Origin of the sequence: Salinispora pacifica CNR114, assembly GCF_000514775.1 — a bacterium.
Lineage (GTDB): Bacteria > Actinomycetota > Actinomycetes > Mycobacteriales > Micromonosporaceae > Micromonospora > Micromonospora pacifica.
In genome coordinates, this window is the sequence record NZ_AZWO01000011.1 from 56,694 (window position 1) to 114,364 (window position 57,671).

Below are 57,671 nucleotides of genomic sequence, written 5' to 3' on the forward strand. Positions count from 1 at the left end.
TCTTCGCGATCGGGAAGCCGGTCGCCTTCGAGGCGAGCGCCGACGAGCGGGAGACCCGGGGGTTCATCTCGATCACGACGATCCGGCCGTCGGCCGGGTTCACCGCGAACTGGATGTTGCAGCCCCCGGTGTCCACCCCGACCTCGCGCAGCACCGCGATACCGAGGTCCCGCAGGCGCTGGTACTCCCGGTCGGTGAGGGTCATCGCCGGCGCCACGGTGACGCTGTCGCCGGTGTGCACGCCCATCGGGTCAACGTTCTCGATCGAGCAGACCACCACGACGTTGTCGTTCCGGTCGCGCATCAGCTCGAGCTCGTACTCCTTCCAGCCGAGCACGCTCTCCTCGATGAGTACCTCGTGCACCGGGCTGGCGGCCAGGCCGGCACCGGCGATGCGTTCCAGGTCCGCCTCGGTGTGGGCCATGCCGGAGCCGAGGCCACCCATCGTGAACGACGGCCGGATCACCGCCGGCAGGCCCAGCTCGGCGACGGTCTCGCGGACCTCGTCCATCGAGTGGCAGACCCGGGACCGCGGCACCAGCGTGGCCGGGTCCTCGACGCCGATCCGGACCCCCGCCCTGGCGACGACATCCTTGAACAGCTGCCGATCCTCGCCGCGGCGGATCGAGTCGATGTTCGCGCCGATCAACTCGACGCCGTACTTCTCCAGTACCCCGGCCTCGTGCAGCGCGACCGCCGTGTTCAGCGCGGTCTGGCCACCCAGGGTGGGCAGCACCGCATCCGGCCGTTCCTTGGCGATGACCAGTTCGACGAACTCCGGGGTGATCGGCTCGACGTACGTGGCGTCGGCGAACTCCGGGTCCGTCATGATCGTCGCTGGGTTCGAGTTGACCAGGCTGACCCGGATCCCCTCGCTGCGTAGCACCCGGCACGCCTGGGTGCCGGAGTAGTCGAACTCGCAGGCCTGCCCGATCACGATCGGCCCAGAGCCGATCACCAGGACGTGTTTGAGGTCGGTCCGCTTAGGCATTCGCGCGCCCCCCGCTGTGGTTGCGACCCTCGATGAGCTCGGCGAAGCGGTCGAACAGGTAGTCCGCGTCGTGCGGACCGGCCGCCGCCTCCGGGTGGTACTGAACGGTGAAGGCGGGCACGTCGCGCGCCCGCAGCCCCTCGACCACGTTGTCGTTGAGGCAGACGTGCGAGACCTCGATCCCGCCGAACTCGGACTCGATCACCCGGTCCGGCACGACGGCCCCCGGCTCGGCACCGGGGAACGCGACGGCGAAACCGTGGTTGTGGCTGGTCACCTCGACCTTGCCGGTTGCCCGGTCGAGCACCGGCTGGTTGATCCCGCGGTGGCCGTAACCGAGCTTGTACGTGCCGAATCCCAGTGCCCGACCGAGGATCTGGCTGCCGAAGCAGATGCCGAAGAGCGGCACACCGCTGGCGAGCACCGCGCGCGCCAGGGCCACCGGCCCGTCGGCGGTCGCCGGGTCACCGGGGCCGGGCGAGAGGAAGATCGCGTCCGCGCCGGTGGCCCGCATCTCGTCGATACCCGAGTGCGCCGGCAGGACATGGGTGGTGACACCCCGTGCCGCGAGCCGCCGGGGCACGTTTCGCTTGATGCCGAGGTCCAGGGCGGCGACGGTGAACCGGTGCTCCCCCTGCGCCTCGACCACGTACGGCTGCGGGGTGGTCACCTCGGCGGAGAGGTCCGCGCCGACCATCGGGGGGGCCTGCCGGACCCGGGCCAGCAGCGCCTGCGGGTCGGTCTCGACGCTGGAGACCCCGACCCGCATCGCGCCCCGCTCCCGCAGGTGCCGGGTGAGCGCCCGGGTGTCCACACCGCTGATGCCGACCACCCCCTCGGCGGCGAGCCGGTCCTCCAGGCCGCCGGTGGCTCGCCAGTTCGAGCCGATCCGGGCGGGGTCACGGACCACGTACCCGGCGACCCAGATCCGGCCGGACTCGTCATCCTCGCCGTTGACCCCGGTGTTGCCGATGTGCGGCGCGGTCTGCACCACCACCTGCCGGTGGTAGGACGGGTCGGTGAGCGTCTCCTGGTAGCCGGTCATCCCGGTGTTGAAAACCGCTTCGCCAAAGGTCTCCCCGACGCTGCCGTACGCCTCACCGTGGAACGTGCGCCCGTCCTCCAGGACGAGGATCGCCGATCGCCGCCTCACGCCACGCACCCCGCACTCCGGGCCACGCGGTACTGCCCCACCGCACTCCGTACTCGAATCACTTCACTGCCTTTCCGTCCAGAACCGTCGCCTCGCCGCGCAGGAAGGTCGCCACGATGCGACCCGGCAGCGTCATGCGGGCGTACGGGGTGTTGCGGCTGCGGCTGGCCAACTCGGTCGGCTCGATGACGCGACGCGCCGCCGGATCCACCAGAGTCAGGTTCGCCGGTGCCCCCGGCGCCGGGTCGTGGCCGTGTTCGGTGAGGCCAGCGATCCGAGCGGGGGTGCGGGACATCCGCTCGGCGATGAGGTCCCACCGCGGGCCGAGCACGTCCAGCGTGATGGAGAGCGCCGTCTCCAGGCCGAGCATTCCCGGCCGGGCATACGCCCACTCGCACTCCTTGTCCTCCACGGCGTGCGGGGCGTGGTCGGTGGCGACGATGTCCACCACCCCCTCGGCCAACGCGGTGCGCAGCGCGGCGACATCGGCGGCCGTCCGCAGCGGCGGATTGACCTTGTAGACCGGGTCGTAGGTGACGGCCTTTTCGTCGGTCAACAACAGGTGGTGCGGGGTGACCTCGGCGGTGACCTGAACGCCGCGGGCCTTGGCCTGCCGCAGCACGTCGACGCTGCCGGCGGTGGAGACGTGGCAGATGTGCAGGCGGCTCCCCACGTGCTCGGCGAGCAGCACGTCCCGGGCGATGATCGCCTCCTCGGCGACCGCCGGCCAGCCCGTCAGGCCGAGCCGGGTGGAGATCTCCCCCTCGTGCATCTGGGCGCCCTCGGTGAGCCGCGGCTCCTCGGCGTGCTGGGCGACGATGCCGTCGAACGCCTTCACGTACTCCAGGGCCCGGCGCATCAACCGCGGGTCGGCGACGCAGTGTCCGTCGTCGGAGAAGATCCGGACCCGGGCGGCGGAGTCGGCCATCGCGCCCAACTCGGCCAGACGCTCGCCGGCCAGCCCGACGGTGACCGCCCCGATCGGCTGCACGTCCACCAGCCCGGCCTCCCGGCCCAGCCGCCAGACCTGCTCGACCACCCCGGCGGTGTCGGCGACCGGGGAGGTGTTCGCCATCGCGCAGACCGCCGTGTAGCCGCCGAGCGCCGCGGCCCGGGAGCCGGTCTCGACGGTCTCGGCGTCTTCCCGGCCGGGCTCGCGCAGATGGGTGTGCAGGTCCACCAGGCCGGGCAGCGCAACCAGGCCGGTGCCGTCAACCGTGACCGCGCCGGGGGCCGTCAGCCCCACGCCGGTCTCGGCCACGACGCCCTCGCGGATCAGCAGGTCGGTCGGCGTGGCGCCGAGGACGCTCACATTGGTGATCAGATAGGCGGTCACCGGTTGTTCCCTCCGAGCAGCAGGTAGAGGACGGCCATCCGGACGGAGACGCCGTTGGCGACCTGTTCGACAATGGTGGAGCGGGGCGAGTCGGCCACCTCCGAGGTGATCTCCATGCCCCGATTCATCGGGCCGGGGTGCATCACGATCGCGTGCTCCGGCAGCCGCCGCATCCGCGAGCCGTCCAGGCCGTAACGGCGGGCGTACTCACGGGCGGAGGGAAAGTAGGAGTCGTTCATGCGTTCCCGCTGCACGCGCAGCATCATGACCACGTCCGACTGCGGCAGCACCGAGTCCAGGTCGTAGCAGACGGCGGCGCCGGGCGCGAGGGCCGCGGCGATGTCCACCGGGATCAGCGGGGGTGGGCCGACCAGGGTGACCTTGGCGCCGAGGGTGGAGAGCAGCAGGACGTTGGAGCGCGCCACCCGGCTGTGCAGCACGTCACCGACCACCGCCACCGACAGACCGGCGAGCCGACCCAGCCGGGAACGCATCGTGTACGCGTCGAGTAGCGCCTGGGTGGGGTGCTCGTGCGTCCCGTCGCCGGCGTTGACGACCGAGCCGTCAACCCAGTCGGCCAGCTGGTACGGGGCGCCGGAGGCGGGGTGCCGGACGACGACGGCGTCCGCGCCCATCGCCTGGAGGGTGAGCGCGGTGTCCTTGAGGCTCTCGCCCTTGGCGACGCTGGACCCCTTGACCGAAAAGTTGATCACGTCGGCACTGAGCCGCTTGGCGGCGGCCTCGAAGGAGATCCGGGTCCGGGTGGAGTCCTCGTAGAAGAGGTTCACCACGGTCCGGCCGCGCAGCGCTGGCAGCTTCTTGACCTCCCGCCCGGCCACGGTCGCCATCTCGGCGGCGGTGTCCAGGATCTCAAGGGCGGTGCCAGCGTCCAGGTCGGCGCAGGAGAGCAGGTGACGGATCATGCGCCGAGCTCCCTTCCGGCCGCGACCAACGGGCGGCGCGGCACCGCGCACCGCGGGCTCACCGGTCACCGCCGTAGAGCCGGACCTCGTCCACGCCGTCGGGCTCGGCCAGGGTGACCCGGACACTCTCCGCGAGGGCGGTCGGGATGTTCTTACCCACGTAGTCGGCCCTGATGGGCAGTTCCCGGTGGCCGCGATCGACCAGGACGGCGAGTTGGACCGAGGCTGGCCGGCCGACGTCGTTCAGGGCGTCGAGTGCCGCCCGCACGGTCCGGCCGGAGAAGAGGACATCGTCGACGAGGACGACCCGCCGGCCGTCGATGCCGCCGGCGGGAACGTCGGTGGGGCCGACGGCGCGGGTGCCGTGCTGACGCAGATCGTCCCGGTAGAGGGTGATGTCGAGCACGCCGACCGGGACATCCACCCCCTCGAAGGCGCTGATCCGGGCGGCGAGCCGCCGGGCGAGCGGTACGCCCCGGGTGGGGATTCCGAGCAAGACGGTCTGTCGGGCGCCCTGGGTCTTCTCAAGGATCTGGTGGGCGATGCGGTCCACCACGCGCTGCACGTCGGCGCTGGTGAGTATCACCTTCACCGAGGGTTGTCGGGTGGTCGGTGAGTGGGCAGCCGGTGGGTACGCCACGGCGGACCTCCTTCCCCGCCTCACGGGACGGGTCGTTAAAGGATGTCGGAGTGACCGGCGCGGACCGCGAACGGACCGGACCGGGGCTTCGGGCAACGTTACCAGTGGTCACCGTCTCGACCGTCGCCGGCCGAGGGCCCGGCGACAGAACGGCAAAACCGGGACAACTCACCCAGGATGAACCGGGAATGTCCACGACCACTTGACCGGCTGTCCCAATCCCCGTACCGTCACGCTCCGTAGCGATCGACGGGAGAACCCCGAGCAGCACTGGGAGTGTCCGAATGCCCTCTGAGTACGCCAAGTCGCTGGGCGCCCGCCTGCGCTCCATTCGCCAGCAGCAGGGCCTGTCCCTGCAGGGCGTAGAGGAAAAGTCCAACGGACGGTGGAAGGCCGTCGTGGTTGGCTCGTACGAACGCGGCGACCGAGCCGTCACCGTGTCCCGCCTCGCCGAGCTGGCCGACTTCTACCGTGTTCCCGTCTCCGAGCTGCTGCCCGACGGCAGTGGCGTCCGCCACGAGCCCACCAGCAAGATCGTGCTGGACCTCGAGCGGCTCTACGACGAGGCCTCGGAGGACCTCGCCTACGTCGCCCGGTACGCCCGCGCGATCCAGCAGCAGCGCGGCGACTACAACGGCCGGGTGCTGTCGATCCGCGCCGACGACCTGCGCGCCCTGGCGATCGTCTACGACGCCTCGCCGTCTGGCCTGATCGAGCGGCTGAACGAGCACGGCGTCCTCGTCGCCGACCCGCGGGCGTTCTTCGCCTCCTGAGTAGCGCCACCCGAAAAGGGCCCGTGCCGGTCGGCACGGGCCCTTTTGCCTATCCGGTCGCGCTCGCGGCCAGCTCGCTTTCGAGCCAGCGCCCCGGGGCGGCGGCTACCGGGTAGCGTACTCCGCGATCCGGCCGAGAATGCCGTTGAGGAACCGCGGTGAATCGTCGGTCGACATCTGCCGGGCCAGCTCCACCGCCTCGCTGATCGCCACCGCGTCGTCGATCTCGTCCACGTAGAGCAGCTCGTAGACCGCGATCCGGGCGAGGTTCCGATCAACGGTCGGCATCCGGTCCAGCGTCCACCCCTCGGCGTAGCTGGCGATCAGCTCGTCAACCCGGTCCAGGTGGGCAGCGACCCCCTCAACCAAGCTAACCGCGTATCCCAGATGCTCCGGTCGGGGCTTCTCGATCCGCTCCACGTAGCCGGCGAGAACCTCAACCGGTGGACGGCCCCGCAGGTCCGCCTCGAAGAGCACGTCCAGCGCCCGTTTGCGCGCCTTGCGACGCGCCGGCATCTGCTGCTTGGGCCCCTCGGCCATCAGGCACGGCCGAGGTAACGGCCGTCGCGGGTGTCGACCTTGATCTTCTCGCCGGTGGTGATGAAGAGCGGCACCTGCACGGTCGCGCCGGTCTCGACCGTGGCCGGCTTGCTGCCGCCGGTCGAACGGTCTCCCTGGAGCCCCGGCTCGGTGTATGTGATCTCGAGCACCACACTGGTCGGCAGCTCCACGTAGAGCGGCACCCCCTCGTGGGTGGCGACCGTCGCCTCGGCCTCGGGGAGCAGGTAGTTCGCAGCCTCGCCGACCGTGTCACCGAGCACATTGATCTGGTCGAACGTCTCCAGGTCCATGAAGACGAAGTCCTCGCCGTCGGCGTACAGGTACTGCATCGTACGCTTGTCAACGGTCGCGGTCTCGACCTTGGTGCCCGCATTGAAGGTCTTGTCGACCACCTTGCCGGAGAGCACGTTCTTCAGCGTGGTACGCACGAACGCACCACCCTTTCCGGGCTTGACGTGCTGGAACTCGACGACGGCCCAGAGCTCACCGTCGAGGTTGAGTACCATGCCGTTTTTCAGGTCGTTGGTGGTGGCCATTTCCTGCCTTGATCATAAGGTGGCGGACAGACCCGGCAAGTCTACTAGGCCGTGTTTGGGCAGGCTCGCCCGAGCAGGCCGCGGCCCCACCGGCGATCAGCGGGCCTGGGCCGCCAGGTGGTGCAGAGCCAGGCGGTAGCCGTCCACGCCCAGCCCACAGATCACCCCGGTCGCCACCGCCGAGACCACCGAGTGGTGCCGGAACGCCTCCCGGGCATGAATGTTGGAGAGGTGCACCTCGACCAACGGGGCGCGCAGCAGGGCGCAGGCGTCCCGCACCGCGATCGAGTAGTGCGACCAGGCGGCGGGATTGAGCACCACGCAAGCGCCCAGGTCAGCAGCCTCGTGCAGCCAGCCGAGCAGCTCGTGCTCGGCGTCGGTCTGCCGGACGACCACCTCCAGCCCCAGCTCCCGCCCGGTCTGCTGGCACAGCTCGACCAGGTCGGCGTGGGTGGTGGTGCCGTAGACCTCCGGTTGCCGGGTGCCCAGGCGGCCCAGATTGGGCCCGTTGAGCACGTACACCCTCATTCGGCGATCTCCTGGTAGGCGGCGTGCAGCAACTCGTCGGAGGGCGCCTCGAGAATCGTCGGGTGGGCGAGCCCGGCCAACACTACGAAGCGCAGGATGCTGCCCCGCGCCTTCTTGTCCACCCGCATCGTGGCGAGCAGGTCCGGCCAGGCCTCCGCCCGATATCCGGTGGGCAGGCCGAGCGCGCCCAGCATCGCCCGGTGCCGCTGCGCGGTCTGCGCGTCCAGCCGGCCTTCGAGCTGGGCCAGGGTCGCCGCGTAGACCAGCCCCACCGCGACCGCGTGGCCGTGCCGCCAGCGGTAGCCCTCCACCTTCTCGATGGCGTGCGCCAGGGTGTGCCCGTAGTTGAGTATCTCCCGGGCCCCCGACTCGCGAAGGTCACCCGCGACGACCTGCGCCTTGACCCGAATCGCCCGCTCGACCAGCTCCCGGAGCACCGGCCCCGCCGGGTCGACGGCGACGGCGGGCTCCCGCTCGACCAGCTCAAGAATCACCGGGTCGGCGATGAAGCCACACTTGACCACCTCGGCCATTCCCGCGGCCAGGTCGACCGGAGCGAGGCTGTCCAGCGCCGTCAGGTCACAGATCACCCCGGCTGGCGGGTGGAACGCGCCGACCAGGTTCTTGCCGGCGGAGGTATTGATGCCGGTCTTGCCGCCTACCGCCGCGTCCACCATGCCCAGCAGCGACGTCGCCACCGGCACCCAGCGCACCCCGCGCAGCCAGCAGGCCGCGACGAAACCCGCCAGGTCGGTAACCGCGCCGCCGCCCACCCCGACGACGGCGTCGGCACGGGTGAAGCCCGCCGCACCGAGCCGTTCCCAACAGGTGGCGGCGACGTCGATGTGCTTGCCCGCCTCCGCGTCCGGCACCTCGACCAGCAGCGGCGTCACCCCGGCCGCCCGGGTCCGCTCCGCCAGCTGCTCGGCCCGGCCCTGCAGCGGCGACGCGTACAGCACGGCCAGCCGATGTGCGCCCGGCAGCAACCGCGGCAGGTCCGGCAGGTCGCGCCCCACCAACACGTCGTACGGCTGGTCACCGCCAACCGCGATCCGGGTAATCTCGTCCATCGCGCGCAGCCTAACCGAGCCGGCCGTACCGGTGGCGGCGACGGTCGAAGGTGTCCCGGGGCGCGGAACCAGAACCGGACCCGGTACTGGGCCAGGACCCGGTACTGGGCCAGTACCGGACTCGGACTCGGACTCGGAACTGGACCAGACCCGGAACCGTTGGCCGCCCGGTCGGCCCCGGCGCCCGTCAGGCGGGCAGTAGCGTGGCGACCTCGGACGCGAGCTGCTCCGGCGTCCGGCCGTCGGTTACCACCGTCGCCGTCGCCACCGCCGCGTAGTGCGGCCGGCGCTGCTCCAGCAGGTGTTTGAGGGTGGCCCGCGGGTTGACCGCGAGCAGGGGTCGCCCCGCACCCAGCCCGACCCGGCGTACCGCGTCGGGCAGCTCCACCGACAGGTACACGACGGTGTGGCCGGTCAGCGCGGCCCGGGTCTGTTCGGCAAGCACCGCACCGCCGCCGAGGGCGAGCACCCCGGTGGCACCCGCGAGCGCCGTCGCCACCGCCGCCCGTTCGAGGTTACGGAAGTGCGCCTCCCCCTCGTCGATGAAAATCTCCGAGATCGGCTTGCCCGCCGTCGCCTCGATGTCCAGGTCGGTGTCCCGGAACTCCACCCCGAGCAGCTCGGCGAGGGCTCGCCCGACGGTGGTCTTGCCCGAGCCGGGCGGGCCCACCAACACACAGACCGGCGCCATCAGCGGACAACCAGCGCTTCGAGGTAGCCGGCGAGGTTGCGGCGCTGCTCGGCCACCGAGTCGCCGCCGAACTTCTCCACCGCCGCCTCGGCCAGCACCAGCGCCACCATCGCCTCGGCGACGACCCCCGCGGCCGGCACCGCGCACACGTCCGAGCGTTGGTTGATCGCGGTGGCGGGCTCACCGGAGGTGACATCGACCGTCGACAGCGCGCGGTTCAGGGAGGAGATCGGCTTCATCGCGGCCCGCACCCGCAGCGGCTCACCGGTGGTGATGCCCCCCTCCAGGCCGCCGGCCCGGTCGGTGACTCGCCGGACCCCGGTCGCGGTGGGAATGATCTCGTCGTGTGCGACGGAGCCCCGGGAACGCGCCTGCTGCCAGCCGTCGCCGATCTCCACCCCCTTGATCGCCTGAATGGACATCAGCGCGGTGGCCAGCCGGGCGTCCAGCTTCCGGTCCCACTGCACGTGGCTGCCGAGCCCCGGGGGCACCCCGTACGCCAGCACCTCGACCACGCCGCCGAGCGTGTCGGCGTCCTTCTTCGCGGCGTCGACCTCAGCGACCATCCGGCGGCTCGCCTCCGGGTCCAGACAGCGCAGCGGATCCGCGTCGATCCGCTCGGCGTCGGCCGGGCTGGGTCGCAGCCCCGGTGTCGTCGCGACCGACCCCAGCTCCACGACGTGCGAGACGACCTCGATGCCCAGCGACTGCCGGAGCAGGGCCTTGGCGACGGTACCGACGGCGACCCGGGCCGCCGTCTCCCGGGCGCTGGCCCGTTCGAGGATCGGGCGGGCGTCGGTGTGCCCGTACTTCTGCATGCCGGCCAGGTCGGCGTGCCCCGGTCGGGGACGGGTCAGCGGCGTGTTACGGGCCTGCCCGGCCAGCTCCGCCGGGTCAACCGGGTCGGCGGCCATCACCGTGCGCCACTTGGGCCACTCGGAGTTGCCGACCCGGATCGCCACCGGGCTGCCCAGGGTCACCCCGTGCCGCAGCCCACCGATGACCTCGATCTCGTCCTGTTCGAACGCCATCCGGGCACCACGGCCGTAGCCGAGGCGACGCCGGGCCAGCTCTCCGGCGATCTCCTCGGTGGTCACCTCGACCCCGGCCGGGACCCCTTCAAGCAACGCGACCAGGGCGGGACCGTGTGATTCCCCTGCAGTTAACCAGCGCAACACAACGGCCAGTCTGGCACGCCCGGTGGGCGCCAGGTGCCACACCCGGCCCGTCCCGCCCTGCGGACACAACTGTCCGCGGGACGGTCACGATCACCCCGTTGGCAGCGAATCCGTACGATCATGGCGGCCTCCCGGAAGTCTGGTCGGCGACGACGTGGTTTCGACCCACCCGGAGGCCCCGGTGCTGCTCCTCGCGTTCGCAGCCGTGCTGCTGCTGGCCGTCCTGCTGTCCAGCCTCGCGCACCGCAGCATCCTCTCCACGGCCGTGGTCTTCCTCCTCGCCGGCGTCCTGCTCGGCCCGGACACCACCGGTGTCCTGGAGATCACCGCCGACAGCGAGCTCGTCGCCGGGCTCGCGGAGCTGGCGCTCTTCACCGTGCTCTTCACCGACGGCATGCGAGTCGGCTTCGCCGACCTACGCGCGGCGTGGCGGCTGCCCGGGCGGGCGCTCGGCTGGGGCCTGCCGCTGACCCTCCTGATCACCGCCGTGTTGGCGCACTACGTGGCCGGACTCGACTGGCCCGAGGCGCTGCTGATCGGGGCGGTCCTCGCCCCCACCGACCCGGTCTTCGCCGCCGCCCTGGTCGGCAACGTGGGCGTCCCGCGCCGACTGCGGCACCTGCTCAACGTCGAGTCCGGCATCAACGACGGCCTCGCACTGCCGTTCGTCATCCTCTTCCTGGCGGTCGTGGAGGGCTCCGACGACCTGCACCTCGACGAGTTGGGCATCGAGCTGCTCCTGGGCCTGGTGATCGGGGTGGCGGTGCCATGGCTCGCCCTGCGGCTGGAGAAGGGGCGGTACTTCTCCGCCTCCACCCAGTACGAGCCCCTCAACGGTGTGGCGATCGGCCTGCTGGTCCTCGCGCTGGGGCTGATCACCCACGCCAACCTGTTCCTCGCCGCGTTCGCCGCCGGCATCACCGTGGCCACCTTCGGCGAGCGACAGCGGGAGAGCTTCGAACACTTCGGCGAGCTGGTCGCCGAGCTGTTCAAGCTCGCCGCCCTGCTGGTGTTCGGCGCCCTGATCTCGGTGAAGTTCCTCAGTGAAATCAACTGGACCGGCTGGCTCTTCGCGGTGTTGGCCATCGTGGTGGCCCGCCCACTCGCGCTCGCGGTGTCGTTCCTCGGTTCGAAGCTGAGCCGCACCGAGCAGTTCGCCGCCATGTGGTTCGGCCCGAAGGGTTTCGCCTCGGTGGTCTACGGCCTGCTCGTGCTCCAGGCCGGGATCACCGCGGGTGACGAGGTGTTCCACCTGGTGGCGCTGACCGTCGTCCTGTCGATCCTGGCGCACTCGTCAACCGACGTCCTGGTCGCCCGGATCTTCGACCCGGCGATGACCCCCCAGTGGTCAGAACGACTGCGGGCGGCCTCGGCCGATCGCCGAGAACACCCCGGCGACGGCGCTCAGCCGCCGTAGGCCGCTCCCGACCCGTCGGGAGGGGTCGCCGGAGGTGGGAGCCGGTCAGGCAGCCCGGGACAGGGACCGCATCGCGCCAAGGTATCTCGACGTTATGACATCCTGCGCGAACCGCCCCAGCGGCCCAGCTATTCGAGCAGTCAACGAATCCGGCCGCGAGAAGGCTCGCACCTCGAAAAATGACCGCCCAGCCCCGTCCCGACGTACCAGAAACGCCTCCTCGCCACACTCCGGATGCCCCGAGAGCGTACCGTAGGCAAATCCAGCACGATCTTTTTCGTCAATCGTGAAGACAATACGGCAGGGAGCCTGCACCAGCAGCCCTCGCCACCCGACCCTCAGCCGAAAGTCCACCCCCGGCTCCGGTCTCAGCTCTGGGCGATCAATGCTGATCCCAGCCCGCCGGTGCATACGCCACCGAAGCAAGGCCTGAACAGCCCGGTCAAAGACCTGAACATCCGCACCCAGAAATGCAATGCGATGGACGTGTCGATAGCCAGAGGGAAGAACGCCCGCTGACGCACCAACCTCCGGATAGGTTAGCTCACCCCACCCCACAGCCACCCCAAAATAAGGTCGCGCTTTCTCTGGTCACTCCCGCGCTGCACGGATAACACCACGACCCAAACTTCCCGGCCCTGACGAAACAGGCGCCGGTCACGCCGACGACAACCCTCGAATCGCAATCAACGATTTGGTGAGGCCCAGTAGCCGCTCGTTACGGATACCCGCGTCCGGAAAGAGATAACGCAGCTCCGCTCGACCGATCAATTCGGTCGTCAGGACCTGCCGCATGGCCGCCTCGTACGACTTGCCCGGCGTGTAGGCCAGGGGCCATTTCCGCGCCACCACCACCCGCGCCGACACCGGCAGGAACTGCATGGCGGGAGCCACCCAGTGCGGCTCTACCGGAAAGTACCGGTACGGGGTCTGCACCCAGTACGCCGGGGCCAGCTCACGGACCGCCTCCGCCATCCGACGACGACGTTCGTACCCGCCGACATGCTCCAGGACGCTGTTGCTGAACACCAGGTCGTACCGGCGGCCAAAAAACCGCTTCGGCAGTTCGCAGGCGTCGGCCTGATCGGCCTCAGCCCAAGCTGGCAGCTCCGTCGGCAACGGCTCCAGATTCACCACGTGCACGTGCGCGGGTCGGACCGGCACCGTCGCCCAGCTCTCCACCCGTCCACCAAGATCAAGCACATTCATCTCGGCGAGGTCGGGAAACGTGTCGGAGAGCCAGGCCGCCCGGCGCGCCCTCCGTTTGGCACCCACCGAGGAAGGTGAGTCCACCAAACGAAATCTCAACGAGTGAAATGCCATCGAACGGGCTCCTTACCTGCTGCGCCGCCGGGATTGCTACTCTCGCGGCTCGTACGGATGAATGGGGTGGTCTGCGGCCCTAGATGCCTCGGCCGCGCTTGTGCAGCGTGCGCAGCACCGCGTCCGCCCGGACCACCCGCCCCGCCACCGCGAGCGCCAGGTACGCCCGTGGCTCCCGGGGATTGCCGCGGAGGGTACGGCGGGCCCAGCGCAGCGCGCCCTGGCGGTCACCGGAGGCCGCGCGGGCGAAGGCGATCTGCCCCGCCACCCGGGCCGCGCCGGCCGGCTGGCTGCCGAACTCCGGGTAGCGTTCCAGCAGCCACTGCAGCGCCACCGAGATGGTGTCCCAGCGCTGCGTGAAGTACGACCGGTTGTGCCAACGCACCAGCACCAGCGGGGTGCGCAGGTTGACCAACGGCGCCCGGCGGGCCGCCCGCAGCAGGAACTCGTAGTCCTCGGCGTAGCTGCCCGGAATCTCCTCGTCGACCAGTCCGAAGCCGTCGCGGAGCACGGCGGCGCGGAAGAGGAAGGTTGACGGGTGCAGCTCGGTCAGCCGATCCCGCAACAGGTCGGCGAGCGTGATCCGGTCCCGGGACAGCGACCGGTCGACGGTGTGTCCGTCGTAGCTCACCCGGATGCCACCCGAGACGAACTCCGCGTCGGGGAGGGCGGTGAGCGCCGCAACCTGCGCCGACAGCTTGCCGGGCAACCACTCGTCGTCGTCGTCGCAGAAAGCGATCAACTCGCCGGTGGCAGCCAGGGTGCCGGTGTTGCGGGCACCCGCGAGGCCCGGCGTCCGGCCGTTCTCGGTGACCCGGACCGGCCGACCCGGTCGGGACAGCTCGGTCAGGGTCGAATCCGGCGTTGAACGGTCGTACACGACGATCACCTCAAGCTCACCCGGATAGTCCTGGTCGAGGAGGGCGCGGACCGCGGCCCGCAGCAACTCCGGGCGATCCCGGGTGGGCACCACCGCACTCACCCTCGGCCGTGCGGTCGCCCGCGGCAGCGCGGTCATCCTCGCGCTCCACTCCACGGCGACCGGGACCACGGCCACCACCAGGCCCGTCGGCCGTTCGCCGCGACCACCAAGCTCTCCACGGTCTCCCCGACCCGGACCACCGCGGCCTCCCGTTCCCGGGCCGAATCGAGGTCCGCCCGGACGACGAACCGGGCCGGCTCGGCCAGGCCGGCGGTGAGCGTCGCCACGAACGCCGCTGGGGTTTCGCACACCACCACCAGGCCCGCCGCCCCGAGTCGACGTGCGAACCGCAGCTGATGGTCGTCGACGTGTTCGCCGTGGGACGGATCCCGGGGTACCACGATCGGCACCCGGCCGTGCCGACGAACCTCCAGGATGGTGGCCGGGCCGCCGTGACAGATCACGAGGTCGGCCGTGGAGATCGCCGCCTGAAGCTCGTCGTGCCCCAGGAAGGCCAGGGCGCCGGGGACTCCGGCCGCTCCGGTGTGCCCATGCTGGACGGTCAGGGCCACGCGGTCGGGGACGGTGGAATGCCAGTCCCGAAGCCAGGCAACCAGCCGGTCAAACGGGTGCTTGTCAGTACCGACCATGACCAACACCTGCAGCCGACCGACACCAGACCGGCTCCGGCGCCGGGGGGCTTGGCTGGACTCGAACCCGCTCACAGCAGCGGCCCCACCACAGTGGCCTCCGGGTAGTGCCGGCGTTGCTCCTCCCACTGCACGAGCATCGCGGAGAGAAACGGGCGGCACAGGCGCGCGGTCAGGGTCGGGGTGTCGATCCGGTCGTACACCTCGACGTAGACAGTGGGAATTCGCCGCAGCCAGGCAAAGACCACGAACGGCACCGCGACCCCGGCTCCGGTCGTCACCACCGCGGCGACCCGATGCCGCCGCAGCACCCGTACCGCCAGCACCGCGTTGCGCACCAGATTGGGAATGTTGCGGGTGGTCGGGTGGTGCGCCGCGACGAGCTCTTCCCCCGCGAGCTGGGACAGTGCGTCCGGGGTGTCGAAGGTTACCCAGCAGCGACGCCAGCGCTCGTACCAGGAACGCAGCGCCAGCAGCTGGGCCAGGTGCCCACCGCTCGATCCGACGAGCAGCAGGACCGGGGAATCACCGCGACCCCTGGGGTACATCTCCATACGAGCCTCACCGTCCGCTTCCTTCGGTCTACTTCGGCATCGACCGATGGCCTGCGAAAGCAGACCACGTATCGCGCCGTGGGGGCATCGGGAAACCGGTCTGTCACCGGTGGTCCCGCCGCGCTAGGAGCTCCAGCAGGGCGGGGTGTAGCGCGGGGTTCCAGCCCGCCCCGGCGTTGGCCAGGCGCCAGGTCCGCAACCACAGCTCCAGCAGGTACGCGTCAGCGACCAGACGCTGCCCGGCCTGGTTCAGGCCGAGCGCGTCGCCGTACCGTCGGAGTTGGAGGTCAACAGCGCCGGCCGCCGCGGCGGCGGAGGAACCCCGCAGCACCAGGGCCCGCTGAAACGCGTCGTGGGCCAGGTCGAAGCCGAGCGGGACGTCCGGGGCGCTGTGCTCCCAGTCCCAGGCGACCAGCCGGTCGGCCTGCCGACCGAGGTTCCACGGGACCCAGTCGCCATGCCAGTGCCCGAACTCGACCAGGGTCTCCCCGTGCCGCGAGGCGAGCCTCGCCGCCGCCACGACCGCCCGGGTGTCGGCCGACATCGTGGCGACGGCCCGGTGCGCGGTCCGGGTGAGCCGGGCCAGGAAGCTCGATCCGGCCAGTGGCCGGTGCTGGGCGGGCGGGCGGCCCCGGCGAGCCACCGCGAGCACCGCGGCGACCTCGGGATCGGCGGTGGTGGACAGCCCACGGACCGCCGGCGGCAGTGGCTGCACCAACGCGACGGACCGCCCCGCCCACCGGAGCTCGGCCAGCAGCCGCGGCGCCACCGGGTGGCCCGGCACCCGGGCCAGCGCGGGGAGTTCCCGCAGGGCCGCCGCCTCGGCGGTCACCAGGGCCCGGGTGGCGTCGTTCCAGCCGATCTTTGCGAAGCCGAGCGGGCGGCCATTGGGGGCGAACAGTTGCAGGGTCGGCTTGTGGTTCGGATCCGGCGGTCGCACCCCACACGCCGCGTACGCGGCTCCCCCGCCCAGCACGGCGGCGAGTCGGTGGCTGAGCAACGCCTCCTCCGCGGCGACCGCGTCGGGCAGCGACACGGTCAGGACCGGAAGCCGGGCAAGTTCCAGCCCACCGAGCCGGGCGAGCCCACCGAGAACCGCCCGCGCCGCCCGCACCCGGGGTGGTCGCAGCGCGTTGTACGCCAGCAGCGACGCCGCCGTCGCCCGCGGGGAGCCCAACGGCAACAGAAACCGGGCCCGCCGAACAGAGGGCACGATCGCGTACCGCGCCACCGTCCGGTGCCCGGTCGGCGGCCGGCCGGCCATGGTGAGCCCGACCTGCTCGGCACCGAAGACCGCCCGGGTGACCCAACCCAACCCATCGGTACGGGTCCGCGGGTCGGTGGAGGCCGTGGCCCGCCCGGTCACCCGGCGTCACCCGGCCAGTCGAGGGCGATTCCGAGCCGCTGCCGCAGCGCCTCGTTGTAGGGGTGGTAGTAGGCCGTCAGCTCCGCCTGAAGTGCCGGGTCCAGCGGCGCGGAGCGGCGGTCGTTGTAGACCCGGAAGCTCGCCAGGTCGTACGCCGGCAGCCCGAGGAAGGACAGGGTACGGCGGTACGTCGACCGGGCGTCTCGATAGAGGTCCTCGCTGCGCAGGAAGAGGAACTGCGTGCGGTCGAACCGGTCCAGCCACGGCTGAAGGTGTTCGAGGTAGCGGCCCCGGGCCCGGTAGGTGTACCAGTCGTACGCCTCGCTGACGTACTCCGGCTCGGCCGCCAGCCGCTCCCGCTCCCCCCGGGTACGCTCCGGCTCGGCGTCGAGGGCGGCGGCGAAGTCCAGCGGCTCGATGCCGTGCGTACGCCGCTCCTTCCAGTGCGAGTAGGCCCGCTGCACCGGATCGCGTAGCAGCACCACCAGCTTGACCGAGGGCATCAACGCGGCGACCCGCTCGGCGGCGAGCGGATGGAACATGTACAGCGGGGCGGCCTCACCGGCCCGGGCCGGGCCGCCGTGCCGTCGCTGTAGCGCCGCCCGCTGGCGCCGGGTCGGGAAGTGCGACCGGTACCACGCCTCGCCCCGCCGCCAGTGCTCCTCGAAGTAGTGGGTGGACTTGGTGTTCCAGGCCGGGAAGAGCCGCGGCACCAGCGGATGCTGGACCAGATAGTTCCACAGTGACGTGGTACCGCCCCGCTTGGTGCCGATTACCAGGAAATCTGGCAGTGGCCGCCGGTCACTGGTCTGCACGCCGTAGCCGACGAGAGACTCCCGCACCCGCTCGGTCACCTGGTTCGGCACGAACCACTTCACCCGGTCTCGGATCGCCGACACGACGGACCTCACCTGTCCTTCTGCTCTGGTGGGGCGGGGGCGGCCGGGACGGCCGCCCCCGCGCCGCGGAGTTGCCTCAGGACCGCACCGACAACGGGCCGGATTCGGGACAACGTGCCGACCCCACCGACCGCCAGCACCGCCACCGCCACCAGCAGGCCGGGAATGCCCCGCCCGCCGACCAGCACCCCCACTCCGGCGGCGGCGGCCACCACGGCGGCGGTGATCGCCGCCGCGCGTAGCATCGCCGGGTCCACCAGCGGGTGCCGCACCACGAGCCAGGCGCACGTCCCGGCCGTGAGGTTCTCGGTGAGGATGCCCGCGGCCCAGGCGATCGCTGCGCCGGTGGCACCATGCCCGGGAATCCACACCAGGCCGAGCGAGACCGTCACCAGCAGCCCACCCAGGGTGGCGGCCAGGTGTAGGCCACTGCGACCCCCCATCAGCAGCAGGCTCTGCACATTGCCCGCTCCCGTGCGCACCAGCATGGCCAGGGCGAGGACGGTCAGCGCGGTGGCTCCGGCGGTGAATCCCGGCCCGAAGAGTTCCAGGAAGGCCATCCCGAAGACAGCGAGCAGCAGGTACACCGGCCAGGAGAGCACCAACCCCCAGGTGGTCAACCGCCGGTGCACGGCCGCCGCGAGGGCCGTCTGGCCCGCGCCGAGCAGCCGGGACAGCCGGGGGGCAACCGTCACCCGCAGCCCCTGGATGGCGAGTTGGCCAGCGAGGACGTACCGGCCGACGGCACCGAACACCCCGGCCTCCTCCGCCCCGGCGAGCGCCGAGGTCAACAGCACCCCGATCCACAGGTTGCCGGCGTCGATGGCGGCCGAGACGGCTCGGGGCAGCGCGAACCGCCAGAAGGTTGACCAGTCCTGCGGTCTGGGGCGGAGCCGGGCACCCCGCCCGATGCGCAGCGGCCCCCCGACCAGGGCCAGGCAGACCAGCAGGGCCAGGGCAGCTGGAACCAGCCAGGCGGACACGCCGGCCACCAGGCCACCGCCGACCAGGACCGCGACGCCGACCAGGACCGGTCGGGCCACCGGCAGGAGGAAGAACTGCACCGACACGTACGCCCGAATCGGCCGCACACACCGCAGGGCGGCGAGCAGCAGCGTCAGGAGGACAACCACCGGAACGGCGGCGAAGCTCACCGCCAGCAGCTGCGACCCGGCGGCCGGGCCGAACACCCGGGGTGCCAGGGAGTCGGCGGCGAAGCACCCGATCAGCGCGACCACCACGGCAACCGCCAACGGTGGGAGTAGGGCCACCGGCAGCACCCGGGCGGCCTCCCCCGGCCCCCCGGCCGCACGGCGGCGCGGCAGCGCCCACAGCAGACCGGTCTCGGCACCCAGCGTGCACACGGCGGTGGCCACTGTGACCACCCCGATCGCGGCGAAGAAGACGCCGGAGCCGGTGGGGCCGTAGCCGCGGGTGATCACCACCGCAAGAAGAAAGCCGAAGAGGCCGCTGGTCGCCGCGCCGAGCAACCCAGCGACCCCGCTGCGCACACTGCCCCGGTGCTCCGCCTCGTCCGGCTGCCCGACGGCGCGGCCGGACGCCGCCGCGGGAGCGGTGCCGGCGGTCATGCGGCCACCCGGCGAAGAGTCGTCGGCAGCCGCGGGGGCTGCCCTCGTGCCGGGCCAGCCGGACCGGGGTCCAGCGGGGGTCGGTGCCGTGGCGCCCGTTCGCCCTCGGCGCGTGCCATGGCGAAGGCGACCGCGTAGAAGGCGACAGCGAGGTTCTGGTTGGCCATGCCGTAGAAGGGGATCTGCACCAGGCACACCACCGGGATGATCGCCAGCCACTGCCCCGCCGGGGAGACCCCCCGGGCACAGCGGAGGGCGGCCACGACGAACCAGGCCAGAAAGCACAGCAGGGCGGGGATCCCGTGGCTGAACAGCACCATCCACAACTGCCCCTGGGTGCCGATCGGCGCCTCGGCCGAGACGGTGTCGACGTTCACCGGAGCGCCGTAGCCGAGCCACGGCGACTCACCGACCCGCCCGAGCACCGCTCGGTAGAGGGCGAGCCGGTCGGTGTTGGTGCCGCTGTTCTCGACCCGATCCCCGATCAGCTGGGTGACCGGAATGAACACGGTGGCGACAAGACCCACCAGCACCACCCCGACAATCGAGGTGGCGACCCGGGTGTTGCCGCGCCAACCGGCCCGGACACCAAGCACCAGCAGGCCGACACCGAGGCTGAGGAACATCACTCGGTTCAGGGTGAGGAAAGCCGGTGCCAGGGACAGCGGCAACGACCCGAGCAGCAGCCAGCGCAGCACCCCACGCCGCCGCAGCATGATCACCGCGATCACACCGGGCAACACCATCGCGTACGCGCTGCCGTAGTTGTTGGTGTACGCGTACGGCGCCGCGGGACGGTAGACCGGGTTCGGTGACCGGGTGCTGTACTCGGCGGTGGAGAGGTGGACCATGTCTTGGACGAATGGTTCCGCGGCGATCGCATCGGGCAGCAGGACCTCCACCGGGGTGGTCAGGCCGAGCCGGGGGGCGAGCACGCTGAGCCAGCCCAACGCCACCAACCCGAGCCAGAACGCGCAGAGGGGCAGGAGCACCTCGCTGCCTCCGGCCCGCTCCCGGGCCACCACGTAGACGTAGACGCCGACCACCAGCGCGGTGGCGTAGAACCCCAGCCGTAGCCCAAAGGTCAACACCGAACTGGGCGACCCCAGCCGGGTGGCGCTGACCAGGACCACGGCGAGGAAGAGCAGCCAGACCCCGGTGCCAGGCGGCAGCGGAACCCGACCCCGGACCAGCAGCAGGGCCAGCAGCACGGCACCCAACAACGGCCAGCCCAGATAGAACGCACCGGCCAGCCACCAGATCGGCACCAGGCCGAACATCAGCGCCAGCGGCCAGATCGGTAGCCGTAGCGGTGGTGGCAGTGGTGGCGGCGCGGGCTGTGGTGGCGGCGCTAGGACGTCGGCGGCCCCGTCCCCGGCCGGCTCGCTCGTCGCCGGGATCCCACCCACGGGCACGGTCAGCCCCGACCGCGGTGGGTGAGGACGAAGCCGAGCGGGACCACGCCGGCCGCTCGCAGCCGCTCCGCCAGCCGACGTAGTTCGCTCTGCCGGGTCTGGTCCTGCTCGACCACCACCACCGCGACGCCCTGTCGGGCCGCCGCGACGCCCCGCTCATCGGCCTCGGTCGGTGGGGCGTTGAACAGCACCAAGCCGCTGGCGGCCCGCTGTCCCCAGGTGCCGAACCGGATGGTGCCGGCGCCCACCACAACCGCGTCGGCAGGCGCTGCGACGGCGCTCTTTCCACTGCTCGGCGTGGTGGATGCAATCCGGGGCAGCGAAATCGTGCCATCCGGGTCGTCGGAGGCCGGGCGGTTGGTGGCAGCGCCGTGACCGGTCCCGGTCGCCCGGTGGACGGTGGCCTGGCTGGGAAGAACGGTCGGGTGCGGCGCAGCGTTCGGGCGCGGCGCAGCGTTCGGGCGCGGCGCAGCGTTCGGGCGCGGCGCAGCGTTCGGGCGCGGGGATGGTCGCCGGACGGCAATCGGCTCGGTAACCTCATCAACGGGGGCCGTCCGCCGGCCCTGGCGCGGCTGCGGCGCCACCGGCCGGGCGAAGTGCGCCGTTGCCGGCAGTCGCGCCACACTAGCCAGCACCTCACTACGCAACCCCCCCAGGCGACCGGTGTCATCGGCGAGGTACACCTCCCGACCGGTCCCGGCGAGCGCCACCGCCAGCCCGGCGCTCATCGCGGACTGATCCCCCCGGGTGGTCAACAACACGATTCGGGTCGGTTCCCGAGTCCGCCCAGCGATGGCCATCGCCACGTACCGGATATCAGCGTCCACGGCCTGCGGTGAGCTGCGTGGTTTCGGGCCGCGGGCGGTACCGAGCAGGGTCAGGCCGGTCGCGTCCCGGCCGTCGTCAACCGACCGGATGCGTCGGTCCACCGACTCCCACCCGTAGGCCAGCACGACGCCGAGCAGCGCACCGCCCAGGAGTCCCGCGAGCAGGGGGAAGAGCCAGTCAGCACCGGTGGAGACTAGGTCCGGCTCCGCCTCGCGGGTGACCCAGCCGGGGTTGACGTCGACCGCCGCGATCTCGGTCCGGGCCGAGCCGAGCTGGACCAGTTGGCTGTTCACACCGGACAGCTCGGCCACCGCCGCGTCCGCCTCGCCCTCCCGAGCACTGGCAATCCGACGCTGCAACGCCGCCTGCTGGGCCTGCACCTCGCTGATGGTCTCGTCGTACGAGCGCAGGATGTCCGCCCGCTGCTGCTCGTACATGGTGCGGCGCACGTCGAGGTAGGCCGCGGCGGCGAGGTTGACGCCCGCCACCGCCTCCTGAAGTGAGTTCGCGGTGAATCGGAAGCGCAGGATCTGGCCGCCAGTCGGCACCTCCAGTTCGAGGGCGTCCTGCACGTCACGCTGGTCCCGGCCGGTGGCGTCCACCAGCCGCCGCACCACCTCGGTCCCAGTGGCGATGCCGCGCTCCACGTTCATGTTCACCGCGCGGTCAGCGGAGGCGCCGCTCGGGGTGAAGGCGTCGGTGACCACTGGTCGGACCGCCACCACGGCGTCGGCGGTCACCGCGCTCGGCACCAACAGCACGTAGCCGAGTGCGGCGAGCAGCCCGAGCACGGCCGCACCGGCCAGCACCCGGATCCGGTGCAGCGGCACGCGGAGCAGGTCGGTCAGGGTGACCGTTCGACCCGGCGTCCCCCCGCCGGCGGCGGCGTCGGCGGTCCAGCCGCCACCACCGGCGTTAGTCATCGAAACTCTTCACCGTCTGTTGCGGATTTCCGATAACCACCACCCGGGGCGGGACATCCGTCCGCACCACCGTGGCGGCACCCACGACACTGTCCCGGCCGATCCGCACACCCTTCAGTACGAGTGCGTGTGCGCCGATCCAGACGTTGTCCTCAAGGACGATCGGCGCTCGGGTGCGTGAGGTGGGCGGGTCGTGTCGCACCTCGGGCCGTAGATTGTGGAAATCGTTGTCCCGCACCTCACAGTTCGACAACAGGCAGCGGTCCCCAATCGTGACCGAGGTCCAGACGCCGACCCAGGTCGCGCTCAGCAGACAGTCGGCGCCGACTCGAACCTCGCCCGGACCAGCGAACCGCACCAGCTTGTTGATCCGGGTCCGGTCACCGATGCGCACCCGCACGCCACGGCGTAGCCGGACCCGCCCACGAATCTCCACATCCCGGCCGAGGCTCAGCCCCGGATAGCGCAACCGGTACCAGCCGCGCTTCAGCGCGAACCCGGCTCTTACCCCAATACCACGGCGGATGCCCCGCAACGACCCCTCCCCACGTCCGGGACGACGGCATAGAACACCGTCAGCCAACGTGAAGCACCCACCATAATCGACGACCGTCGGTCGCCTTACTGCACGGTGAAGAACAGTCGTGGAGTGGACCAAGTCAGCTCCGGTCCCGAAGTCACGAGCAGGACGCGTTCCGCGCCGTCCACCACCGGGTCGACCGCCGGCCGGAAGGGGACGCCGCGCAGGTTCCCGTCGGTGTTCCCGTACACGATCTTGCCGTCCACCCAGGCCATGCCCCGCACCGTCGACCAGTCGACCCCGGTGGTGGGCAGCGTGAACTCGGTGGCACCGAGGTAGTTCCCATCCGTCTCGAAGTACCGGTAGTGCAGGGCGTCGGAGTCGGCCCGGGTGTAGTGGAGGCGACCGCCGAGGAAGAAGGCGCCGGTCAGCTCCGCCGCGTCGAACCAGTCGTTGTAGCCGGACGACCTCCACGGGGCACCGACAACTCCCCCGGGGAACATCGAGATGTCGATCCGGCTGCCCGTCGGGGAACCGGCGACGGTGTGTGCCCAGTAGATCCGGTCACCCATTCCCCAGGTCGCCCCGGCGCCGGTGTAGTTCGGCTGGCTGACCGTGGTCGGTGCGCCGATGCCGGTGCCGTCGAACGGAATCCGGGCCAGCTCGCCCTCCCCGGTGCCCAGGTAGAGGTTGCCGCTGGTCGCGGTGGACGGGGTCTTCGGGATGATCGTCCGACCACCGGAGCGGGGGAACATCCCGAGCCGGCCATGGTATTCGCCCCCCACTCCGTCGGAGTTGTGCCCGAAGTAGAGCCCGTCGTCGCCCCGCCAGAGCACCGGCACGGTGGAGCCCCACGGAGTGGCGCCGGGGGGCAGCGCCGAGCCACCGCTGCGCCGGGGATTCCAGTTCACCGGCATTCCGGTGGCTGGGGTGACCGCAGCTAGCCCGAGCCGATCAATGGCACCGTCGCCGGCCCTGTCGCGGGAGTTCGCGTTGTTCAGCCAGCGGAAGTGCCCACCCAGATAGATGACGTTGTTGTCCACCTCGACCGAGGTGATGGTGTCGCTACCGGTGTAGTTCGCCCAGGTGGCGAGCTGATCGCCGCCACGGGCCGCGGTCTCGAAGCGCACCAGTGCGTCGCAGTACGCGGCGGGCCAACCTGATCCACCGTTGGTGCCGACGACGAACCAACTGCCGTCACCACCGAACCTCACATCCTGTACGTAATGCGTGAAAACATCGGGGTGGTTGCAGGGCGGCGCGAACTTCTCGGTGCTCCAGTCAAGGACACTTGGCGGGCCCGAAAGGTCGACCAACACCATCTGGTTCCGCGACAGGCCGTCAACCTCCGTGAAGTTGCCCCCGGCCACCAGGGTCTCCCCGTCCGAGGACACGTCGATGGTCCAGACATACGAACTGGTGCCGTGTCGCCCCCCGGTGGCGTTGACGGCGAAGGTCGGATCGATCTCCCCCGTACCGGCGTGCAGGCGGGCAAGCCCGGCGTGCGGAGCGCCGTTCACCCAGTTGAAGGCGCCCGCCAGGTAGAGCCAATCGCCGTGCAGCGCCATGTCCCGTACGACACCACCGTCGGAGCGGCCCACCCAGCTGGCGACGGTGGCGCCGGTACTCGGGTCGAGCGCCACCAGATTCTTCCGGGACACCCCGTTGGCGTTCCGGAACGCCCCACCAACGATCAACGTGTCGTTCGGACCGGCGATCAAGGTGTTCACCGCGCCGTCCAGCACCGGCAGGAAGGTCGTCGAGATCGCCCCGGTGGCCCTGTCGTAGCCGAACAGGTAGCGCCGGTTGGTCCACCCCGCGGTCGCGTCCGGTCGGATCTGCGTGAAGGTGCCCCCAACGTACACCGTCGAGCCGATCTGCGCGAAGGCACGGACCTCACCGTCACGGGCGTGCGGTGTCTCGTCAACCGGATCGCTCGACACCAGGATCTGCGTCTCGGGCACCGGCGGGACGGTCGCCGCGGCCGCGGTGGGTACGAGCAACGCGGCGACGACGGTTACCGCGCAAACCACAGCCGTCCAAACAGGGCGATTCGAAATCTGCCAACGAAGCGAGAAGTCAGGCACGCTACACCTCCACAGGGCAAGGACTCGCGTAGCGTGCCTTGCCCCACCCGGTCAGCGATATCCACCGATTGGTTGGCAATTGCCCCGCCGCCGCAGCGGTCCGACCACGCCCGGCCTCCCACGCTCGGCGCACGGCACCGCCGGGTCGCCTCTGACCCGGGACGAGTCGCCGCGACGGGAGTCAGCCAGCCCGAGCCGCCGTGAGGGCGGCGGCCATCGCCGCCCGCGGCGCCGGCACCCCGGTGAACTGCTCAAACTGACCGACCGCCTGGGCCAGCAGCAAATCCAGACCAGAGCAGACCCGGCAGCCGGCGGTCTGCGCCGCGGACGCGAGCGGGGTCGGCCACGGGTCGTAGAGGGCGTCAAAGAGCACAGTGCTGGGCCGCCACGCCACCGCCGTGGCGAGCGGATCGGCGGCCCCGGCCGGCACGGTCGAGATCACCACGTCGGCGGAGCAGGCCGCGACCGCGTCGGCCCAGGGAGCCCCGGTCAGCGGCACGCCCACCGCCGCGGCGACCGGACGCAACTCGTCGATCGCGGTCTTCCGCCGGGCCACCACGGTCACCGTCCGGGTCCGCAGCGCCGCCGCCGCGGCCACCGCCGCCCGGGCGGTACCACCGGCACCGAGCACCGTCAGCGTCGACTCCGGGGCAACCCCGGCCGCGGTCAGCACCTCCACCATGCCGGCGACATCGGTGTTGTCCGCGTACCAGGAGCCGTCCGGCCGACGTACCAGGGTGTTGGCCGCGCCGACAGCGGCCGCGACCGGCGACGCCGTCGCGGCCACCGCGAGCGCCGTCTCCTTGCCCGGCATGGTGACCGATAGCCCCGCCCACTCCGGGCCCAGGCCGGCGACCAGAGCCGGCAGCTGCGCCTGGGCACACTCGAAGCGGGTGTAGGACCAGTCGTCCAGGCCCACCGCGGCGTAGCCGGCGTTGTGGATCACCGGGGAGAGGGAATGCGCGATCGGGGCGCCGACCACCGCCGCGCGCCTGCGCTCAGATGACACCCGCCTCCCTCGCCTTGGCCTCGTTGCGCAGCTGCTCCTCGTAGGTTTCCGCGAAGGCGGACTCCCCCTCCTTGTTGATCGCGACGAAGAAGAGCCACTTTCCCGGCGGCGGGTCCATAGCACCCTCCAACGCCAGCCGACCCGGGTTGTTGATCGGCGTGGGGATCAGGCCCCTGAGCTTGCGGCTGTACGGGCTGTCGGTGTCGAGCAGCTCATCCTGGGTCATCTCGGCCGAGGTCTTGGTCTCCTGGCCGGTCAACTCCAGGTAGTAGTTGACCGTGACATCCATCTCCAGGCAGTTGCAGTCGAATTCGCCGTAGACCCGGTTGTAGGCGACCCGGGCGACCTTGCCGAGGTCCTCCGGAGTACCCGCCTCGGCTTGGGCGAGCGACGCGACGATCAGCGCCTCGTACGGCGCGATCTGGCGTTCGTTCTGCACCCGGTCGACGAACTCCAGCTCCTCGGCGACGGTGAGGAACCGCTCCACCATCAGCGCCAGAATCGACTCCGCCGTGGGATCCGGGGGAAGCTCGTAGGTGTCGGGGAAGAGGAAACCCTCGATCGACGGCTCGACCTTCCGGTCATCGGTCCGCTTGAACCACCACTCCGGGACACCGAGCGCGAGCGGATCCTTCGCCGCCGCCTCGAACTCCTCCGCCGGAATCTCGGTCTCCTCGGCGAGCAGCTTGTAGATGCTCTTCGCCGTCCGCCCCTCGGGCACAGTGAGCCCGTTCACGACCCGATTCTTCGGGTCCAGCATCGCGGCCACCGCGTACTCGCCACTCATCTGCTTACGCAACTCGTACCGGCCGGGCTGGATGTTCTTGCTCTGGCTGTTGTCCTCCGCCGCATTGACGAAAGCCTTGGTGCTCTTGACCACCCCGGCTTCGTAGAGGGTGACCGCGATCGCGGCGATCGGGGCGCCCTCCGGGATCTCGACCGTCACCGCCTCGGTCCCGGAACCGTCGTAGTCTGGCGTGCCGAGCAGGCCCTGGATCCGTTCGAAGCCGTAGTAGGCGCCACCACCGAGGCCGCCGAGTAGAGTCAGGGTAAGCAGCAGGGCCAGCACGGTCTTGCCGCGCCCGCCGCCCGAGCCGCGCTGGCGTTCGCGCTGGCGCTTCCGCACGTAGCCGCGCCGATGCCGGCCCTTCTCTCCCCGATCGGTATCAAAACCGGGGTCCAGTTCCTCGATCATTTCATCCGCCTCCGCTGCGCATCGAGCCAGCTCTGCAGGATTTCCACCGCGGCCGCCTGGTCCACCACCGCGCGCTGCCGCCGGCCCCGAACGCCACGCTCAGCAAGCCTACGGCTAGCCACCACCGTCGACATCCGCTCGTCGGCGAGCGTCACCGGCACAGGCGAAATCACCTCGACCAGACGGCCGACATACGTCTGCACGTGTACGGCGGCGGGGCCCTGCCGACCGGCGAGATTCACCGGCAGGCCAACCACCACCTCGACCGCCTCGTGTTCGGTCACCAACGCGGCCAGCTCGGCCATGTCGCTGGGGACCGCCTCCGGCGCGGCGGTGCGATCCCGGGCGAGGGTGACCAGCGGGGTAGCCAGGACGCCGTGTGGGTCGGACCGAGCCACGCCGACCCGGACCTGTCCGACATCCACCCCGAGGCGTACGCCCCGGGACCACTGCGCCACGAATGGTCACCTCCCTGAGAGAACGAGCGGGCTGCGCCTCCGGCACCGGGTGTCCCCCGGCACCTTACGCCCCGGCGATGGCATTCTCGACAGTGCGGAGCAGCCCCGGCGCCTCCGCCGCCGGCAGACCGCCCCCCTGGGCCAACTCGGGGCTGCCCCCACCCCGACCGGCGAAGGCTACCTTGACCAGATCCGCCGCCGACAGCCCCTGGCTGCGGGCAGCGGGGTTGACCGCCACCACCAGTGAAGCCTTGCCGTTCGCCCGGGCCGCCACCGCGACCACCGCCGGACGCGCCGGGTCGATCCGGCCACGGATCTCCTGCGCGAGCGTCCGCACATCATTGCCGGCCGCACCCTCGGGCGCCTCGGTCCCGACGTACGCCACCCCACGCACCTCGGTCGCCTGGGCGGCGAGGGCCGCCGCGCCACCGAGCACCAGCTGCGCGCGCAGCTTCTCCAGCTCCTTCTCGGCGTCACGCAGCTGGGTGACGGTCTGCTCCACCCGCTCCGCGACCTGGTCGGACGGGACCCTGTACAGCTCGGCGAGGCGGGCCACCAGCAGATGCTCGCGGGCAAGGAAGTTGAACGCGTCGATCCCGACCAACGCCTCGACCCGGCGAACCCCGGACCCGATCGACGACTCAGAAAGGATCTTCACCAGGCCGAGCTGGCCGGAGCGGCCCACATGGGTACCGCCGCACAGCTCTCGCGCGTAGTCACCGACCTCGACGACCCGTACCTGCTCGCCGTACTTCTCGCCGAAGAGCGCCATCGCCCCGATCCGCCGGGCCTCGGCCAGCGAGGTGACGAACGCACGCACCTCCAGGTCGGCCAGGAGCGCCTCGTTGACCTGCTGTTCCACATCCCGCAGGACGCTCGGCGCCACCCCGGTCGGGGTGTTGAAGTCAAACCGGAGCCGCCCCGGCGCGTTCAGCGAACCGGCCTGGGTCGCGGACTCACCGAGGAAGTTACGCATGGTCTGGTGCACGAGGTGGGTCGCGGTGTGCGACCGGGAGATCGCCCGACGGCGGTCGGTGTCGATCTCGGCGAAGCCGGTCTCACCCGCCCGCACCTCCCCCCGCAGCACCCGGGCCCGGTGGACGATCAACCCCGGCACCGGCTGCTGCACGTCGAGGACCTCCACCTGGCCCCCGCCGACGGTGATCACGCCAAGATCCGGCTGCTGACCACCGCCCTCGGCGTAGAACGGGGTGGTGTCGAGTACCAGCTCGACCGTCTCGCCCTCCACCGCCGCGGCGTGCGGGCTGGCCGCGCCGAGCACCGCCCGCACCGTCGACTCGCGCGAGACCTCCTGGTAGCCGGTGAAGGTGACCGGGCCGCCCTCGTCCAGCACCGTCCGGTACGCGGAGAGGTCCACGTGCCCCGTCTTACGGGCCTGCGCGTCGGCCTTCGCCCGAGCGCGCTGGTCGGCCATCAACCGGCGGAAGCCCTCGGCGTCGACCTGCAGGCCCTGCTCGCCGGCGATCTCCAGGGTCAGGTCGATCGGAAAGCCGTACGTGTCGTGCAGCTGAAACGCCTTCGCGCCGGAGATCGCCCGCCCGCCCGCGGTGCGGGTCTCGGCGATGGCGGTGTCCAGGATCGTGGTGCCGGCGCGCAGCGTGGACAGGAACGCATCCTCCTCCGCGTACGCGTAGTCGGCGATCCGGCCGAAATCCGTCGCCAGCTCCGGGTACGACGCGGCCATGCAGTCGCGGGCCACCGGCAGCAGCTCGGGCATCGCCCGTTCCTGCCAGCCCAGCAGCCGAATCGAACGGATCGCCCGGCGCACGATGCGGCGCAGCACGTAGCCCCGCCCCTCATTACTCGGGGTTACCCCGTCCCCGATCAGCATCAGTGCGGTGCGGACGTGGTCGGCGACGACCCGCAACCGGACATCGTCCGGGTGCGACTCGCTGGCGACCTGGCTGGAGTGCGCGCCGTACCGCTTGCCGGTCAGCTCGGCGGCCTTGGCCAGGATCGGCCGCACCTCGTCGATCTCGTAGAGGTTGTCCACGCCCTGGAGGATGGACGCCATCCGCTCCAGGCCCATCCCGGTGTCGATGTTCTTCGCCGGCAGGTCACCGAGGATCGGGTAGTCCTCCTTGCCGGTGCCCGGGCCCCGCTCGAACTGCATGAAGACGAGGTTCCAGAACTCCACGTAGCGGTCCTCGTCAACCGCCGGGCCACCCTCCGGGCCATACGCGGGGCCGCGGTCGTAGAACAGCTCGGAGCACGGACCGCACGGGCCGGGGATGCCCATCGACCAGAAGTTGTCGGCCTTGCCGCGACGCACGATCCGGTCCGCCGGCACCCCGATCGACCGCCAGAGCTGGAACGCCTCGTCGTCGTCGTGGTAGACCGTCGGCCAGATCCGCTCCGGGTCGAGTCCGAGCCCCCCGGCGGCAACCGGCTTGGTGGACAGGTCCCAGGCCAGCCGGATCGCCTCGTCCTTGAAGTAGTCCCCGAACGAGAAGTTGCCGTTCATCTGGAAGAACGTGCCGTGCCGGCTCGTCTTGCCCACCTCGTCGATATCCGGCGTACGAAGGCACTTCTGCACACTGACGGCCCGCTTGTAGGGCGCGGTCTGCTGCCCCAGGAAGTAGGGGACGAACTGCATCATGCCGGCGGCGACGAACAGCAGGTTCGGGTCGCTGATGGCGGGCAGCGGAGCGGACGGCACCACGGTGTGACCGTTCGCCTCGAAGTGCGCGAGGTACCGCCGCCTGATCTCCGCCGTCTTCATCGCTGGTGCTCCTCCGGGAAAGTCTCTCGGTCGCCGGTGCGCGGATATTCCCGCAGGTCAGCGACGGTGTCATCGAACGCCTCGCCGCGCGCGAAGGCCTCGTGAATCTCCTGCTCGCGCTCGGCCATTCCGATCCGGACGTCCGACACGAAGCTACGTACCGAATCGGCCAGGCCGCCAGCGGATTCGGACAGCCCGCCGGCGATGCCGGCCGGCGTGTAGGCCTGGGCCGCCTGGGTGGCCTTGCGAACCACCAGCACGCCCACGGCCAGCCCGATGCCCAGCCAGAACAACCGCCTCATGCTCTCCCCCTCCTGCTCCCCCGACGCTGCTCAGCCGCGGCCGCGCCGGCGGCCCCGTTGTTGCTGCCTGATGGTGTCCCGCACCTCACGTTCGGTCTCCGCGTGCCGGCGGGCCGCCGTGGCCCGGCGCACGCCGTAGCCGAAGGCAGCCACCTTGACCAGCGGGCTCGCGGCAGCGGCGGAGATGATCGTGGCGAGATTGGCGACGTTGGCGGTGATGCTCTGCGCGTGGTTGGTCATGGTATCGACCTTGGCGAGCTGGAGGTTCACCCCATCCAACGAGGTCTGCACCTGATCCAGGGCGGTGTTGACGTTCCTCACCGTGATGTCGACCTCGCCGAGCAGTGGCGCGGTACGCTCATTGACGTCGTTGATCATCCGGGTGGCCGCGTCGACCGTGTGCCGCAGCCGCAGGATTGGCAGCACCAGGATCAACACCAGCATCGCGAACGCGATCGCCGCAATCAGCGCCGCGACTTCTCCAAGGTCCACGCCTGTCCTCCTCAAGCCGAATCCGCGGGCACCGGACGTCTCGCAGCAAGCCGCCGTCGTCCCCCACGCCCGTGCCGCGCGCCCCGGCCACTGGTTGACCGGAGGCAGGCGGGCCTGCCAGCCCAGACCCTACCGTCCGTGATGGAGACCGCCTCAGGATGGTGAGGGGGTCAGTTCACCGAGCGGATCCACGGACGAGGTGGGGTAGGGATCCTCACCGGTGAGCGACGGGTCGGTACTCGGCTGCGGTCTCGTCCGGTCGTCGTCGATGGCGTTACGCACCTTCACCGATACCAACGAGCCGGCGCACTCCTCCGCCTGGGTTGACGGATCCGGGGACGGCACGAGCGCCGGCTCGCCGTCGACTGGCGGCGGCACACAGGCTGGCTCGCGCACCCACAGGTCGAGGGTCAGCTCATCCCGCTGCCAGCAGGTGTAACTGCCCTTCGCCGGTTGCTCGGGGCAGCGGTCGACCCGCCACGGCCGCCAGCCCTCCCCGCGCAGCGACGCCTCGTAGACCTGGACCGTCTCCTCCGGAGAACGTTCCGACGCCACGGTGCGCTCGCGCAGTCGACAGTCCAGTAGGCACCAGCGGCTGCCACTGACATCGTCCACCGTCTCGGTCGCTGCCCAACTGGGGACCGCCAACCGGTCGAGGGAGGCAAAGACCGGGTCCCGGCTCAGCGTCTGTAGCCCGAAGACGGCCGGGACAACACCGAGCAGCACGATGCTGGCCAGCGCCAGGGCTCCGGTCCGGAGCCGTTGCTGCGGTTGCCGGCGCAGGTACGAGCGGGGTCCGCCGGGTCCGTCCGGCGTGGTGGTGTCGACCGCGGGGGGTTCTGCGCCGCCGGGCGGTGGCCCGTCCGGCGCTGCCTCGAACGGCGCCGGCGGGCCGCCCTGGGGCGTGGCCCGGGCCGGCTCTCGGGGTGGCGGCAGCGCGCGACCCGACGGTCGCTCGTCCACGCTGGGACGGGGCCCAGCCGGCCGGGCCGTCGCAGCCACGGGCCGCGGACCAGCTGGTGCATCGCCGGGTCGGGCTACGCCGGGTGGGGCCGCCATCCCCGGTCGACCGTCCGGGGCGCCGGGCCGGGCCACGACGGGTGGCGCAGTTCCGCCCGTCGCCGGGGTCGGCGGGCCGGCATGCCGCGGGGCAACCGCGCCCGGGGGCGGCCCAGCGGCGGCCCGTGGTGGTGGCTGGTCCGGACGGACCGGACGGACAACGCCCGGGCCGGACGGGGGTGGCTCCCCGATCGCGCCGCTCGCGGCGGCGGACGGGCGGGGCCGCTCGGCAGCCGGTCCAGCGGGCGGGTGTGGCCGCGCGGGGCCAGCCGCTCCCGGGGGCGGACCAGCGGGGCCGGGTCGCGCTCGGCCGGCGGCGGGAGCGCCCCGGGACGGTTCGGGTCCGGACCGCGGACCGTCAGCGGGTACCCGACCCTCGGCGGGCGGCACGCTTCGCGGGGTTACCGGCGAGCCGGGGGGGACCGCCGGTTGATTCAGGGAACGCAGCGTGGGATCGGTCTGGTGGGGAGTACGGCCGGCCTGCCGTAGCCAGTCGGCGGGCCGCTTCGGTCGAGCGCGCCGCCCCTCGCTGGTGGCCGGGTCAGCGCTGTCGGTGCGCGGGCTCGGGATCTCGGTGTTCACCCCGGGGGTGGCCCGGCCCGGGCCACCCCCGGGGGCGGGCGGGCGGCCCCGAGGTACAACGGTGTCCTCCTCCGACGTCTCCCGTCGGCCATGCCGAGCGACACCACCGGACGGCGGGGCAGCACCGTGGCCGGGTGACCTGCCGCCCTCGGCTGGGGCACGGTGTCCACCCGGGGCGGGAGGAATCCCGCCGGTCGGGTCGTCGCCGGCCCGGCCGGGGACGGCCGGCGGGGTGCCCGGAGCGCCCGTCGGCTCGGCGCCACGTCGTCCACCCCGGCCGGCCGGTGGGGCGAGGCCCGGCTGGGACGCGGCGGCGGCCGGAGGACGGGGCGGCGCTGCCGGGCGGCCACGGCCGACCGGCTCGGCGGCCGGCGGGCCGGGCGGGCCACCACGCCCGTGGGTCTGGGGGGCCGAGGGGCCGGGAGGAGCGGGCGGCCGGGGAGGTGTGGAAGGACCGGGCGGGCCACCACGCCCGTGGGTCCGCGCGGCCGAGGGTCCAGGCGGTGCGGGGGTACCAGGCGATGCGGGAGGCCCAGGCCGTGTGGGAGGCCCAGGCAGTGCGGGAGGCCCAGGCAGTGCGGGAGGCCCAGCCGGAGCGGGGAGCCGGTCAGCGTCGGAACGCGGACGCGGCGCTTCGGGCACGTCTCGACGACCGGGCGGTGCCGCCCCGGTGCCGCTCAGGCCCGGGTCAGCACCGGGCCGCTGCGGCGGCGTGGCCGGGCCGGGCCCGCCCTCCGGACCCAACTCCCCCCGCTGCGCCTTGGCCGTACGCAGGTCGTCAATCCAGCCGAACTCCTCACCGCTGACCGGTTCGTCGGCAGCGGCCTCGGCCTTCCCCCGCCCCCAGCGGCGCCCCCTGCGCCGCTGGTCGGCGCTCTCCTCGGGCTGGTCCGCCCCTCGCGACTTCACTGCTGCCCCTCCTCAGTGGCGTCCGCGCCACCCTCGTACGCCCCGTCGTCACCCGGCCTTTCGAGTTGGCGGCCGTTACCCGCCCCGGCGCCACCGGGCGCCGCCGCCGGCCGGCGGTCAGCCGTCGGCGCCGACCGGCGAATGATCCGGCGCAGCAGCGGCAGCCGATCAGCGACGGCTCGCTCGGCCCCGTGCTGGCTGGGCTGGTAGTAGTCGGTGCCGACGAGGTCGTCGGGCACGTACTGCTGGTTGACCACACCCCGTTGGTCGTCGTGGGGATAGCGGTAGCCGGTGCCGTGGCCGAGCCCCTTGGCGCCGGGGTAGTGCGCGTCCCGTAGCCCGCGCGGCACCGCCCCGCCCCGACCAGCCCGGACATCGGCGAGGGCCGCCCCGATGGCGGTGGTCGCCGAGTTCGACTTCGGGGCCGTGGCCAGGTGGATCACCGCTTGGGCGAGGTTGAGCTGGACCTCCGGCAGGCCGACGTACTCCACCGCGTGGGCGGCGGCGGTGGCCACGCCGAGCGCACCCGGGTCGGCCATGCCGACATCCTCGCTGGCGAAGATGACCATCCGTCGGGCGATGAACCGCGGATCCTCCCCGGCGACCAGCATCCGGGCCAGCCAGTGCAGCGCCGCGTCCACGTCGGAGCCGCGCATGCTCTTGATGAACGCGCTGGTCACGTCGTAGTGGCTGTCGCCGTCGCGGTCGTAGCGGACGGCGGCGCTGTCCACCGCCTGCTCGGCGGTGGACAGGTCGATGTGGTTGGCGCCGACCGCGGTGGCGGAGGCGGCCGCGGCCTCCAGAGCGGTGAGCGCCTTACGGACGTCACCGGCGGCGAGCCGGACCAGATGCTCCTCGGCGTCGGGGGCGAGGGCGGGCGTGCCGCCCAGGCCACGACTATCAGCGACCGCACGGCGGAGCAGGCTGCGCACCGCGTCGTCACCCAACGGCTGCAGGGTGAGCAGGACGCACCGGGACAACAGCGGCGAGATGACGGAGAAGTACGGGTTCTCGGTCGTCGCCGCCAGCAGCGTGACGGTCCGGTCCTCGACCGCGGCGAGGAGCGAATCCTGTTGGGTCTTGCTGAACCGATGCACCTCGTCAATAAAGAGCACGGTCTGCGGGCCACCGGCGCGGCGCTGCCGGCGGGCGACGTCGATGACGGCACGGACGTCCTTCACCCCGGCGTTCAGCGCCGACATCGCCACGAAGCGACGGTCGGTGGCTCCGGCCACGAGGTGCGCGATGGTGGTCTTCCCACTGCCGGGCGGCCCCCAGAGAATCACCGACATCGGCGCGGCCCCGGAGACGAGTTGGTGTAACGGCGCGCCGGGGGCACGCAGGTGGTCCTGGCCGATCAGCTCGTCGAGCCCGGTCGGGCGCATCCGGACGGCCAGCGGCGCATCCTGACCGACCGGCGTGAACCCGGTCATGCCGGCGGTACCCGCGGCCGCGACAGCCGCGGCGGCGGGTTCTCCGAAGGAGAAGAGGACGTCGGGATCCATCACGGGAACAGTACCGGGCCCGGCCGGGGTCAACAGAATCAGCGCCGCCGGGCAACGCTGACCTGCCCCTCCGGTCCGGCCGGTGCCACCGGCAGCGCGACGCGGCCGGTGGCACCGCCCTCACCGCCGAGCCGCGCCCGCGCCGGTGGTCGGGTCCCCAGCGCGGGCCGGGGGCGCGCCGGGCTGCCCGCTGACCGTCGCCGAGCCCTCGGGCTGGGTCACCGGGGGCTCGGGCGAGGCGGCGGCCGTCGGCGTACCGACCGAAGCATCGCGGCTCGCCCGCCAGGCGGGCAGGTACAGCGGCGCGGCGATCGCGAGCACGACCGCGCCGGCCAGCATCGCGACGCTGACCCCGGCCCGGTCGGCGACCAGGCCGAGCACGATCCCCCCGGCGGCACCGGCGGGCATGGCCACCATCGAGTTCAGGGAGACCACACTGGTTCGGTATGGCCCGTCGACCTGCCGGTGCACCAGCCCCATGTGCAACGGGTTCGAGGCGCCGTGCACGACGTAGCACACGACGAAGGCGATCAGCACGCCGACCGGACCGGCGAGCAGCGCCATTCCGACCACGGTGACGCCCTGCGCGATCCGCAGCAGCGCCGCGGCGGGCGCGGCGCCCAGCCGCCGGGTGAGCAGCGGGGTCGCCGCCGCGCCGCCGGCATTCGCGAGCCAGGCCACCATGGTTGCCGGCCCGAGCAGCGCCCCGGCTCGATCGGAGTCGCCGAGCACCTCGGCGAGCCGAACCGGCAGGAGAGCTTCGAAAGTGACCATGCCGAAGCCCCAGAAGAGCTCGACCGCGAGCAGGGCGAGCAGCACCCGGGAGCGGCGCAGCAGCCCCATCGCCTGGCCGATCATCCGGGGGGCCTCCGCGATCGACTCGCGGAGCGCCGACGACCCGGCGGCGGCACGACGCTCGCGCAGCAGGGCGAGCAGGGCTACCAGCCCGACGATCTGCAGCACCACGATGGCCACGATCGGCATGGTCAACGCGCTGAACGGGCCGACCGGTCCGAGCGCGACCAGCCCGCCGCTGAGCAGCGCGCCGGCCGCCATGGCGACGCCGAGCGCCGTCCCGCCCTGGCTCAGCCCGCGCTCATACTCGGCCTCGGGGTCGGCCGCGAGGGTGCTGTCCACGAACCAGGACTCGAGCGGGCCGCTGTCCAGCGCCCGATAGACCCCCTGCAACGCCCACACCGCCACCAGCAGGGCGAACGAGTCAGCCACGACGAAGAGCGCTATGGAGACGAGGTTGACCACCGCGGCGAGCACCAGCACCGGCCGGCGTCCCACGGCGTCGGCGAGCCCGGCGGTCGGCAACTCGAGCACGAGGACGAGGAGACCCTGGGCGGCGAACGCCACGCCGATCTCGGTGAGGGTGAGGCCCCGCTCCTGCATCAGCAGGACGAAGACCGGGACCAGCAGGCCGACCGGCAGCCAGCGCAGGCTGAGCAGGATGAGGTAGCGATGCCGGACCTGATGGACCGAGAGGGTGGCCATCACGCCTCCTTCGGCAGCGGGTAGGCGGCGAGGTAGACCTGGACCTGCTCGGCGCCGGGCTCCGCCGGGTCGGCTGCTTCGCGGTATCGCTCCAGGACCTGCCAGAGTTCGTCGTTGAGCGCCTTCAGCCGGTCTGCCGGGAGGGTCAGGAAGGCGTCGCCCATCCCGAAGGCGTCCCGCCACTCCGACGACCACTCGCTCTGCGCCGCGTGCCACCGCTGCGCCTGCTCGGTCAGCAGGCGCACCTGGTGGCCCTGGATCCACTCCAGGGCGGCACGGGCGTCCGGGTCGTCGTCGAAGTCGGTGGGCTCGAAGTCGCTGATCTCGTGCGCGGCCCGCCACCAGCGCTGCCGGCCGGTGCCCCGGTCGGGATCCTCGGCGACCAGCCCCACATCGGCGAGCTGACGCAGGTGGTAGCTGGTGGCACCGGTGTTGGTGTCGAGCTGTTCGGCCAGCATGGTGGCGGTCGCCGAACCCTGCACCCGCAGCGCCCCGAGGAGCCGGATCCGCAGTGGGTGCGCCAGCACCCGAATCTGCCGGTGGTCGATGTGCACCACGCGCGGGGTCGGCCCGGCCCGTTCCCGATCATCAGTCATGCTTGCACACTATCTCTGCACAACTCTTGTGCACAAGAGTTGTGCAGAAAAGTTGTGCAATGTCTTCGACGTCGACCGCCCCGCACCCAGGCAGACCGGGCGCTGAGCAGCGCCCGTCCCGACCAGACCCCGCACACAACAGTGGCGGCCCGGCAAAGCCGAGCCGCCACTGGAATGACCAACGAGGCGATCAGGTGGGGTCGGCCACCGGAGCAGCCGGGCCGGCGGTGCCGGCCTGCGCCCGCGCCTCGGGCTTGGGCCGGGCATCCACGCCCGCCTCCAGGCGCTGCGCCGCGGTGATCGGAGTCGGCGCGGCGGTCAACGGATCAAACCCGCCGCGGGTCTTCGGGAAGGCAATGACCTCACGGATCGAGTCGGCACCGGCGAGCAGCATGCAGACCCGGTCCCAGCCGAAGGCGATCCCGCCGTGTGGCGGCGCGCCGTACTTGAACGCCTCCAACAGGAAGCCGAACTTGTCCTGCGCCTGCTCGGGGGTGATCCCGAGCAGGTCGAAGACCCGCTGCTGCACGTCGCCGCGGTGGATACGGATCGAGCCGCCGCCGATCTCGTTTCCGTTGCAGACGATGTCGTACGCGTACGCGAGAGCCTGGTCCGGCGCCTCCTCGAAGCGGTCCACCCACTCGGCGTTCGGCGCGGTGAACGGATGATGCACCGCGGTCCAGCCGCTCGCTCCGCCCTCCTCGCCGTCGGTGACCCGCTCGAACATCGGCGCGTCAACCACCCAGCAGAACGCCCAGGCGCTCTCGTCAATCAGCTTCGCCCGGCGGGCGATCTCCACCCGGGCCGCGCCGAGCAGTTCCTGCGCCGCCCGGCTCTCCGCCCCGGCGGCGAAGAAGATCGCGTCGCCGGGCTTCGCGCCGACCGCGTCGGCCAGACCCGCCAGGTGCTCGGTGGAGAGGTTCTTGGCGACCGGGCCCCGCGCCTCGCCCGTCTCGGCGTCGAGCACCACGTACGCCAGGCCCCTCGCACCCCGCGCCTTGGCCCAGTCCTGCCAGCCGTCCAACTCCTTACGGGACTGCGCCGCACCGCCGGGCATCACAACCGCACCGACGTAGCCACCCGCCTCGATCGCGCCGGCGAAGACCCGGAACCGGGTGCCGCGCAGGTAGTCGGTCAGCTCGGTCAACTCCACGCCGTAGCGCAGGTCCGGCTTGTCCGAACCGTACCGGGCCATGGCCTCGTGCCAGGTGATCCGCGGGATCGGCCGAGTGATCTGGTGGCCGGCCAGGTCCCGCCACAGCCGGGACACGATCGCCTCGCCGAGGTCGATCACGTCGTCCTCGGTGACGAAGGACATCTCGATGTCCAGCTGGGTGAACTCCGGCTGCCGGTCGGCGCGGAAGTCCTCGTCCCGGTAGCAGCGGGCGATCTGGTAGTACCGCTCCATCCCGCCCACCATGAGCAGCTGCTTGAACAGCTGCGGCGACTGGGGCAGCGCGTACCAGGTGCCGGGCTGCAGCCGGACCGGCACCAGGAAGTCCCGGGCCCCCTCCGGTGTCGAGCGGGTCAACGTCGGGGTCTCGATCTCCAGGAAGTCCCGCTCGTGCAGCACCGCACGGGCGATCTGGTTCGCCGCGGAACGCAGCCGCAGGGCGTTGGCCGGGCCACTGCGGCGTAGATCCAGATACCGGTAGCGCAGCCGGACGTCGTCACCGGCCTCGACCTGGTCATCCACCGGCAGGGGCAGGGGCGCCGCCTCGGAGAGCACCTCCAGCTCCTCCGCCGTCACCTCGACCTCGCCGGTGGCCAGCTCCGGGTTCTCGTTGCCTTCGGGACGACGGGTCACATCGCCGGTGACCCGGACGCAGTACTCGTTGCGCAGCACGTGGGCGTCCTCCTCGCGGAGGACGACCTGGGCCACCCCGGAGCCGTCCCGCAGGTCGACAAAGATGACACCGCCGTGGTCGCGCCGGCGGGCCACCCAGCCGGCGAGCGTCACCGTGGTGCCGGCGTCCGTCGCGCGCAGGCTTCCGGCGTCATGGGTACGGATCACGGCGTGCGTCTCCCTCATCTGCGGTATGAATCTGCCCGGCATCCTCGCCGGGCCGCCCCGGGGCCGCATCCTCATTTCCAGCCTGTTCCGGGGCAGAATGTCTCTGCCCCGGCATTCTGTCAGGACTACCGCACCGCCGTTTAGCGGGTGCGCGGAAGGAGAGCCGCCGCGCGCCAAACCTGGGTGGGTGCCGTGCGCCGGGACCGGTGGCACCGCGACCTGGGCCGTCAGCTCCGGGCGGCCTGTCGGGCGCGACGGGCGTCGCGCTTCTCCTCGAACCGGGACGCGGCGACCTCCAGGCCGTCGAGGTGGGCCGCGATCTGATCCCGGGCCGCCTCGCCCTCCGCGTCCAGGCCCGACACCTCGAAGATGTCCCACTGTCGCAGCACCGGCAGCACCACCTCGTCCCGGTGCTGGCGCAGGTCGTAGATGCCGGCCAGGGCGATCGCGACAGACTTCCGGGCGAACCCCTCGATGCCGTTGCCCGGCATCTGGAACTCGGCCAGCACGTCGGCCACCGCCCGCATCGTCTGGCTGGGAGCCACCTCGAAGGCGGCGGCGAGCAGGTTTCGGTAGAACAGCATGTGCAGGTTCTCGTCGGTGGCGATTCGCGCCAACAGCGCCTCGCAGTGCGGATCGCCGGTGGCCCGGCCGGTGTTCCGGTGCGAGATCCGGGTGGCCAGCTCCTGGAACGACACGTACGCGAGCGAGTGCAGCATCTCCTCGTCGTGCGCGTTGCGGTAGCCGGCCGACATGTGCGTCATCCGGGCCCGCTCCAGGGCCACCGGGTCGACCGCCCGGGTCACCGTCAGGTAGTCCCGGATCGCGATGCCGTGCCGCGCCTCCTCGGCCGTCCACCGGTGCACCCAGGTCCCCCACGCCCCGTCCCGGCCAAAGAGCGTGGCGATCTGGTGGTGGTACGAGGGCAGGTTGTCCTCGGTGAGCAGGTTGACGATCAACGCGGTACGGGCGACCTCGGGCAGCTGGGAGTCGGCCGGCGCCCACGCCTGCCCCCCGAGCGGACCGTCGAAGGTCCGCCCCTCACTCCAGGGCACGTACTCGTGCGGGAACCACTCCTTCGCGATCGACAGATGCCGGTCGAGGTTCTTCTCCACGACGACTTCCAGCTCGTGCAGGAGGGCGGTCTGGCTGAGGACGGTCATGCGGGTCTCCCTACGGCGGCGTAACTTACGCCACCGTAGGTCCGATCGTCGGTACGCGCCAGTAGCGTCCCACGCGCGCCCTCCGAGCAGCGCCTTCCTGCCGAAACATCCACGCCCCGGCCGAACGAGCGCCGGCGGTCGCGGAGACTCAGCTCACCACCGGCCGCAGGTCCGCCGCGGGCGGCTGCCACACCTCGGCCCGCGCCGACACCTGCGCGCCGGTACGGATGTCCTTGACCTCGTCCGCGCCCTCGTCCGTGCCGGGGAACCACACGTACGGGATGCCTCGCCGTTCGGCGTAGCGAATCTGCTTGCCGAACTTCGCCGCGCTCGGCGCGACCTCGGTGCAGATGCCCCGGGCCCGCAGCGCCTCCGCGACCCGGTTACTCACCGCCCGCTGCGCCTCGCTGGTCACCGCCACCACCACGCAGGTGGGGACCGGGCGGGAAATGCTCAACGCCCCGGCACCGAAGAGCAGGCCGAGCAGGCGGGTCACGCCGATCGAGATGCCCACTCCCGGGAACGCGACGGCACCGGCGCTGGCCAGGTTGTCGTACCGGCCGCCGGAGCAGATCGAGCCGAAGCGCTCGTACCCGATCAGCTGCGTCTCATAGACGGTCCCGGTGTAGTAGTCCAGGCCGCGGGCGATGCGCAGGTCGGCGACGCAGAGGCCGGGCGCGTGCTCGGCGGCGGTCTGCATCACCTGGACCAGCTCCGCGAGGCCCTCGTCGAGCAGCGGGTGACTGACCCCGAGCGCGTTCACCGCGTCGGCGAACGACGCGTCCGGCGCCGAGATCTCCGCCAGCGCCAGCACGGCCTTCGCCTGCGCCTCGGTCGCCCCGGCCGTGGCGGTCAGAAGGTCGGCCACCCGGGCCGGGCCGATCTTGTCCAGCTTGTCGACCGCGCGTAGCGCCGCCTCCGGGTCGGTGATCCCCACCCCCCGGTAGAAGCCCTCGCAGATCTTGCGGTTGTTGACCTGGATCCGCACCGGCGGGATCGGCAGCGACCGCAGCGCGTCCCCGATCACCAGCGGCATCTCGGCCTCGTGGTGCGGTGCCAGCGTGTCCCGGTCGACGATGTCGATGTCCGCCTGCAGGAACTCCCGGTAGCGGCCCTCCTGCGGCCGTTCGCCCCGCCACACCTTCTGGATCTGGTAGCGGCGGAACGGGAACTGGAGCTTGCCGGCGTTCTCCAGCACGTACCGGGCGAACGGCACGGTCAGGTCGAAGTGCAGGCCAAGAGCGTCGTCGCCGGTCGGTCCGTCGGGGTCGGCCTGCAGCCGTCGAAGCAGGTAGACCTCCTTGGAGGTCTCCCCCTTGCGCAACAACTGGTCGAGCGGCTCGACCGCGCGGGTCTCCAGCGGGGCGAACCCGTACCGCTCGAAGGTGTCCCGGATCCGCTCCAGGACGGACTGCTCGATCATCCGCTGGGCGGGCGTCCACTCCGGGAAGCCGGAGATCGGCGTGGGCTTACTCATGGTGCTCCGTTCGCGAACCCCGCGCGGTCCGCGCGAGGGAAAGAGGGTGCGGCGGCTACAGGCCGCGGGCAGGGGCCGCCGGTCGCGCCGGCGCGCCCGCGACCTCAAGCAGGTACGGGTTGGCGGCGCGTTCCCGGCCAATCGTCGTGGTGGGACCGTGGCCGGGCAGCACGACCGTGTCATCCGCCAGCGGGAGGATTTTGCTCCGCAGGCTGGCGAGCATCGTCGGATGGCTGCCACCCGGCAGGTCGGTACGGCCGATCGAGCCGGCGAAGAGCACGTCACCGGAGAGGCAGAGCTCGTCTGCCTCCCAGCGGGAGTCCGCGCCGGGCAACCGGAAGAGCACCGACCCGCCGGTATGGCCCGGCGCGTGGTCGACGGTGATCTCCAGCCCGGCGAGGTCGAGGGTGGCGCCGTCGGTCAGTTCGGCGACGTCCTCCGGCTCGGTGTACGGCAGCCGGCCGCCGAAGAGCCCGGCCAGGTCAGCCGAGAGCCCCTTCGCCGGGTCGGCGAGGAGTTCCCGGTCGGCCGGGTGGACGTACGCGGTGACCCCACGGGCGCCACAGACCGGCGCGACGGAGAAGGTGTGGTCGAGGTGGCCGTGGGTCAACAGGACGGCGGCCGGATGCAGCCGGTGCTCGGCCAGCAGGGCGTCGAGTCGGTCGAGTACCCCGATGCCGGGATCGACCACCACACACTGCTCCCCCGGCGCCGTCGCGACCACATAGCAGTTGGTGCCGAAGGCGTCCGCGGGAAAACCGGCCACGAGCACGACAGCTCCCCTTCCCTCGAAGTGTCAGGTCGTCTGCTGAGCCTAGTCGCCGAGGCAACCATGCTCGCGCGGCGCGGCCCGGGTGGTGGGTGCGGCGAGGTCCACGGGTCACCACCACGCCACCTCGTACACGACAATCCCCGCCACTGGCCGTACACTCTGGCGGGCGTGTGGCATGGCACACCTGACCAACGGTCGGGCCGCCCGTCACGGAACCAGGGTAGAGGAAGGGGAGCGCGGGTGGCCTCCAGCAGGGATCGGCAGCGCAAACTGGCGCGGGCAAAACTCGACCGACAGCTGGCCCGACGGGCCGCTCGGGCCCGTCGCCGACGGCAGGTCCAGGCCGGGGTGGGCGTCGCGGTCGTCCTCGCTCTGATCGTGGCCGGCTCCGCCTGGGCGCTGGGCGCCTTCGATCGGGACCCGGTCGAGAACACCGCGGCCGAGGAGCTCTGCTTCTGGACCCCGGAGGACGCCACCGCCAACACCAACCTGACCGACGTCGGCACCCCGGCCACCACCGGGCTGCCGACCGAGGGGGTCCGGACGATGACGGTCGTCACGAACCAGGGCGCCCCGGTCACCGCCGAGCTGGATACTGCCGCCACCCCGTGCGCCGTCGCGAGCATCTCCCACCTGGCGGCGAACTCCTTCTACGACAACACCAAGTGTCACGAAATCACCACCGAGGGTGCGGTACGGTGCGGCGACCCGAGCGGCACCGGACTGGGCGGACCCGCCTACTCCTTCTACGACGAGAACGTGCCCACCCCGGCGGATGCCCCGGCGAGCCCGGCAGACGCGTCAGCCACCCCGACGGATGCCTCCGCCAGCCCGGCAGCCGACCAGCCCGCGACCTACCCGAAGGGCACGGTCGCGATGGTCGGCAACCGGCCCGGCGCCAACGGAAGCCAGTTCCTGATCTTCTTCAAGGACTTCACCACCGCCGACCCGGCGTACACGGTCATTGGCCGTGTCACCGGTGGCCTGGATACGGTCGAGAAGATCGGTGCGCTACCGACCGTGGAGAATGCGGGCGGAGCGAAGGTCAAGCCGCAGGACGACGACGTGGTCATCCAGAGCCTGACGGTCACCGAGCCGGCAGCGACGCCGACCGCCACCCCGGCGGCCGACCCGAGCGCCGGCTGACCGATCCCAGCCAACCCACATCGTGCAGGAGGATCCAGGCGTGACGTCCACCAATGAGCGGCAACGCGCGGCGGCCCGCGCTCGGCTCGAGAAGGAGATGGCCGAGCGGACCGCCCGGGCTCGTCGGCGTCGCCAGACCCAGGCGATCGTCGGGGCGGGCGCGGCTCTCCTCCTGGTGGTCGCCGGCACCGTCTGGCTGGTATCGAGCCTCGGCGACGACTCGGCGACCGACTCGACCACCACCGCCGCTGCCACCGAGTGCGTCTTCACCGAGATCCCCGCCGACCAGCGGACCCCACAGATCAAGGACGTCGGCCTGCCGGGTGCCCAGCAACCGAACACCGGCACCCAGACCCTCACCATCGACACGAACCTCGGGCCGATCACGGCCAAGGTCGACCGGTCCCAGACGCCGTGCACCAGCGCCAGCTTCACCCACCTGGCCGAGCAGGACTTCTTCGACAACACCAAGTGCCACCGCCTCGTCACCGAAGGAATCAAGGTGCTCCAGTGCGGTGACCCGAGCGCGACCGGCGACGGCTGGCGGGAGACCGACGGCACCGGGGGGCCGAGCTTCCGGCTGGCCGAGGAGAACCTGCCCACGGACAAGCGGCCCCCGTACCCGGAGGGCGTTATCGCGATGGCCAACTCCGGCGCGCCCGGAAGCACCGGCAGCCAGTTCTTCATCGTCTACGGCGACTCGCCGCTCCCCCCGAACTACACCGTCCTGGGCACGGTCACCGTTGGGCTGGACATCGTCAAGGAGGTCGCGGCGGCCGGCGACGACGAGGCCTACGCACAGCAGGCGGGCGGCGGGCACCCGAAGAAGGAGGTCACCATCACCGACCTCACGATGAGCGCGCCCCAGGGCTGACCGCCGAGCGAAAAGACCACGCTGCGCCCCCGGCTCCTGCCGGGGGCGCTCGTCGTTGCCCGGGGGCGCCGCCCCTCCTGGTCGGGTCAGGAGCCGGAGGTAACCCGGTAGGCGTCGAAGACACCGTCAACCTTGCGCACCGCGGCCAGCAGGTGCCCCAGATGCTTGGGGTCGGCCATCTCGAAGCTGAACCGGCTCACCGCCACCCGGTCCCGCGTGGTCGTCACGGTCGCCGAGAGGATGTTGACCCGCTCGTCGGAGAGGACCAGGCTCACGTCGGTGAGCAGCTTGTGCCGGTCGAGCGCCTCGACCTGGATGGCGACGAGGAAGGTGGACGCGCTGGTGAGCTTCCAGCCCACCTCCACGACCCGCTCCCCCTGTGCCTTGAGGTCCTCGGCGTTGGCGCAGTCGTCCCGGTGCACGCTCACTCCGCCGGAGCGGGTGACAAAGCCGAACACCGAATCCGGTGGGACCGGGGTGCAGCAGCGGGCCAGCTTGATCCACACATCGCTGACGCCCCGGACCACGACACCCGGGTCGTTGCTGCTGGCCCGGCTCCGCGGCGGGCGGGTGGCCACCGCGGTCTCGGCGATGTCCTCGACCGCGCCCTCCTCACCGCCGTAGGAGGCCATCAGCTTCTGTACCACCGACTGGGCGGAGACATGGCTGTCACCGACCGCCGCGTAGAGCGAGGCCACATCGGCCAGGTGGAGATCTCGGGCGATCGCCATCAGGTTGTCCGAGCTGAGCATCCGCTGCAGCGGCATGCCCTGCTTGCGCATCGCCTTGACGAGTGCGTCCTTGCCGGCCTCGATCGCCTCCTCGCGCCGCTCCTTGTTGAAGTACTGCCGGATCTTGGTGCGCGCCCGCGGGCTCTTGACAAACCCCAGCCAGTCCTGGGTCGGGCCGGCCGTCTCCGACTTCGAGGTGAAGATCTCGATCACATCACCGTTGGAGAGCGTCGACTCCAACGGCACCAGCTTGCCGTTGACCCGCGCCCCGATGCACTTGTGCCCCACCTCGGTGTGCACCGTGTACGCGAAGTCCACCGGCGTTGACCCCGTCGGCAGCGGAAAGACGTCGCCCTTCGGGGTGAAGACGTACACCTCCTGGCTGGACAGGTCGAAGCGCAGCGCGTCCAGGAACTCGCTCGGGTCGGCCGCCTCCCGTTGCCAGTCCAGCAACTGCCGCAGCCAGGTCATCTCGTCGATGTGCGCCGGCGGGCCCACGACCTGGGTGCCCTTGTGTTCCTTGTACTTCCAGTGCGCGGCGATACCGAACTCGGCGGTACGGTGCATCGCGTACGTGCGGATCTGCATCTCCACCGGTTTGCCGGTGGGCCCGATCACCGTCGTGTGCAACGACTGGTACATGTTGAACTTCGGCATCGCGATGTAGTCCTTGAACCGGCCCGGCACCGGCTGCCAGTTCGCGTGGATCACACCCAACGCCGCGTAGCAGTCCCGCACCGTGTCGACCAGGATCCGTACACCCACCAGGTCGTAGATGTCGTTGAAGTCCCGCCCCCGCACGATCATCTTCTGGTAGATCGAGTACAGGTGCTTCGGCCGGCCGGTCACCTCCGCCCTGATCTTGGCGGATTTCAGGTCGGTGCTGACCTTCCTGGTCACCTGCCGCAGCAGCGCCTCCCGCTGCGGCTGGTGCTCTCCGATCAGTCGGTTGATCTCCTCGTACCGCTTCGGAAAGAGGGTACCGAAGGCAAGATCCTCCAGCTCCCACTTGATCGTGTTCATACCCAGGCGATGCGCCAGGGGGGCCAGGATCTCCAGCGTCTCCTTGGACTTCTGCTCCTGCTTCGGCCGCGGCAGGAAGATCAGGGTACGCATGTTGTGCAGCCGGTCGGCCAGCTTGATCACCAGGACCCGTGGGTCCTTCGCCATGGCGACGACCATCTTGCGGATCGTCTCCGCCTTCGCCGCGTCGCCCAGCTTGACCTTGTCGAGCTTGGTCACCCCGTCCACCAGCAGCGCCACCTCGCCGCCGAAGTCGGCCCGCATCTGGTCCAGCGTGTACTCGGTGTCCTCGATCGTGTCGTGTAGCAGCGCCGCGACCAGCGTGGTGGTGTCCATGCCCAGATTGGCGAGGATGGTGGCCACCGCGAGCGGATGGGTGATGTAGGGATCGCCGGACTTACGGTACTGGCCGGAGTGCCAGCGGGCCGCAGTGTCGAAAGCGCGTTGCAACAGCCGCGCATCGGCCTTTGGGTGATTTTCCCGGTGACTTGAGATCAGCGGCTCCAGCACCTCGCTGACCTGCGACGACTGCCAGGGCGCGTTGAACCGGGCCAGCCGGGCCCGCACCCGGCGCCCGGTCGGCGCGCTGGAGAGGGCGAATCCGCCGCCGGGAGCGGTCTCGGACGCCAGATCGCCCCGCTTCGGAACGATCGCCTCCTCGTACCCCGGGTCCGCGCCGGTGCGGGGGGCGCCGGTCACTCCGGCACCGCTACCGGGGCCCGGCCCGGGGCGGGAGCCACCACTGCGGTCGGTCACCGAGCCGTCGCCTGTCGGGTGCACCGTGTCCTCCACCGGAGGGGCGACATCGTGAGACACCGGCCTCCTCACCGCTCGCCGGACGCGCCGGCCAGGCGGCCGACGTCTGATTCAACCGACCGCACCGGCCGGCGTTGGGTTTAGCAAATCGCAATGCTACCCGCACCCGGCGGGGTACCGCGTTCTCACCGACCCGGGCCCCGCTGGGGTAATCCGCCCGACAGACCGGTCAAACGGTCAGCAGGGCATGGACCGGGCGCGGCGCCAGCCGTTCGCGACCGCCCAGGAAACCCAACTCCAGCAGAACGCTGAAACCCGCCACCGTACCGCCGGCTCGCTCGACCAGGTCGAGGGTCGCCTCAGCGGTGCCGCCCGTGGCGAGGACGTCATCCACCACCAGCACCCGGTGCCCGGCCGTGAACGCGTCCTGGTGCACCTCCAGGGTGGCCGCACCGTATTCCAGCGCGTACGACGCCGAGTAGGCCACCCGGGGCAGCTTGCCCGCCTTGCGTACCGGCACCACACCGACGCCGGCGGCGTAGGCGATCGCTGCCGCGACCACGAACCCGCGGGCCTCGATCCCGACCACGGTGTCGAACGAGTCCCGCCCGTGGTGGCGCACGATGCCATCAATGATCTCGCGAAAGGTGTCCCCATCGGCGAAGAGCGGCATCAGGTCCTTGAACATCACCCCGGGCTTCGGAAAGTCCGGTACGTCCAACACCCGGCTGGCCACCAGTTCGGCCATCTCCCGGCCGCTGTCCCCCCGTACCACGGTGGTGTGGGTCTCTGTCACGCCGTTTCGCTCCCTTGTTCCGACGACGGCGCCCTTCCGGCCGCTCGCGCAGCCTGAAGGACGCCGTCGCTCCGCTTCACCGGCGCGTCAGCGCCGCTTGCCGCCCGGGCGGTTGCCGCCACCGGCGGCTCGCCCACCGCGCGCCCCGGCCGGCCGCTTACCCGCCGGCCGCGCCCCCACCTTCGGCGCCGCACCGGCGAGGGCCGTCGCCTCCGGGTCGATCTCCTCGTCGGCGCTCTCCGTCGGCTGCGGCGCGTTCTTCGCCGAGCCCTCGCCGCGCTCCAGCGCGGCGCGGCGGGTCAGCACCCGCTTGTTGTGCGCCTGGATCCGCGGCTCCCGGTTCTTCAGCAGCACCAGCAGCGGGGTGGCCAGGGTGATCGAGGAGAAGAACGCCACCGCCATCCCGACGAACAGCACCAGACCGAGGTCCTTCAGGGTGCCCGCGCCGAAGAAGCCGGCACCGATGAAGAGCAGGCCACCGACCGGGAGCAGCGCCACGATCGAGGTGTTCAGCGACCGCATCAGGCTCTGGTTGATAGCCAGGTTGGCCGCCTCGCCGTACGTCTGGTTGTTGTTCGCGGTGATGCCGCGGGTATTTTCCTGGACCTTGTCGAAGACCACCACCACGTCGTAGAGGGCGAAGCCCAGGATGGTGAGGAAGCCGATCACGGTCGACGGGGTCACCTCGAAGCCGACCATCGAGTAGATGCCGGCGCTGAGGACCAGGTTCATCAGCAGGGAGCTGACCGCACCGACCGCCATCCGCCACTCGAAGCGCAGCACCAGGTAGACCATCACCAGCACGAGGAAGATCACCAGACCGAGCACCGCCCGCTTGGTGACCTGGCTACCCCAGGCCTGGCTGACCTGCTCGCCGCCAACGTCGCTGACCGGGAGGCCGAACTCCTGGGCTACCGCCGCCTTGACCGCGTTGGCCTGCTCCGCGCTGAGCTGCGAGGTACGCATCTCGTAGAAGTCGTCACCGGTACCGCCGACCTTCTGCGCGGTGACCACCTCCGCTCCGCCGCCCTCCGCGGCCAACGCGGCGTCAACCGCCTCCTCGGCCTGCTCCAGGGTGCCGACGCTGGCGGGCACCTGGATCGAGTTGCCGCCAGCGAACTCGATTCCGAGGTCGAACCGGAGGAACGCGAAGCTCAGCACCGAGATCAGGGCCAGCGCCCCGGCGACGCTGAACCACACCCTGCGACGGCCGACAATGTCGAGACCGGCCTCACCACGGTAGAGGCGACTCGCGAGACCAGCACCGGCCATCTCAGGCCTCCTTCGAGCGCGGGTTGCGGGGCTGGGCCGGCTTGGCCCGGGCCGGCAACGCCCGGCCGAGGCCGCTGACCCGCGGGGACAGGAACGCCCGGGTGCGGGCGAACATCGTCATGATCGGGTGTCGGAAGAGGAAGACCACCACCAGGTCGAGGATCGTGGCGAGGCCCAACGCGAAGGCGAAGCCCTTGACCACGCCGACCGAGACGATGTAGAGCACCACCGCGGACATCAGGGTGATCGCGTTGGCGGAGATGATCGTCCGCCGGGCGCGGACCCACGCCCGGGACACCGCGCTGCGCGGGCTGCGCCCCTCTCGGATCTCGTCCTTGAGCCGCTCGAAGTAGATGACGAAGGAGTCCGCCGCCACACCGAGTGAGACGATCATGCCGGCGATCCCGGCGAGGGTGAGGGTGAACCCGATCTGCCGGCCGAGGACCACCAACGCGCCGAAGACGAGCAGCGCGGAGAGGACGAGGCTCAGGAAGATCACGGAGCCGAGCAGTCGGTAGTAGAAGAACGAGTAGATGATCACCAGCAGCATGCCGATGCCGGCCGCGAGCAGGCCGGCCCGCAGGTGGCTGGCGCCCAGAGTCGCGGTGACGTTCTGCTGTGCCTGCGGCTCGAAGGTCACCGGCAGCGCGCCGTAGCGCAGCGTGCTCGCCAGGTCGCTGGCGTCCTGCTGGGTGAAGTTGCCGGTGATCTGTGAGTTGCTGGTCAACACGCCCAGGATCTCCGGCGAGGAGACGACCTCGTTGTCCAGCACGACGGCGACCCGGCAGTTGCCGCTGTCCCCGAGCGCGCTCGGGTCGCAGGCAGCGCCCTCGTTGTTGAACGCCTCGCGGGTCAGCGCGGTCCACTTCTCCTGGCCGGAGTTGGTGAAGTCCAGGCTGACCACCCACTGGCTGGTCTGGTCGAGCACGGCGTTGGCGTCGTTGATGTCGGTGCCAACGACCTTCGCCTGGTCGAGCAGGTACTTGATGCCGCCGAACTCACAGGCGACGACCTGCTGGTCAACGGCGGAGATCGACGCCGGCGGGCGGGCGTCGAGCTGGGCGCAGGTGATCTGCGGGACGTTGAACTGCACCTGGGCCGGCAGCACCGCGACCTCGCGGTCGGTCAGCGACGCGAACGGCTTGAGCTTCTCGACCAGCGACGGGTCGGTGGTCAGGTCGTTGGGCGACTGGAGCGCGTTCGCGGCCTCCCAGGCGGCCGCGCCGACCTTCTGCTCGACCGCCCTGCGCTGCTCCTCGACGCTGGCCGGGACCGGGGGCGCGCTGTCGCTCGCCGCCGGTGTCGCGCTGGGCGAGGAGGACGCGCTCGGCGTGGGCGTGACGCTGGGTGAGGCCGTGGGGGTCTCGGTCGGCGCCGCGGCACCACCGCCCGCACCGCCGGTCGGCGAGGCCGTGACCTGGACGCTGCTCGACGGGGTGGGGGAAGCGCTGCCGGTCGCGGACGGCGAGGCGGAGTCAGACGGCGCAGCGGAGTCAGACGGCGCAGCGGAACCGGACGGCGTGGCGGAGGGGGTGTCGGTCGGGCTCGGCGCCGGGTTCGCCGCCGCACCGCTACCGTCGGCTATCTGGAGCACCTTACGGAAGCGCAGCTCCGCGGCGCTGCCGACCTCGGTCAGGTCCCGGTTCTCGCCGGGAAGGGAGATCACGATGTTCCGGTCGCCCTCGGTGACGACCTCGGCCTCGGCAACCCCGAAGGCGTTGACCCGACTCTCGATGATCTGCCGGGCCTCCTCCAGGTTCTCCGCGGTCGGCGCCTGGCCGTCAACGGTGTTGGTCGCCTCCAGCGTCAGCCGGGTGCCGCCGACCAGGTCGAGACCGAGCTTGGGCTCAAGCCGGTCCTGCCAGCTACCGCTCGCGCCGCCGCCGAAGAAGACCAGAAGATAGAGGACCACGAAGATGGCCCCAAGCACGGCGAGCTGCCGCCCGGGGCGCATCTGTTTCTGAGGTGGTGCCACGGCTGTCCTGTCTCCCTGTAGGGTCACGCCGCCACGCGAGCGGCGGCTGTCGGCCGGGCGAACCGGCCGAAGCTATGTGGGGGTCGCCGCAGCGGCGCACGGGGCGCCGGCGCGGAACGCCACCACACCCTGCACCTACCGTGCGCGGCGTACCGACCCGATTGTCAAATTTTCGTCCAACTCATGCGCTGCCCGGGCCGCCGGCATGGCGGGCGGGGTGTCACTCCTTGACGGCGTCCGCGTCGTCAACCGCCGCCTCAGCGGGCTCCTCCGCCTTGGTGACGACCCGCGCGATCGCGGGACGGGCGTACCGGGTCTCCACACCGGGGGCGATCTCCAGCAGCACCGTCTCGTCGTCCATGCCGGTGACGGTGCCGTAGAGCCCGCCGATGGTGACGACCTCGTCACCATGCCCCAGCGAGGACTGCATGTTCGCCGCCTCTCGGCGCCGCTTCTGCTGCGGACGGATCATCATGAAGTACATGACTCCGAAGAGCAGGATGATCATAAGGATGGGCGTGAAGCCGCCGGCGCCGCCGCCATCTTGTGCCAAAAGCACGGTGGTAAAACCTTCCCATTGGCCCTCATACCGGCACGAGGGCACCGGGGTGAAGGCGATTTCTTACATCTGTACAGACCGCGGCGAGTCTAGTCGCTCCACCTGGGAACACCGAATGCGGCACAGATCACGTTCGCATCACGGCTAATCAGGCTCCACCGAGAACAGGTCACCCGCGGGAGGGGCATCCGTGCCAAATGTACCATTCGGTGGCGTACGCCCCAGATGGCGCCAGGCCGCCTCGGTGGCGACCCGCCCCCGCGGGGTACGGGCGAGGAGACCGGCCCGCACCAGGAACGGCTCACAGACCTCCTCCACCGTGTCCGGCTGCTCCCCCACCGCCACCGCCAGCGTGGACAGGCCGACCGGACCACCCCGAAACAGGTCCACGAGCGCGGTGAGCACCGCTCGGTCCAGCCGGTCCAGCCCCAACGCGTCCACGTCGTACACGGTCAGGGCCGCCTGCGCGGTCTCCCGGGTAACCACGCCGTCGGCCCGGACCTCGGCGAAGTCACGCACCCGGCGCAGCAGCCGGTTCGCGATCCGGGGAGTGCCCCGCGCTCGGCCGGAGATCTCGGCCGCACCATCGGCGGTGATCGGCACACCGAGGATGCGGGCCGAGCGGTTCAGCAGCCGTTCCAGGTCGGCCGGGGAGTAGAAGTCCAGGTGCGCGACGAAGCCGAACCGGTCGCGCATCGGGCCGGTCAGCAGCCCAGCCCGCGTGGTCGCCCCGACCAGGGTGAACGGCTCCACGTCCAGCGGGATCGCGGTCGCCCCGGGCCCCTTGCCCACCACCACGTCAACCCGGAAGTCCTCCATCGCGCTGTAGAGGAGTTCCTCCGCCGGCCGGGCGATCCGGTGCACCTCGTCGATGAAGAGCACATCCCCCTCGCCGAGACTGGTCAGGATGGCCGCCAGGTCACCGGAACGCTCGATCGCCGGGCCGCTGGTCACCCGGATGCTGGTGCCCAGCTCGGCGGCTACGATATTGGCCAGGCTGGTCTTACCCAGCCCGGGCGGGCCCGACAGGAGAATGTGATCGGGGGGGCTACCGCGGCGTAGCGCGCCCTGGAGCAGCAGGTCAAGCTGATCCCGGACCCGCTCCTGCGCGATGAACTCGGCCAGCCGGCGCGGCCGGACGCTGGCCTCCGCGTCCCGCTCGGCGTCGTTGACATACGCCGAAACCAGATTGTCACCCGTCATCCCGACTCCTCACCCGTGACCTGGATGCGGTCGCCCGACGCACTCCGCCCACCCGTCATCGGGCTCGGCCCAGCAGTCGAATCGCCTGGCGGAGCAGGACCGGCACCGGGGGCACCTCCCCGTCCACCGTCTCCGCCACCGCGGCGACCGCCTGATCCGCCTGCGCCGCCGTCCAGCCGAGCCCGACCAGGGCCTGACGCACCTGCTCCGGCCAGTTGCCGGTCGTGACGCCGGCCGCGGCGTCGGCACCGACCGGGGCCGGACCGATCCGGTCGCGCAGCTCCAGCACGAGCCGCTCGGCGCCCTTCTTGCCGATCCCCGGCACCCGGGTCAAGGCGGCGATATCGGCGTTGGCGACGGCCGCCCGGACCGCCTCCGGCGCGTGCACCGCGAGGACGGCCTGGGCCAGTCGGGGGCCGACCCCGCTGGCCGTCTGCAAGAGCTCGAACAGGGCCTTGGCATCGTCGTCGGCGAACCCGTAGAGGGTCAACGAATCCTCCCGGACGACCAGGCTGGTGGCGAGGCGGGCCGACTGACCCACCCGCAGGTCGGCGATCGTGCCCGGCGCACACTGCACCGCCAGGCCCACCCCGCCGACCTCCACAACGGCGTGGTCGGGACCGGTCGCCGTCACCACCCCCCGGACACTGGCGATCATCGGCCTCCTCCTCCTCGTCGGGCCCGGTCGGCGGCGATCGCCAACTTCGAGCGAGTGCCACCGCGCCACACATGGCAGATGGCCAGGGCCAGGGCGTCGGCGGCATCCGCCGGGCGGGGCGGAGCGGAGAGCCGCAGCAGCCGCGTCACCATCGCGGTCATCTGGGCCTTGTCGGCCTGGCCGGAGCCGGTCACCGCCGCCTTCACCTCGCTCGGAGTGTAGGTCTGCACCGGCAGGCCGGCCCGCGCCCCGGCCAGAACCGCGACCCCGCTGGCCTGCGCCGTGCCCATCACCGTGCGGACATTGTGCTGGCTGAACACCCGCTCGACAGCCACGCTGTCCGGCCGGTGCTCAGCCACCAGGGCGGTGAGCGAACGGTCCAGGGTCAGCAGGCGCAGCGGCAACTCGTCGTCGGGATCCGTGTGGACGACGTGGTAGGCCACCAACGTGCAGGGACGCCCCGGCACGCCCTCGACCACGCCGACCCCGCACCGGGTCAGCCCCGGGTCAACGCCGAGCACGCGCACGCCGCCTCCTCCCCGACCGCCAGCAGTACGTGTGTTCGACACCCTATCGAGATCGTCGGAGCCGCAGCCGGCGGGACACGCCGGAGCCCGACGGCGGTGCGGGCGCCGAGCCCGACGGCGGTGCCGGGATCCGCCCGATGTCGACTGCGACCACACAGCACCGACAACGAGTATGTGCCGCTACCCCATGTGCGCCTGACCGTACAGGTCGTAGTTTCATCCGCCATGACGGCAGATCCGAGGACGACCCCCCACGTCGTACAGGTCGATCTCAGCGGCCGCACCGCCCTGGTGACCGGAGGCGGCAGCGGCATCGGGCGGACGTGCGCGCGCCGACTCGGCGCCGCCGGCGCCGCCGTGGTCGTAGTGGACCGGGACCTCACCGCCGCCCGGACCGTCGCCGCCGAGGTGGGCGGCCGGGCCGTCGGTGCCGACCTGGCGGACCCGGAGACGGTCAACCGCCTCGACACCAAGGTCGACATCGTGGTCAACAATGCCGGGCTCCAACACGTCGCCCCGGTCCCGGAGCTCGCCATGGAACGCTTCGAATACCTACACCGGGTGATGGTCGAAGCCCCGTTCCTGGTCATCCGCCGGGCCCTGCCGCACATGTACGCCGCCGGCTGGGGACGCATCGTCAACATCTCCTCAGTGCACGGGCTGCGCGCCTCGCCGTACAAGGCGGCGTACGTCTCGGCGAAACACGCGTTGGAGGGTCTGTCCAAGGTAGTCGCGTTGGAGGGGGCCGCGCACGGTGTGACCGCCAACTGCGTCAATCCGGCGTACGTGCGCACCGCGCTGGTGCAGCGCCAGATCGCCGACCAGGCCGCCCGCCACGACATCCCGGAGTCCGAGGTCGTCGAGAAAATCATGCTGGGCCGGGCGGCCATCAAGCGGCTGCTCGAACCGGAGGAGGTGGCCGAGTTGGTGGCGTACCTGTGCTCACCACCGGCGGCGTTCATCACCGGCGCGTCCATCGCGCTCGATGGGGGGTGGACGGCGAACTAGGGCAGCGGCACACAATGGCCGTCATGTCCTCGCCGGTGGAGTTCCTGGAGCTACTCGTCCGCGAAGCCGCGGCGGTGGAGTTCGAGGGCCCGCTGGTGGCCGCGCGCACCACCGGCGCACCCCCGGAGCGGCTGGCCGAGCTGGAACGGGCCAAGCAGGTCGCGCTGCGGGTACGGGCGCTGCTGGAACGACGGCGACGCCGGGAAAGCGAGCTCTCCGGGCTGTACGACACCGTCAGCGACCTGGCCGGGCTCCGCGACCTGGACGACGTGCTACGGGCGATCGCGCGCCGGGCCCGGCACCTACTCGACGCCGATGTCGCGTACATGACGCTCAACGACGACCGGCGCGGCGACACCTACATGCGGGTGACCGACGGCTCGGTGTCCGCCCGGTTCCAACGGCTACGGCTACCGATGGGCGCCGGCCTCGGTGGTCTGGTCGCCCAGTCCGGCGCCCCCTACGTCACCGCGAACTATCCGGCGGACGACCGGTTCCACCACACCCGCGAGATCGATGCCGGCGTCGGTGAGGAGGGCCTGGTGGCGATCCTCGGCGTGCCGCTGCGGCTGGGCTCGATCTCGATCGGCGTGCTCTACGCGGCCAACCGCTCGGCGCGCCCGTTCGCCCGGGAGGAGGTGGCCCTGCTGGCGTCGCTGGCCGCGCACGCCGCCGTCGCGATCGACACCGCTCGGTTGCTCACCGAGACCCGCTCCGCGTTGGCGGAGCTGTCGGCGGCCAACACCACCATCGGGGCGCACAGCGCGTCGGTAGAGCGCGCGGCGGCGGCCCACGACCGGATGACCGCGCTGGTGCTCCGCGGGGGCGGAGTGGAGGAGGTCGCCGCCGCCGTACCGGAAGTCCTGGGTGGGGCGCTACTGGCCCTGGACGCCGAGGGCCGGCTCCTGGCCCGGGTCGGTGCGATCGACGAACCGAGGCGGGCGGAGATCGTGGCGGCGGTGGCCGCGTCCCGGGCCGCCGGGCGCAGCGTGCGTCGCGGCCCACTCTGGTACGCCGCCGTGGTCGCCGGCGCCGAGAATCTGGGGGCGTTGGTGCTTCGCCCGGACGACGAGTTGGTCGACGCCGACCAGCAGATCCTGGAGCGGGCCGCCCTGGTCACCGCGCTGCTGTTGTTGTTTCGGCGGACGGTCGCCGAGGCGGAGGGGCGGGTCCGCGGTGAACTCCTCGACGACCTGATCGCCGACCCGCCACGGGACACCGACGCGCTCCGCGACCGGGCCCGCCGACTCGACGTGGACGTGGACACCGCGCAGCTGCTGGTCTGCGTGCACGACGGCGCGGTCGCCGCGACGGACTCGGCCCGGCAACGGACCCTCTCCTGGGCCAGCACCTACGCCGGCACCCGCGGCGGGCTGGCCGCGGCCCGGGACGGGAAGGTGGTGCTGATGCTGCCCGGCTCGGATGCGGGCGCCGCCGCCCGCGCGGTGGCGCGGGACCTGTCCCGGCTGACCGGTCGTCGGGTGACCGCCGGCGGCGCTGGTCCCGCCACCGGTCCGGCCGCACTGGCAGCGGCGTTCCGCGAGGCGGAGCGCTGCCTGACCGCGCTCGGCTCGCTCGGGCGGGCCGGGGAGGGCGCCAGCGCGGACGAGCTGGGCTTCGTCGGTCTGCTGCTGGGCGCGGTCGATATCGGCGGCGACCGCGATGTCTCCCGGTTCCTGGCAGCGACCGTGGGGCCCGTGCTCGACTACGACGCTCGCCGGGGCACCGCCCTGGTGCGGACCCTGGAGGCGTACTTCGCGGCGGGGAGCAGCCTGACTCGCGCCGCGGAGCAGCTACACGTGCACGTGAACACGGTCACCCAACGGCTGGAGCGGGTCGGTCATCTCCTCGGCGTCGACTGGCAGCAGCCGGAGCGCGTGCTCGAGGTGCAGCTCGCACTCCGGCTCCACCGCCTCCGCCAACCGCCCGGCTGAGGCACTCCGGTTGAGCCCCGCCCGGGTTGAACCAGCCCGATCGGGTCCCCTCCGGCTGAGCCCGCGCGGCCGGCGGCCGAAGTCAGTCCCGGCGCCCCCACCAGCGCCGGGCCAACGCGGACGCGGTGCCCCAGATGCCCCGCCGGAACAGCAGCACCACCACGACGAAGATGCCGCCGGTGACCAGCCCGATCGCCTCGAAGCCGGAGAACGACAGCCAATCCTCCAGGCGGACCACGATGCCGGCGCCGAGCACGCCACCCCAGAGGGTGCCGATGCCGCCGAGGACCACCACGATCACCGCCTTGCCGGAGGTGGTCCAGTGCAGGACCTCCAGCGAGACGAAGCGATGGCTGACGGCGAAGAGCCCACCGCCGAGGCCGGCGACGAAGCCGGAGAGCACAAAGACGGTGAGCTTGTACCGGTGCACCGGGTAGCCGAGCGCCCGGGCGCGCGCCGGGTTGTCCCGGATCCCGACCAGCACCCGACCGAACGGCGAGTGGACGATCCGCCAGGCGCCGGCCAGACCGAGCAGCACGATCGGCAGGATCGCGTAGTAG

The 57,671-nt window shown here is 71.5% G+C and carries 52 protein-coding genes (2 of these 52 cut by a window edge); 6 read left to right on the forward strand and 46 right to left on the reverse strand.

Features of this window, described 5'->3' with window-relative positions; genetic code table 11:
• The 5 genes in view from carB to pyrR are tightly spaced (at most 58 nt apart) and all read right to left on the reverse strand, a layout consistent with a single transcriptional unit that may run on beyond the window.
• Positions 1-991, reverse strand: the beginning of a protein-coding gene (carB, locus tag B118_RS0107870; RefSeq protein ID WP_028192613.1) for a carbamoyl-phosphate synthase large subunit. 2,357 nt of this gene lie to the left of the window's left edge; only the first 991 of its 3,348 coding nucleotides appear in the window; its start codon is at positions 989-991; the stop codon falls past the left edge of the window.
• Positions 984-2,144: a glutamine-hydrolyzing carbamoyl-phosphate synthase small subunit gene (gene carA / locus B118_RS0107875; protein ID WP_018810407.1), complete on the reverse strand. Its 1,161-nt coding sequence runs from the start codon at positions 2,142-2,144 to the stop codon at positions 984-986. The genes carB and carA overlap by 8 nt, the downstream gene beginning before the upstream one ends.
• Before the next feature lie 58 nt (positions 2,145-2,202).
• Positions 2,203-3,480, reverse strand: a complete 1,278-nt coding sequence (locus B118_RS0107880; RefSeq protein ID WP_018220172.1) for a dihydroorotase — start codon at positions 3,478-3,480, stop codon at positions 2,203-2,205.
• A complete protein-coding gene (locus B118_RS0107885; RefSeq protein WP_018810405.1) occupies positions 3,477-4,403 on the reverse strand; it encodes an aspartate carbamoyltransferase catalytic subunit in 927 nt (308 codons plus the stop codon). Before B118_RS0107885 ends, B118_RS0107880 begins: the two co-directional genes overlap by 4 nt.
• A 58-nt stretch (positions 4,404-4,461) precedes the next feature.
• Positions 4,462-5,043 (reverse strand): bifunctional pyr operon transcriptional regulator/uracil phosphoribosyltransferase PyrR, encoded by a 582-nt coding sequence (pyrR, locus tag B118_RS0107890; protein WP_018220174.1) that lies wholly within the window; start codon positions 5,041-5,043, stop codon positions 4,462-4,464.
• A gap of 284 nt (positions 5,044-5,327) precedes the next feature.
• Here pyrR and bldD point away from each other — a divergent pair, with 284 nt between their 5' ends.
• Positions 5,328-5,816, forward strand: a complete 489-nt coding sequence (gene bldD, locus B118_RS0107895) for a transcriptional regulator BldD (RefSeq protein WP_011905744.1) — start codon at positions 5,328-5,330, stop codon at positions 5,814-5,816.
• Between the two features lie 105 nt (positions 5,817-5,921).
• On the opposite strand, the gene nusB is transcribed toward bldD, so the two are convergent.
• From nusB to aroC, 6 genes are all read right to left on the reverse strand, one after another.
• Complete coding sequence (nusB, locus tag B118_RS0107900) at positions 5,922-6,332, reverse strand: transcription antitermination factor NusB (protein WP_202902325.1); 411 nt, start codon at positions 6,330-6,332, stop codon at positions 5,922-5,924.
• A gap of 23 nt (positions 6,333-6,355) precedes the next feature.
• Entirely contained in the window at positions 6,356-6,913 is a 558-nt protein-coding gene (gene efp / locus B118_RS0107905) for an elongation factor P (protein WP_011905742.1), read from the reverse strand.
• Positions 6,914-7,009: 96 nt separating this feature from the next.
• Positions 7,010-7,441, reverse strand: coding sequence for a type II 3-dehydroquinate dehydratase (aroQ, locus tag B118_RS0107910; protein WP_018220176.1), 432 nt, complete (start codon positions 7,439-7,441; stop codon positions 7,010-7,012).
• A complete protein-coding gene (aroB, locus tag B118_RS0107915; RefSeq protein ID WP_018220177.1) occupies positions 7,438-8,511 on the reverse strand; it encodes a 3-dehydroquinate synthase in 1,074 nt (357 codons plus the stop codon). Before aroB ends, aroQ begins: the two co-directional genes overlap by 4 nt.
• Positions 8,512-8,698: 187 nt before the next feature.
• Positions 8,699-9,202 carry a shikimate kinase gene (locus B118_RS0107920; RefSeq protein ID WP_018220178.1) on the reverse strand — a complete coding sequence of 168 codons (504 nt, stop codon included), beginning with the start codon at positions 9,200-9,202 and terminating at the stop codon, positions 8,699-8,701.
• Positions 9,202-10,380, reverse strand: a complete 1,179-nt coding sequence (aroC, locus tag B118_RS0107925; RefSeq protein ID WP_026185243.1) for a chorismate synthase — start codon at positions 10,378-10,380, stop codon at positions 9,202-9,204. The genes B118_RS0107920 and aroC overlap by 1 nt, the downstream gene beginning before the upstream one ends.
• A gap of 154 nt (positions 10,381-10,534) precedes the next feature.
• Between aroC and B118_RS0107930 the strand changes: the two genes are divergently transcribed.
• Positions 10,535-11,797, forward strand: coding sequence for a cation:proton antiporter (locus tag B118_RS0107930; protein ID WP_028192615.1), 1,263 nt, complete (start codon positions 10,535-10,537; stop codon positions 11,795-11,797).
• A 45-nt stretch (positions 11,798-11,842) separates the two neighbouring features.
• Here the strand turns inward: B118_RS0107930 and B118_RS29995 are convergent, their stop codons facing one another.
• The 26 genes from B118_RS29995 to B118_RS0108055 form a co-directional block, all read right to left on the reverse strand.
• Positions 11,843-12,361 (reverse strand): DUF1990 domain-containing protein, encoded by a 519-nt coding sequence (locus tag B118_RS29995; protein WP_332308165.1) that lies wholly within the window; start codon positions 12,359-12,361, stop codon positions 11,843-11,845.
• A gap of 93 nt (positions 12,362-12,454) precedes the next feature.
• Positions 12,455-13,120: a class I SAM-dependent methyltransferase gene (locus B118_RS0107935; protein ID WP_026270491.1), complete on the reverse strand. Its 666-nt coding sequence runs from the start codon at positions 13,118-13,120 to the stop codon at positions 12,455-12,457.
• A gap of 79 nt (positions 13,121-13,199) precedes the next feature.
• Entirely contained in the window at positions 13,200-14,138 is a 939-nt protein-coding gene (locus B118_RS0107940; protein ID WP_050573238.1) for a glycosyltransferase family 2 protein, read from the reverse strand.
• Positions 14,135-14,701 (reverse strand): glycosyltransferase, encoded by a 567-nt coding sequence (locus B118_RS0107945; protein ID WP_420329451.1) that lies wholly within the window; start codon positions 14,699-14,701, stop codon positions 14,135-14,137. Before B118_RS0107945 ends, B118_RS0107940 begins: the two co-directional genes overlap by 4 nt.
• Before the next feature lie 62 nt (positions 14,702-14,763).
• Positions 14,764-15,246: a glycosyltransferase family protein gene (locus tag B118_RS0107950; RefSeq protein WP_018220184.1), complete on the reverse strand. Its 483-nt coding sequence runs from the start codon at positions 15,244-15,246 to the stop codon at positions 14,764-14,766.
• A 103-nt stretch (positions 15,247-15,349) separates the two neighbouring features.
• Complete coding sequence (locus B118_RS0107955) at positions 15,350-16,612, reverse strand: hypothetical protein (protein ID WP_028192616.1); 1,263 nt, start codon at positions 16,610-16,612, stop codon at positions 15,350-15,352.
• On the reverse strand, positions 16,609-17,511 hold the full coding sequence (locus B118_RS0107960; protein ID WP_018220186.1) for a sulfotransferase domain-containing protein: 903 nt from the start codon (positions 17,509-17,511) through the stop codon (positions 16,609-16,611). The genes B118_RS0107955 and B118_RS0107960 overlap by 4 nt, the downstream gene beginning before the upstream one ends.
• Positions 17,512-17,519: 8 nt before the next feature.
• Positions 17,520-19,100 carry a lipopolysaccharide biosynthesis protein gene (locus B118_RS0107965; protein ID WP_028192617.1) on the reverse strand — a complete coding sequence of 527 codons (1,581 nt, stop codon included), beginning with the start codon at positions 19,098-19,100 and terminating at the stop codon, positions 17,520-17,522.
• Entirely contained in the window at positions 19,097-20,509 is a 1,413-nt protein-coding gene (locus tag B118_RS0107970) for an O-antigen ligase family protein (protein ID WP_018220188.1), read from the reverse strand. The genes B118_RS0107965 and B118_RS0107970 overlap by 4 nt, the downstream gene beginning before the upstream one ends.
• Positions 20,510-20,517: 8 nt before the next feature.
• Entirely contained in the window at positions 20,518-22,266 is a 1,749-nt protein-coding gene (locus B118_RS0107975; protein WP_028192618.1) for a hypothetical protein, read from the reverse strand.
• Positions 22,259-22,801 carry an acyltransferase gene (locus B118_RS0107980; protein ID WP_026185246.1) on the reverse strand — a complete coding sequence of 181 codons (543 nt, stop codon included), beginning with the start codon at positions 22,799-22,801 and terminating at the stop codon, positions 22,259-22,261. Before B118_RS0107980 ends, B118_RS0107975 begins: the two co-directional genes overlap by 8 nt.
• 86 nt (positions 22,802-22,887) lie before the next feature.
• Positions 22,888-24,819, reverse strand: coding sequence for a hypothetical protein (locus B118_RS0107985; RefSeq protein ID WP_028192619.1), 1,932 nt, complete (start codon positions 24,817-24,819; stop codon positions 22,888-22,890).
• Positions 24,820-25,054: 235 nt separating this feature from the next.
• Positions 25,055-25,882 carry a shikimate dehydrogenase gene (locus B118_RS0107990; protein ID WP_026270488.1) on the reverse strand — a complete coding sequence of 276 codons (828 nt, stop codon included), beginning with the start codon at positions 25,880-25,882 and terminating at the stop codon, positions 25,055-25,057.
• Positions 25,872-27,077 carry an endolytic transglycosylase MltG gene (mltG, locus tag B118_RS0107995; RefSeq protein WP_018220193.1) on the reverse strand — a complete coding sequence of 402 codons (1,206 nt, stop codon included), beginning with the start codon at positions 27,075-27,077 and terminating at the stop codon, positions 25,872-25,874. Before mltG ends, B118_RS0107990 begins: the two co-directional genes overlap by 11 nt.
• Entirely contained in the window at positions 27,074-27,535 is a 462-nt protein-coding gene (ruvX, locus tag B118_RS0108000) for a Holliday junction resolvase RuvX (protein ID WP_018220194.1), read from the reverse strand. Before ruvX ends, mltG begins: the two co-directional genes overlap by 4 nt.
• 64 nt (positions 27,536-27,599) lie before the next feature.
• Complete coding sequence (gene alaS / locus B118_RS0108005) at positions 27,600-30,278, reverse strand: alanine--tRNA ligase (RefSeq protein WP_018220195.1); 2,679 nt, start codon at positions 30,276-30,278, stop codon at positions 27,600-27,602.
• On the reverse strand, positions 30,275-30,580 hold the full coding sequence (locus tag B118_RS0108010) for a hypothetical protein (RefSeq protein WP_018220196.1): 306 nt from the start codon (positions 30,578-30,580) through the stop codon (positions 30,275-30,277). The genes alaS and B118_RS0108010 overlap by 4 nt, the downstream gene beginning before the upstream one ends.
• Positions 30,581-30,610: 30 nt before the next feature.
• Positions 30,611-31,072: a DUF948 domain-containing protein gene (locus B118_RS0108015; RefSeq protein ID WP_018810393.1), complete on the reverse strand. Its 462-nt coding sequence runs from the start codon at positions 31,070-31,072 to the stop codon at positions 30,611-30,613.
• 153 nt (positions 31,073-31,225) lie between these two features.
• Positions 31,226-32,035: a hypothetical protein gene (locus B118_RS0108020; RefSeq protein WP_018220198.1), complete on the reverse strand. Its 810-nt coding sequence runs from the start codon at positions 32,033-32,035 to the stop codon at positions 31,226-31,228.
• A 1,583-nt stretch (positions 32,036-33,618) separates the two neighbouring features.
• A complete protein-coding gene (locus B118_RS0108025) occupies positions 33,619-35,127 on the reverse strand; it encodes a replication-associated recombination protein A (RefSeq protein ID WP_018220199.1) in 1,509 nt (502 codons plus the stop codon).
• Positions 35,128-35,247: 120 nt separating this feature from the next.
• Positions 35,248-36,627: an MFS transporter gene (locus B118_RS0108030; RefSeq protein WP_018220200.1), complete on the reverse strand. Its 1,380-nt coding sequence runs from the start codon at positions 36,625-36,627 to the stop codon at positions 35,248-35,250.
• Positions 36,627-37,223, reverse strand: a complete 597-nt coding sequence (locus B118_RS0108035) for an ArsR/SmtB family transcription factor (RefSeq protein WP_018220201.1) — start codon at positions 37,221-37,223, stop codon at positions 36,627-36,629. Before B118_RS0108035 ends, B118_RS0108030 begins: the two co-directional genes overlap by 1 nt.
• Before the next feature lie 190 nt (positions 37,224-37,413).
• Positions 37,414-39,237 (reverse strand): aspartate--tRNA ligase, encoded by a 1,824-nt coding sequence (gene aspS / locus B118_RS0108040; RefSeq protein ID WP_028192620.1) that lies wholly within the window; start codon positions 39,235-39,237, stop codon positions 37,414-37,416.
• Positions 39,238-39,464: 227 nt separating this feature from the next.
• Positions 39,465-40,400: an acyl-ACP desaturase gene (locus B118_RS0108045; RefSeq protein ID WP_018220203.1), complete on the reverse strand. Its 936-nt coding sequence runs from the start codon at positions 40,398-40,400 to the stop codon at positions 39,465-39,467.
• A gap of 148 nt (positions 40,401-40,548) precedes the next feature.
• On the reverse strand, positions 40,549-41,877 hold the full coding sequence (hisS, locus tag B118_RS0108050; RefSeq protein WP_018220204.1) for a histidine--tRNA ligase: 1,329 nt from the start codon (positions 41,875-41,877) through the stop codon (positions 40,549-40,551).
• Positions 41,878-41,932: 55 nt separating this feature from the next.
• Positions 41,933-42,649 carry an MBL fold metallo-hydrolase gene (locus B118_RS0108055; RefSeq protein ID WP_018220205.1) on the reverse strand — a complete coding sequence of 239 codons (717 nt, stop codon included), beginning with the start codon at positions 42,647-42,649 and terminating at the stop codon, positions 41,933-41,935.
• Positions 42,650-42,889: 240 nt separating this feature from the next.
• On the opposite strand from B118_RS0108055, the gene B118_RS0108060 reads away from it, so the two are divergent.
• Positions 42,890-43,795 (forward strand): peptidylprolyl isomerase, encoded by a 906-nt coding sequence (locus B118_RS0108060; RefSeq protein WP_018220206.1) that lies wholly within the window; start codon positions 42,890-42,892, stop codon positions 43,793-43,795.
• A 40-nt stretch (positions 43,796-43,835) separates the two neighbouring features.
• A complete protein-coding gene (locus tag B118_RS0108065) occupies positions 43,836-44,669 on the forward strand; it encodes a peptidylprolyl isomerase (RefSeq protein ID WP_028192621.1) in 834 nt (277 codons plus the stop codon).
• An 86-nt stretch (positions 44,670-44,755) separates the two neighbouring features.
• Here the strand turns inward: B118_RS0108065 and B118_RS0108070 are convergent, their stop codons facing one another.
• The 8 genes from B118_RS0108070 to ruvC all read right to left on the reverse strand — a co-directional run bounded on the left by B118_RS0108070 (position 44,756) and on the right by ruvC (position 54,169).
• Positions 44,756-47,215, reverse strand: coding sequence for a RelA/SpoT family protein (locus B118_RS0108070; protein WP_018220208.1), 2,460 nt, complete (start codon positions 47,213-47,215; stop codon positions 44,756-44,758).
• A 193-nt stretch (positions 47,216-47,408) separates the two neighbouring features.
• Entirely contained in the window at positions 47,409-47,975 is a 567-nt protein-coding gene (locus tag B118_RS0108075) for an adenine phosphoribosyltransferase (protein WP_018220209.1), read from the reverse strand.
• Positions 47,976-48,062: 87 nt separating this feature from the next.
• Entirely contained in the window at positions 48,063-49,247 is a 1,185-nt protein-coding gene (gene secF / locus B118_RS0108080; protein WP_018826625.1) for a protein translocase subunit SecF, read from the reverse strand.
• A gap of 1 nt (position 49,248) precedes the next feature.
• Entirely contained in the window at positions 49,249-51,201 is a 1,953-nt protein-coding gene (gene secD / locus B118_RS0108085; RefSeq protein WP_033667902.1) for a protein translocase subunit SecD, read from the reverse strand.
• 241 nt (positions 51,202-51,442) lie between these two features.
• Positions 51,443-51,781, reverse strand: a complete 339-nt coding sequence (gene yajC, locus B118_RS0108090; protein ID WP_028192622.1) for a preprotein translocase subunit YajC — start codon at positions 51,779-51,781, stop codon at positions 51,443-51,445.
• A 144-nt stretch (positions 51,782-51,925) separates the two neighbouring features.
• Positions 51,926-52,984, reverse strand: coding sequence for a Holliday junction branch migration DNA helicase RuvB (ruvB, locus tag B118_RS0108095; RefSeq protein ID WP_018821354.1), 1,059 nt, complete (start codon positions 52,982-52,984; stop codon positions 51,926-51,928).
• A 55-nt stretch (positions 52,985-53,039) separates the two neighbouring features.
• Entirely contained in the window at positions 53,040-53,642 is a 603-nt protein-coding gene (gene ruvA, locus B118_RS0108100; RefSeq protein WP_018220214.1) for a Holliday junction branch migration protein RuvA, read from the reverse strand.
• Positions 53,639-54,169 (reverse strand): crossover junction endodeoxyribonuclease RuvC, encoded by a 531-nt coding sequence (gene ruvC / locus B118_RS0108105; protein ID WP_018220215.1) that lies wholly within the window; start codon positions 54,167-54,169, stop codon positions 53,639-53,641. The genes ruvA and ruvC overlap by 4 nt, the downstream gene beginning before the upstream one ends.
• 225 nt (positions 54,170-54,394) lie before the next feature.
• Here ruvC and B118_RS0108110 point away from each other — a divergent pair, with 225 nt between their 5' ends.
• Positions 54,395-55,177: a 3-hydroxybutyrate dehydrogenase gene (locus B118_RS0108110; protein WP_018220216.1), complete on the forward strand. Its 783-nt coding sequence runs from the start codon at positions 54,395-54,397 to the stop codon at positions 55,175-55,177.
• Between the two features lie 14 nt (positions 55,178-55,191).
• Entirely contained in the window at positions 55,192-57,111 is a 1,920-nt protein-coding gene (locus tag B118_RS0108115) for a helix-turn-helix domain-containing protein (RefSeq protein WP_028192623.1), read from the forward strand.
• Positions 57,112-57,193: 82 nt separating this feature from the next.
• Here B118_RS0108115 and B118_RS0108120 read toward each other — a convergent pair whose 3' ends face one another.
• Positions 57,194-57,671: the end of a branched-chain amino acid ABC transporter permease gene (locus B118_RS0108120; protein WP_028192624.1), read on the reverse strand. Its footprint extends 536 nt past the window's final position; the window shows 478 of its 1,014 coding nt (coding positions 537-1,014); the start codon falls outside the window, past its right edge — the gene reads right to left on this strand; it ends in the stop codon at positions 57,194-57,196.

Bases quoted from the DNA above. Each gene is read 5' to 3' on its own strand.
- alaS (WP_018220195.1), bottom strand. From the start codon at position 30,278: ATGAAGACGGCGGAGATCAGGCGGCGGTACCTCGCGCACTTCGAGGCG.
- ruvA (WP_018220214.1), bottom strand. From the start codon at position 53,642: ATGATCGCCAGTGTCCGGGGGGTGGTGACGGCGACCGGTCCCGACCAC.
- B118_RS0107940 (WP_050573238.1), bottom strand. From the start codon at position 14,138: ATGACCGCGCTGCCGCGGGCGACCGCACGGCCGAGGGTGAGTGCGGTG.
- B118_RS0108045 (WP_018220203.1), bottom strand. From the start codon at position 40,400: ATGACCGTCCTCAGCCAGACCGCCCTCCTGCACGAGCTGGAAGTCGTC.
- aroQ (WP_018220176.1), bottom strand. From the start codon at position 7,441: ATGAGGGTGTACGTGCTCAACGGGCCCAATCTGGGCCGCCTGGGCACC.
- B118_RS0107975 (WP_028192618.1), bottom strand. From the start codon at position 22,266: ATGACTAACGCCGGTGGTGGCGGCTGGACCGCCGACGCCGCCGCCGGC.
- B118_RS0108035 (WP_018220201.1), bottom strand. From the start codon at position 37,223: ATGACTGATGATCGGGAACGGGCCGGGCCGACCCCGCGCGTGGTGCAC.
- B118_RS0107920 (WP_018220178.1), bottom strand. From the start codon at position 9,202: ATGGCGCCGGTCTGTGTGTTGGTGGGCCCGCCCGGCTCGGGCAAGACC.
- B118_RS0107885 (WP_018810405.1), bottom strand. From the start codon at position 4,403: ATGATCCGTCACCTGCTCTCCTGCGCCGACCTGGACGCTGGCACCGCC.
- bldD (WP_011905744.1), top strand. From the start codon at position 5,328: ATGCCCTCTGAGTACGCCAAGTCGCTGGGCGCCCGCCTGCGCTCCATT.
- B118_RS0108115 (WP_028192623.1), top strand. From the start codon at position 55,192: ATGGCCGTCATGTCCTCGCCGGTGGAGTTCCTGGAGCTACTCGTCCGC.
- B118_RS0108030 (WP_018220200.1), bottom strand. From the start codon at position 36,627: ATGGCCACCCTCTCGGTCCATCAGGTCCGGCATCGCTACCTCATCCTG.
- B118_RS0107965 (WP_028192617.1), bottom strand. From the start codon at position 19,100: ATGACCGCCGGCACCGCTCCCGCGGCGGCGTCCGGCCGCGCCGTCGGG.
- mltG (WP_018220193.1), bottom strand. From the start codon at position 27,077: ATGATCGAGGAACTGGACCCCGGTTTTGATACCGATCGGGGAGAGAAG.
- B118_RS0108110 (WP_018220216.1), top strand. From the start codon at position 54,395: ATGACGGCAGATCCGAGGACGACCCCCCACGTCGTACAGGTCGATCTC.
- B118_RS0107950 (WP_018220184.1), bottom strand. From the start codon at position 15,246: ATGGAGATGTACCCCAGGGGTCGCGGTGATTCCCCGGTCCTGCTGCTC.
- nusB (WP_202902325.1), bottom strand. From the start codon at position 6,332: ATGCCGGCGCGTCGCAAGGCGCGCAAACGGGCGCTGGACGTGCTCTTC.
- hisS (WP_018220204.1), bottom strand. From the start codon at position 41,877: ATGAGTAAGCCCACGCCGATCTCCGGCTTCCCGGAGTGGACGCCCGCC.
- secF (WP_018826625.1), bottom strand. From the start codon at position 49,247: ATGGCCGGTGCTGGTCTCGCGAGTCGCCTCTACCGTGGTGAGGCCGGT.
- B118_RS0108010 (WP_018220196.1), bottom strand. From the start codon at position 30,580: ATGAGGCGGTTGTTCTGGCTGGGCATCGGGCTGGCCGTGGGCGTGCTG.
- B118_RS0108025 (WP_018220199.1), bottom strand. From the start codon at position 35,127: ATGGATCCCGACGTCCTCTTCTCCTTCGGAGAACCCGCCGCCGCGGCT.
- B118_RS0107935 (WP_026270491.1), bottom strand. From the start codon at position 13,120: ATGGCATTTCACTCGTTGAGATTTCGTTTGGTGGACTCACCTTCCTCG.
- secD (WP_033667902.1), bottom strand. From the start codon at position 51,201: ATGCGCCCCGGGCGGCAGCTCGCCGTGCTTGGGGCCATCTTCGTGGTC.
- efp (WP_011905742.1), bottom strand. From the start codon at position 6,913: ATGGCCACCACCAACGACCTGAAAAACGGCATGGTACTCAACCTCGAC.
- ruvB (WP_018821354.1), bottom strand. From the start codon at position 52,984: ATGACGGGTGACAATCTGGTTTCGGCGTATGTCAACGACGCCGAGCGG.
- aroB (WP_018220177.1), bottom strand. From the start codon at position 8,511: ATGGACGAGATTACCCGGATCGCGGTTGGCGGTGACCAGCCGTACGAC.